56 protein-coding genes and 4 pseudogenes (1 of these 60 only partly in view) are annotated in these 54,813 nt (G+C 62.6%); 32 read left to right on the forward strand and 28 right to left on the reverse strand.

Features of this window, described 5'->3' with window-relative positions:
* Positions 1-240 precede the first annotated feature (240 nt).
* Genes AC1DYO_RS09325 through AC1DYO_RS09335 form a run of 3 tightly spaced genes read left to right on the forward strand, consistent with a single transcriptional unit; the run spans position 241 to position 3,674 of the window.
* Positions 241-1,563 (forward strand): aminotransferase class I/II-fold pyridoxal phosphate-dependent enzyme, encoded by a 1,323-nt coding sequence (locus AC1DYO_RS09325; RefSeq protein ID WP_477262478.1) that lies wholly within the window; start codon positions 241-243, stop codon positions 1,561-1,563.
* Between the two features lie 53 nt (positions 1,564-1,616).
* Positions 1,617-2,732, forward strand: a complete 1,116-nt coding sequence (locus tag AC1DYO_RS09330) for a branched-chain amino acid ABC transporter substrate-binding protein (protein ID WP_477262480.1) — start codon at positions 1,617-1,619, stop codon at positions 2,730-2,732.
* A 54-nt stretch (positions 2,733-2,786) separates the two neighbouring features.
* Positions 2,787-3,674 carry a LysR family transcriptional regulator gene (locus tag AC1DYO_RS09335; protein ID WP_477262482.1) on the forward strand — a complete coding sequence of 296 codons (888 nt, stop codon included), beginning with the start codon at positions 2,787-2,789 and terminating at the stop codon, positions 3,672-3,674.
* Positions 3,675-3,726: 52 nt separating this feature from the next.
* On the opposite strand, the gene AC1DYO_RS09340 is transcribed toward AC1DYO_RS09335, so the two are convergent.
* From AC1DYO_RS09340 to AC1DYO_RS09360, 5 genes are all read right to left on the reverse strand, one after another.
* The gene (locus AC1DYO_RS09340; RefSeq protein ID WP_477262484.1) at positions 3,727-4,035 is read right to left on the reverse strand and encodes a cupredoxin domain-containing protein; all 309 of its coding nucleotides are present in this window, start codon (positions 4,033-4,035) and stop codon (positions 3,727-3,729) included.
* Positions 4,036-4,037: 2 nt separating this feature from the next.
* Positions 4,038-4,562, reverse strand: a complete 525-nt coding sequence (locus AC1DYO_RS09345) for a DUF4142 domain-containing protein (protein ID WP_477262486.1) — start codon at positions 4,560-4,562, stop codon at positions 4,038-4,040.
* Positions 4,563-4,669: 107 nt separating this feature from the next.
* Entirely contained in the window at positions 4,670-5,350 is a 681-nt protein-coding gene (locus AC1DYO_RS09350) for an RNA polymerase sigma factor (protein ID WP_477262488.1), read from the reverse strand.
* 87 nt (positions 5,351-5,437) lie between these two features.
* On the reverse strand, positions 5,438-6,523 hold the full coding sequence (locus tag AC1DYO_RS09355) for an HPP family protein (protein WP_477262490.1): 1,086 nt from the start codon (positions 6,521-6,523) through the stop codon (positions 5,438-5,440).
* Positions 6,524-6,749: 226 nt separating this feature from the next.
* Positions 6,750-7,919: a cystathionine beta-lyase gene (locus AC1DYO_RS09360; protein WP_477262492.1), complete on the reverse strand. Its 1,170-nt coding sequence runs from the start codon at positions 7,917-7,919 to the stop codon at positions 6,750-6,752.
* Between the two features lie 468 nt (positions 7,920-8,387).
* Here AC1DYO_RS09360 and AC1DYO_RS09365 point away from each other — a divergent pair, with 468 nt between their 5' ends.
* The 5 genes from AC1DYO_RS09365 to AC1DYO_RS09385 all read left to right on the forward strand — a co-directional run bounded on the left by AC1DYO_RS09365 (position 8,388) and on the right by AC1DYO_RS09385 (position 13,424).
* Positions 8,388-9,416 (forward strand): amino acid ABC transporter substrate-binding protein, encoded by a 1,029-nt coding sequence (locus tag AC1DYO_RS09365; RefSeq protein WP_477262494.1) that lies wholly within the window; start codon positions 8,388-8,390, stop codon positions 9,414-9,416.
* A gap of 64 nt (positions 9,417-9,480) precedes the next feature.
* On the forward strand, positions 9,481-10,668 hold the full coding sequence (locus AC1DYO_RS09370; RefSeq protein WP_477262496.1) for an amino acid ABC transporter permease: 1,188 nt from the start codon (positions 9,481-9,483) through the stop codon (positions 10,666-10,668).
* A gap of 5 nt (positions 10,669-10,673) precedes the next feature.
* Entirely contained in the window at positions 10,674-11,831 is a 1,158-nt protein-coding gene (locus AC1DYO_RS09375; protein WP_477262498.1) for an amino acid ABC transporter permease, read from the forward strand.
* 21 nt (positions 11,832-11,852) lie between these two features.
* The gene (locus AC1DYO_RS09380; RefSeq protein WP_023671483.1) at positions 11,853-12,656 is read left to right on the forward strand and encodes an amino acid ABC transporter ATP-binding protein; all 804 of its coding nucleotides are present in this window, start codon (positions 11,853-11,855) and stop codon (positions 12,654-12,656) included.
* A 102-nt stretch (positions 12,657-12,758) separates the two neighbouring features.
* Positions 12,759-13,424, forward strand: coding sequence for a TIGR02117 family protein (locus tag AC1DYO_RS09385; protein WP_477262500.1), 666 nt, complete (start codon positions 12,759-12,761; stop codon positions 13,422-13,424).
* 24 nt (positions 13,425-13,448) lie between these two features.
* On the opposite strand, the gene AC1DYO_RS09390 is transcribed toward AC1DYO_RS09385, so the two are convergent.
* Positions 13,449-14,672: an FAD-dependent monooxygenase gene (locus tag AC1DYO_RS09390; protein WP_477262502.1), complete on the reverse strand. Its 1,224-nt coding sequence runs from the start codon at positions 14,670-14,672 to the stop codon at positions 13,449-13,451.
* A 19-nt stretch (positions 14,673-14,691) separates the two neighbouring features.
* Entirely contained in the window at positions 14,692-14,937 is a 246-nt protein-coding gene (locus AC1DYO_RS09395; protein ID WP_477262504.1) for a zinc-finger domain-containing protein, read from the reverse strand.
* A gap of 236 nt (positions 14,938-15,173) precedes the next feature.
* Here AC1DYO_RS09395 and AC1DYO_RS09400 point away from each other — a divergent pair, with 236 nt between their 5' ends.
* Complete coding sequence (locus AC1DYO_RS09400; RefSeq protein WP_477262506.1) at positions 15,174-17,375, forward strand: RNA degradosome polyphosphate kinase; 2,202 nt, start codon at positions 15,174-15,176, stop codon at positions 17,373-17,375.
* Positions 17,375-18,907 (forward strand): exopolyphosphatase, encoded by a 1,533-nt coding sequence (ppx, locus tag AC1DYO_RS09405; RefSeq protein ID WP_477262508.1) that lies wholly within the window; start codon positions 17,375-17,377, stop codon positions 18,905-18,907. The genes AC1DYO_RS09400 and ppx overlap by 1 nt, the downstream gene beginning before the upstream one ends.
* Positions 18,908-18,928: 21 nt before the next feature.
* Here the strand turns inward: ppx and AC1DYO_RS09410 are convergent, their stop codons facing one another.
* The 3 genes from AC1DYO_RS09410 to fumC form a co-directional block, all read right to left on the reverse strand.
* On the reverse strand, positions 18,929-19,333 hold the full coding sequence (locus AC1DYO_RS09410) for a DoxX family protein (protein ID WP_477262510.1): 405 nt from the start codon (positions 19,331-19,333) through the stop codon (positions 18,929-18,931).
* Positions 19,334-19,470: 137 nt separating this feature from the next.
* Positions 19,471-19,893 carry a DoxX family protein gene (locus tag AC1DYO_RS09415; protein WP_477262512.1) on the reverse strand — a complete coding sequence of 141 codons (423 nt, stop codon included), beginning with the start codon at positions 19,891-19,893 and terminating at the stop codon, positions 19,471-19,473.
* A gap of 234 nt (positions 19,894-20,127) precedes the next feature.
* Positions 20,128-21,525, reverse strand: a complete 1,398-nt coding sequence (fumC, locus tag AC1DYO_RS09420; RefSeq protein WP_477262514.1) for a class II fumarate hydratase — start codon at positions 21,523-21,525, stop codon at positions 20,128-20,130.
* A gap of 325 nt (positions 21,526-21,850) precedes the next feature.
* Here fumC and AC1DYO_RS09425 point away from each other — a divergent pair.
* Positions 21,851-21,994, forward strand: a pseudogene (locus AC1DYO_RS09425) (ATP-binding protein); the annotation flags it as partial.
* Positions 21,995-22,015: 21 nt separating this feature from the next.
* Here AC1DYO_RS09425 and AC1DYO_RS09430 read toward each other — a convergent pair.
* From AC1DYO_RS09430 to AC1DYO_RS09440, 3 genes are all read right to left on the reverse strand, one after another.
* Entirely contained in the window at positions 22,016-22,726 is a 711-nt protein-coding gene (locus tag AC1DYO_RS09430; protein WP_477262516.1) for a glycosyltransferase family 10 domain-containing protein, read from the reverse strand.
* Between the two features lie 380 nt (positions 22,727-23,106).
* Entirely contained in the window at positions 23,107-23,868 is a 762-nt protein-coding gene (locus AC1DYO_RS09435; RefSeq protein ID WP_477262518.1) for an SDR family NAD(P)-dependent oxidoreductase, read from the reverse strand.
* 109 nt (positions 23,869-23,977) lie between these two features.
* Positions 23,978-24,745 carry an NIPSNAP family protein gene (locus AC1DYO_RS09440; RefSeq protein WP_477262520.1) on the reverse strand — a complete coding sequence of 256 codons (768 nt, stop codon included), beginning with the start codon at positions 24,743-24,745 and terminating at the stop codon, positions 23,978-23,980.
* An 83-nt stretch (positions 24,746-24,828) separates the two neighbouring features.
* Between AC1DYO_RS09440 and AC1DYO_RS09445 the strand changes: the two genes are divergently transcribed.
* Positions 24,829-25,509 carry a TetR/AcrR family transcriptional regulator gene (locus tag AC1DYO_RS09445; RefSeq protein ID WP_477262522.1) on the forward strand — a complete coding sequence of 227 codons (681 nt, stop codon included), beginning with the start codon at positions 24,829-24,831 and terminating at the stop codon, positions 25,507-25,509.
* Positions 25,510-25,525: 16 nt separating this feature from the next.
* Here AC1DYO_RS09445 and AC1DYO_RS09450 read toward each other — a convergent pair whose 3' ends face one another.
* Entirely contained in the window at positions 25,526-26,119 is a 594-nt protein-coding gene (locus tag AC1DYO_RS09450) for a hypothetical protein (protein WP_477262524.1), read from the reverse strand.
* A 123-nt stretch (positions 26,120-26,242) separates the two neighbouring features.
* Here AC1DYO_RS09450 and AC1DYO_RS09455 point away from each other — a divergent pair, with 123 nt between their 5' ends.
* Complete coding sequence (locus AC1DYO_RS09455) at positions 26,243-27,361, forward strand: metallophosphoesterase (RefSeq protein WP_477262526.1); 1,119 nt, start codon at positions 26,243-26,245, stop codon at positions 27,359-27,361.
* 58 nt (positions 27,362-27,419) lie between these two features.
* Here the strand turns inward: AC1DYO_RS09455 and AC1DYO_RS09460 are convergent, their stop codons facing one another.
* Positions 27,420-27,599: a CsbD family protein gene (locus AC1DYO_RS09460; RefSeq protein WP_477262527.1), complete on the reverse strand. Its 180-nt coding sequence runs from the start codon at positions 27,597-27,599 to the stop codon at positions 27,420-27,422.
* A 164-nt stretch (positions 27,600-27,763) separates the two neighbouring features.
* Here AC1DYO_RS09460 and AC1DYO_RS09465 point away from each other — a divergent pair, with 164 nt between their 5' ends.
* The 7 genes and pseudogenes from AC1DYO_RS09465 (at position 27,764) to AC1DYO_RS09495 (ending at position 31,439) form a co-directional block, all read left to right on the forward strand.
* Positions 27,764-28,417, forward strand: a complete 654-nt coding sequence (locus AC1DYO_RS09465; protein WP_477262529.1) for a glutathione S-transferase family protein — start codon at positions 27,764-27,766, stop codon at positions 28,415-28,417.
* Positions 28,418-28,889: 472 nt separating this feature from the next.
* Positions 28,890-29,099 (forward strand): cold-shock protein, encoded by a 210-nt coding sequence (locus AC1DYO_RS09470; protein ID WP_023671502.1) that lies wholly within the window; start codon positions 28,890-28,892, stop codon positions 29,097-29,099.
* Positions 29,100-29,392: 293 nt separating this feature from the next.
* The gene (locus AC1DYO_RS09475; protein WP_477262531.1) at positions 29,393-29,617 is read left to right on the forward strand and encodes a hypothetical protein; all 225 of its coding nucleotides are present in this window, start codon (positions 29,393-29,395) and stop codon (positions 29,615-29,617) included.
* Positions 29,617-30,024 (forward strand): hypothetical protein, encoded by a 408-nt coding sequence (locus tag AC1DYO_RS09480; protein WP_477262533.1) that lies wholly within the window; start codon positions 29,617-29,619, stop codon positions 30,022-30,024. The genes AC1DYO_RS09475 and AC1DYO_RS09480 overlap by 1 nt, the downstream gene beginning before the upstream one ends.
* Position 30,025: 1 nt before the next feature.
* Positions 30,026-30,187, forward strand: coding sequence for a hypothetical protein (locus AC1DYO_RS09485; RefSeq protein ID WP_477262536.1), 162 nt, complete (start codon positions 30,026-30,028; stop codon positions 30,185-30,187).
* A gap of 67 nt (positions 30,188-30,254) precedes the next feature.
* Positions 30,255-30,569: pseudogene (locus AC1DYO_RS09490) on the forward strand (YkgJ family cysteine cluster protein); the annotation flags it as partial.
* Positions 30,570-30,827: 258 nt separating this feature from the next.
* Positions 30,828-31,439: a LysE family translocator gene (locus tag AC1DYO_RS09495; RefSeq protein ID WP_477262538.1), complete on the forward strand. Its 612-nt coding sequence runs from the start codon at positions 30,828-30,830 to the stop codon at positions 31,437-31,439.
* 23 nt (positions 31,440-31,462) lie between these two features.
* On the opposite strand, the gene AC1DYO_RS09500 is transcribed toward AC1DYO_RS09495, so the two are convergent.
* Positions 31,463-32,458 (reverse strand): AraC family transcriptional regulator, encoded by a 996-nt coding sequence (locus AC1DYO_RS09500; RefSeq protein ID WP_477262540.1) that lies wholly within the window; start codon positions 32,456-32,458, stop codon positions 31,463-31,465.
* A 209-nt stretch (positions 32,459-32,667) separates the two neighbouring features.
* Between AC1DYO_RS09500 and AC1DYO_RS09505 the strand changes: the two genes are divergently transcribed.
* The gene (locus AC1DYO_RS09505; RefSeq protein ID WP_477262542.1) at positions 32,668-33,093 is read left to right on the forward strand and encodes a GFA family protein; all 426 of its coding nucleotides are present in this window, start codon (positions 32,668-32,670) and stop codon (positions 33,091-33,093) included.
* Between the two features lie 54 nt (positions 33,094-33,147).
* Positions 33,148-33,663, forward strand: a complete 516-nt coding sequence (locus AC1DYO_RS09510; RefSeq protein ID WP_181060279.1) for an OsmC family protein — start codon at positions 33,148-33,150, stop codon at positions 33,661-33,663.
* A 78-nt stretch (positions 33,664-33,741) separates the two neighbouring features.
* On the opposite strand, the gene AC1DYO_RS09515 is transcribed toward AC1DYO_RS09510, so the two are convergent.
* Genes AC1DYO_RS09515 through AC1DYO_RS09525 form a run of 3 tightly spaced genes read right to left on the reverse strand, consistent with a single transcriptional unit; the run spans position 33,742 to position 35,649 of the window.
* The gene (locus tag AC1DYO_RS09515) at positions 33,742-34,128 is read right to left on the reverse strand and encodes a nuclear transport factor 2 family protein (protein ID WP_477262544.1); all 387 of its coding nucleotides are present in this window, start codon (positions 34,126-34,128) and stop codon (positions 33,742-33,744) included.
* Positions 34,129-34,144: 16 nt separating this feature from the next.
* Entirely contained in the window at positions 34,145-34,597 is a 453-nt protein-coding gene (locus AC1DYO_RS09520) for an OsmC family protein (RefSeq protein ID WP_477262546.1), read from the reverse strand.
* Positions 34,598-34,638: 41 nt separating this feature from the next.
* The gene (locus AC1DYO_RS09525) at positions 34,639-35,649 is read right to left on the reverse strand and encodes a zinc-dependent alcohol dehydrogenase family protein (protein WP_477262548.1); all 1,011 of its coding nucleotides are present in this window, start codon (positions 35,647-35,649) and stop codon (positions 34,639-34,641) included.
* A gap of 98 nt (positions 35,650-35,747) precedes the next feature.
* Here AC1DYO_RS09525 and AC1DYO_RS09530 point away from each other — a divergent pair, with 98 nt between their 5' ends.
* Positions 35,748-36,356 carry a TetR/AcrR family transcriptional regulator gene (locus AC1DYO_RS09530; protein WP_477262550.1) on the forward strand — a complete coding sequence of 203 codons (609 nt, stop codon included), beginning with the start codon at positions 35,748-35,750 and terminating at the stop codon, positions 36,354-36,356.
* A gap of 149 nt (positions 36,357-36,505) precedes the next feature.
* On the opposite strand, the gene groL is transcribed toward AC1DYO_RS09530, so the two are convergent.
* From groL to AC1DYO_RS09545, 3 genes are all read right to left on the reverse strand, one after another.
* Complete coding sequence (gene groL, locus AC1DYO_RS09535) at positions 36,506-38,161, reverse strand: chaperonin GroEL (protein WP_477262552.1); 1,656 nt, start codon at positions 38,159-38,161, stop codon at positions 36,506-36,508.
* Between the two features lie 62 nt (positions 38,162-38,223).
* On the reverse strand, positions 38,224-38,520 hold the full coding sequence (gene groES / locus AC1DYO_RS09540) for a co-chaperone GroES (RefSeq protein ID WP_006203049.1): 297 nt from the start codon (positions 38,518-38,520) through the stop codon (positions 38,224-38,226).
* A gap of 185 nt (positions 38,521-38,705) precedes the next feature.
* Positions 38,706-39,503 (reverse strand): class I SAM-dependent methyltransferase, encoded by a 798-nt coding sequence (locus AC1DYO_RS09545; RefSeq protein WP_477262554.1) that lies wholly within the window; start codon positions 39,501-39,503, stop codon positions 38,706-38,708.
* Between the two features lie 168 nt (positions 39,504-39,671).
* Here AC1DYO_RS09545 and AC1DYO_RS09550 point away from each other — a divergent pair, with 168 nt between their 5' ends.
* Positions 39,672-40,439, forward strand: a complete 768-nt coding sequence (locus AC1DYO_RS09550) for a hypothetical protein (protein WP_477262556.1) — start codon at positions 39,672-39,674, stop codon at positions 40,437-40,439.
* 14 nt (positions 40,440-40,453) lie between these two features.
* Here AC1DYO_RS09550 and AC1DYO_RS09555 read toward each other — a convergent pair whose 3' ends face one another.
* Entirely contained in the window at positions 40,454-41,080 is a 627-nt protein-coding gene (locus tag AC1DYO_RS09555; protein ID WP_477262558.1) for a TetR/AcrR family transcriptional regulator, read from the reverse strand.
* A 153-nt stretch (positions 41,081-41,233) separates the two neighbouring features.
* Between AC1DYO_RS09555 and AC1DYO_RS09560 the strand changes: the two genes are divergently transcribed.
* Positions 41,234-42,421, forward strand: a complete 1,188-nt coding sequence (locus tag AC1DYO_RS09560) for an MFS transporter (protein WP_477262560.1) — start codon at positions 41,234-41,236, stop codon at positions 42,419-42,421.
* A 111-nt stretch (positions 42,422-42,532) separates the two neighbouring features.
* Positions 42,533-43,468: a bifunctional helix-turn-helix transcriptional regulator/GNAT family N-acetyltransferase gene (locus AC1DYO_RS09565; protein ID WP_477262562.1), complete on the forward strand. Its 936-nt coding sequence runs from the start codon at positions 42,533-42,535 to the stop codon at positions 43,466-43,468.
* A gap of 6 nt (positions 43,469-43,474) precedes the next feature.
* Here AC1DYO_RS09565 and AC1DYO_RS09570 read toward each other — a convergent pair whose 3' ends face one another.
* Positions 43,475-44,308 carry a GyrI-like domain-containing protein gene (locus tag AC1DYO_RS09570; RefSeq protein ID WP_477262564.1) on the reverse strand — a complete coding sequence of 278 codons (834 nt, stop codon included), beginning with the start codon at positions 44,306-44,308 and terminating at the stop codon, positions 43,475-43,477.
* Between the two features lie 239 nt (positions 44,309-44,547).
* On the opposite strand from AC1DYO_RS09570, the gene AC1DYO_RS09575 reads away from it, so the two are divergent.
* The 4 genes from AC1DYO_RS09575 (at position 44,548) to AC1DYO_RS09590 (ending at position 51,047) form a co-directional block, all read left to right on the forward strand.
* Positions 44,548-45,018, forward strand: coding sequence for a MarR family winged helix-turn-helix transcriptional regulator (locus tag AC1DYO_RS09575; protein ID WP_477262566.1), 471 nt, complete (start codon positions 44,548-44,550; stop codon positions 45,016-45,018).
* A complete protein-coding gene (locus AC1DYO_RS09580) occupies positions 45,015-46,214 on the forward strand; it encodes an HlyD family secretion protein (protein ID WP_477262568.1) in 1,200 nt (399 codons plus the stop codon). Before AC1DYO_RS09575 ends, AC1DYO_RS09580 begins: the two co-directional genes overlap by 4 nt.
* Positions 46,215-46,556: 342 nt before the next feature.
* Complete coding sequence (locus AC1DYO_RS09585; protein ID WP_477262570.1) at positions 46,557-48,092, forward strand: DHA2 family efflux MFS transporter permease subunit; 1,536 nt, start codon at positions 46,557-46,559, stop codon at positions 48,090-48,092.
* Positions 48,093-48,419: 327 nt separating this feature from the next.
* A complete protein-coding gene (locus tag AC1DYO_RS09590; protein ID WP_477262572.1) occupies positions 48,420-51,047 on the forward strand; it encodes an EAL domain-containing protein in 2,628 nt (875 codons plus the stop codon).
* Positions 51,048-51,077: 30 nt separating this feature from the next.
* Here the strand turns inward: AC1DYO_RS09590 and AC1DYO_RS09595 are convergent, their stop codons facing one another.
* Positions 51,078-51,560 (reverse strand): CAP domain-containing protein, encoded by a 483-nt coding sequence (locus AC1DYO_RS09595; protein WP_477262905.1) that lies wholly within the window; start codon positions 51,558-51,560, stop codon positions 51,078-51,080.
* A 295-nt stretch (positions 51,561-51,855) separates the two neighbouring features.
* On the opposite strand from AC1DYO_RS09595, the gene AC1DYO_RS09600 reads away from it, so the two are divergent.
* Positions 51,856-52,179 (forward strand): c-type cytochrome, encoded by a 324-nt coding sequence (locus AC1DYO_RS09600; RefSeq protein WP_477262574.1) that lies wholly within the window; start codon positions 51,856-51,858, stop codon positions 52,177-52,179.
* Here the strand turns inward: AC1DYO_RS09600 and AC1DYO_RS09605 are convergent.
* Positions 52,176-52,625 (reverse strand): annotated as a pseudogene (locus AC1DYO_RS09605) (IS1 family transposase); the annotation flags it as partial. The gene AC1DYO_RS09600 and the pseudogene AC1DYO_RS09605 sit on opposite strands and share 4 nt — an antisense overlap.
* Before the next feature lie 355 nt (positions 52,626-52,980).
* Between AC1DYO_RS09605 and AC1DYO_RS09610 the strand changes: the two are divergent.
* Positions 52,981-53,805, forward strand: a pseudogene (locus tag AC1DYO_RS09610) (DUF2189 domain-containing protein).
* Positions 53,806-53,871: 66 nt separating this feature from the next.
* On the opposite strand, the gene AC1DYO_RS09615 reads toward AC1DYO_RS09610, so the two are convergent.
* Both AC1DYO_RS09615 and AC1DYO_RS09620 read right to left on the reverse strand, forming a co-directional pair.
* A complete protein-coding gene (locus tag AC1DYO_RS09615) occupies positions 53,872-54,504 on the reverse strand; it encodes a LysE family translocator (RefSeq protein ID WP_477262576.1) in 633 nt (210 codons plus the stop codon).
* A gap of 106 nt (positions 54,505-54,610) precedes the next feature.
* On the reverse strand, positions 54,611-54,813 hold the end of the coding sequence (locus tag AC1DYO_RS09620) for a TadE/TadG family type IV pilus assembly protein (protein ID WP_477262578.1). It continues 1,759 nt past the right edge of the window; the window shows 203 of its 1,962 coding nt (coding positions 1,760-1,962); the start codon falls outside the window, past its right edge; it ends in the stop codon at positions 54,611-54,613.

Raw genomic sequence — 54,813 nt, forward strand, 5'->3', positions numbered from 1 at the left:
AGGCCGGAAACAGCTGCGGCTGATCGATCAGCCAGGGGCGAAACGTCTTGCTCATGCCCCAAAGAATCACGCCGTAATCCAGCTGTCTAGGCGCAGCCCGCCGCCGACCGCTCATTCCACACCCAAATACGGGGACAGGCTCCTAGGCGCTAGAACTACTCGTTTGCACGAGGCCAGCCACCAAAGCCACCATTCCTCATCCAATGCCGGGTATCGGCGGTTGGCAGATCGGAGGCAGAAATGGTCGCTCTTGCTCGCAGGCCCTGGGTTCCCTCGCATTGCGACGACTTCGCGCAGCAGCTCGCCGGGACGACAAGCGAACAGCGGAGCGACGCCGTGCTTGCCGCGGTCGAGAGCGGCATTGCGCTCAACCGGTCGATCCATGAGGCCGACTGCATCAACCTCAACCCGGCAACCAATGTGATGAATCCGAAGGCCGAGGCGGCCCTTGCGTCCGGCCTCGGTTCCCGCCCTTCGCTCGGCTATCCCGGCGACAAATATGAGATGGGACTGGAAGGTGTCGAGCAGGTCGAAATCATCACCGCCGAGCTCGCGGCTGAAATCTTTGGCGCGAAATATGCCGAGATCCGCGTGCCGTCAGGCGCCATCGCCAACCTCTATGCCTTCATGGTCGCAGCACGGCCGGGGGACGCGATCATCGTGCCTTCGCCTGCCATTGGCGGCCATGTCACGCATCACATGGCGGGCTGCGCCGGGCTCTATGGGCTCGACATCCATGCCGCGCCTATCGATGCCGATGGCTATACGGTCGATGTCGCAAGACTGCGCGAACTTGCCCGCTCGGTCCGGCCGAAGATGATCACGATCGGCAGCAGCCTCAACCTTCTGCCGCATCCCATCCGCGAGATCCGCGCGATCGCCGACGAGGTCGGCGCGCTGGTGCTCTTCGATGCGGCGCATCTTTGCGGCATGATCGCCGGGCACGCCTGGCAGCAGCCGCTGGAAGAGGGCGCCCATCTGATGACGATGAGCACCTATAAAAGCCTCGGCGGACCGCCTTCGGGCCTGATCGTGACCAACGATGCCGACGTCGCCGAGAAGCTGGACAGGATCGCCTTTCCCGGCATGACGGCCAATTTCGATGCCGCCAAATCGGCCGCCCTGGCCATCACGCTGCTTGACTGGAAAGACCATGGCAAGGCTTACGCGGCCGGCATGGCGGGGACGGCCAAGGCATTGGCAAGCGAACTCGCGGATCGCGGCTTGCCGGTCTTCTCGACCAGCAAGGGCCACACGACCTCTCATCAGTTCGCCATCGCGGCGGCCGAATTCGGTGGCGGCCAGGCGGCGGCAAAAAAACTGCGGCGGGCTAACATTCTGACCTGCGGCATCGGCTTGCCCATCGACGCGGTCGAGGGCGACATGAACGGCCTGCGCTTCGGCACGCCGGAGATCGTGCGCTGGGGCATGACCGAGGACGACATGCCCGAGTTGGCCGCCCTCATCGCCAGGGGGCTGCGCGGCAACGACGCCAGCGAAGCGGTCGCAGCCGATGTGATGCTATTCCGGCGCCGGTTCCAGAAGATGCATTTCGTGAACTGACCGCCTGAACCCGCGGGCAAAGCCCGCTTTCTCAAAAAACAAAGGGGAATAAAATGCGCATGATCTTGCGGATGATGACTGCTGCCCTGATGACGGCCGCCGCCATAGGTGTTGCGAGGGCGGACATCGTGCTGGGTGTGGCCGGCCCGATGTCGGGGCCGAACGCCGCCTATGGCGAACAGTATCGCATCGGCGTCGAAACGGCCGTCGAGCGCATCAATGCCAATGGTGGCGTGCTCGGCCAGAAGCTTGCCGTCTCGGTTGGTGACGATGTCTCCGATCCGAAACAGGGCGTCTCCGTCGCCAACAAATTCGTGGCCGACGGCGTCCACTATGTCGTCGGTCATTACAATTCCGGCGTCACCATTCCGGCTTCCGAAGTCTACGCCGAGAACGGCGTTCTGTTCGTCACGCCGACAGCCACCAATCCGATGGTGACCGAGCGCGGTTTGTGGAACGCCTTCAGGGCCTGCGGCCGCGACGACCAGCAAGGCATCATCGCCGCCAAATTCGTGCTCGAACGCTTCAAGGACAAGAAGGTCGCGATCGTCGACGACAAGTCGACGGCGGGCAAGGGCCTCGCCGACGAGATGGCCAAGGCCTACAATGCCGGCGGCGGCCAGGAAGTCCTGCATGAGGAGATCAACCCCGGCGAGAAGGATTACGCCTCGCTCGTCGCCAAGATCAAGCAGTCGGGCGCGGACCTCGTCTACTATGGCGGCCAGCACACCGAGGCTGGGCTGATCGTCAGGCAGATGCACGATCAGGGCGCCGCCACGATCCTGATGGGCGGCGACGGCATCTCCAACAGCGAGTTCGGCGCCATCGGCGGCGACGGCGCTGCCGGAACCCTGATGACGTCGTTCCCGGACCCTGCCACTTTCGCCGAGGCCAAGGACGCCGTTGCCGACCTGAAAGCCAGGAACGTGCCGACCGAGGCGGTGACGCTTTATGCCTATGCCGCGACGCAGATCATCGCCGAGGCGATCGCCAAGGCCAAGGCCGATGATCCCAGGGCCGCGTCCGACTATCTCCATTCCGGCGCCAGCATCTCGACCGTGCTCGGTTCGATCTCCTATGACGGCAAGGGGGATATCAAGCAGCCGGGCTTCGTCGTATTTGAGTGGCGGGAGGTCGAGGGTAAGCTGACCCCAGTCGCCCTCAAATAGAACTTCGCATCGGCGTCTGGGGCACCGGTCGCCGATGCCCCAGGGAGCCGGACGATGGCCGTCAATCCGCCTCGACCCCGAATGCCGCCGCTCAACAGCTTGAGGGCCTTTGAGGCGGCCGCCCGTCATCAAAGCTTCGCCAAGGCTGCCGACGAACTCGGCGTCACGCCTGCCGCCGTATCGCATCAGGTCAAGGCGCTCGAGGCATGGCTGGGCTCGCCGTTGTTCGCACGCCATGCACAAGGGTTGCATCTGACCGAGGCCGGCCGCGCGGCGTTGCCGGCCTTCTCCACGGCGTTCGACGCCATGGGCCTTGCCGTTCAGGAACTGCGCATCTCGGCGCCGAGGCCGCAGGTCAGCATCGCCGCGCTGCCGTCGATCGCCCAGCTTTGGCTTGCGCCACGCCTGTCGGCGCTGCGCTCAGCCCTTCCGGCGCTTCGCCCATCCATTCATGCGCTGGAGGAGCCGCCGGACTTCAGGCGTGAGCCGTTCGACCTCGCTATCTTCCTGACCAGGCATGCCCCAGCCGGCAGCCGCGCGTTCAAGCTTAGCGACGACGCCATCTTTCCGGTCTGCGCGCCGGCCCTGGCGCAGCAGCTGAAAACGCCGGCCGATCTGTCGTCGCAACTTCTGCTTTGGGACACGACCTGGACCGGCGACTGGAGCCTGTGGTTCGAGGCTGCCGGGATAAAGGGGCCATCGATCGACACCGGCTCCGAGTTTTCGCTCTACAGCATGGCGCTGCAGGCGGCGATCGATGGCGCAGGCGTGCTGATGGGACATGAGGCGCTGGTGTCGCGCGCGCTGGCCGCCGGTTCGCTCGTGGCGCCATTCCCGAGACGTGTCGCCACCGGCCTCAGCCTGTCCATCCTGGCGCCGGACCGTCCGCCCGCGCAGGCTGCGCAGATGATCGACTGGCTGCTTTCGCAACAGCAGGTCTGATGCGGTCGGCGAGCCGGCGGCGGTCCTTCTTCCACCACCGACTCCCCTAGGATCACTGCACTACGTCCAGATGACCCTTCATATTGGGATGAAAGCGGCAGAAATAGTCGACTGCTCCTGCTGCTTTCAGGGTCATTTTTCCTGTTGACTTGGGCGCGATCTTCACCTCCCAGCCGCCTTTCACCGTGGCGGTGTGGGCGAAAGCATCCTTGTTCACCCACTCGATCGTATCGCCTGCCTTGGCCTCGACGCTTGCCGGGGAGAAGGCGAGCTTCTCGATCGTAACCTCGATCGTCGCCGCCATTGCCGGCGGCGCGAACAGCACCAGCGCCAGCGCGGCCGAGAGTATCCGCGTAGCCATTGTCATTTCAGCATGCCGGCGACGTGTTCGGCATGCTGCTCGTGGCCCTGGAAGATCTTGAGGCCGGTTTCGAGCAGGTCCTTCAGCTCAGCATTGCTGGCCGAGGGGATCAAAAGCGTCTCAAGGGCGCCATCGACCTGCTTGTGGTAGGCGACCTCGTTTTCGATATAGGCCTTGTCGAAGGCGGCACCTTCGAGCTTGGCGAGCTTGGCATGCTCTTCTTTCGCTGCCTTGCTCAGCGCCTGGCTGGTGGCATTGTCTTCCGGCGTTACCTTGAGCTTCTTGACCAGGTCGAGCGCCTGTTTGTTGACCGCCTCATGGTCGCGCTCCATGTCCTTGGCGAAATCGACGATCTCCTTGGTCTTTGACGTCTTGATGGCCAGTTTGGCTGCCTCGACGTCGATTGCGCCCGCGGTGTAGGCGATATGGGCGATCTGCGGATCGGTGGGCTTGTCCGCAGCCTGCGCCAGCGGGGCGGCGCCCATCAACAGGACGGTGGCGAGCGCGGCTATATGTCGAGTAAACATGGCATCTCCTTCGCCCGACCGCGAAGGCGGCGGGCTTCATCTGGGTTGACGCGTATTGGATGCGGGAGGGGAAGAAACGTTCCCTAGGAATCGGCGAAGAGCGAAGATCAGCTTTGCAAGCCGAGCCGCTTCATCACCGCTTCGGTCAATCGCTCGCAGCGCCGGCCAGCGAAGGGAAATGCATCGAGTAGCACCGGGCCGATTTCGTCATCCAGCGCCTTGCGCACCAGGGCGCGCGCCCGGTGCAGTCTGGTCTTGACGGTCTCGGGCCGCACGCCAAGCAGATCAGCCGTTTCCTCGATGTTCAGGCCCTCGATAACGCGAGCGACAAAGACTGTCCGATAGACATCGGGAAGATTGTCGGTCGCTCGCTCGACCAGCCTGAGGATCTGCCGCTGCGCCATCGTCCGCTCCGGATCGTCGCTTGGATTGAGGGGGAACTGGATGATTTGTGCTTCCTGGTTTGCAGGCATCGCCACGGTGCGCCGCCTCTTTCGCAAGCGGCCGAGCGCTTCGTTGATGACGATGCGCGACAGCCAGGTGGCCAGGGAAGCATCGCCGCGAAACGTCGCCAAAGCGGCAAAGGCCCGGACATAGGCTTCCTGGACAATGTCCTCGGCCTCGCTGTCATTGCGCACGACGCCGCGCGCGAGGCGGTAGAGCCGCTGATTGTGCATTTTGATGATGGCGCGGAAGGCATCCGCCTCGCGCGCCATTGCGCGGTGGACAAGCAGCATATCGCCGGACGCGGAAACCGCTACGGGTTGTATTGCGGACTTTCTGGTCACGACCGCTCTCCCTGGCCAAACGCTTGATCGAGACATTGGACGCGGTCGCGGACAAAAGGTTCCCGACCTTTCTCCACCCGAGGCGATCTACCCTATAGCTTTGGTCGCCACCTTGTCTGCCGTTTGCATTCGCGCCGCTGCTGCCAGGAGATCCGTCTGCGTGATCAGACCGAGAATATGCCGCTCGCCGTCAACAATGACCACGGCATGGCTGCGACCGTCTGTGAGCACGGGAAGCAGGCTCATCGCTGGTGTGTCGGGGGAGGCGGTGCCGGCGTTCGACATCACGCCTTTCACCGTTTCGGTGGCTCTCGTCAATTCGCGCAGGCCGACAGCGCCGACCAGCCTGGCCTCGGCGTCGACCACGGGCAAGGTGCGGATGTTGTGGTCGAGGAGTTGCTGTCGCGCCTGATCGGGCGAGGCGTGTTCAGGCACCGACACCACATCGCGGGACATAATGTCGGCGCACAGCAACGTCCGGTGCGAGCGGACCATGGCCTGCAGCTCGACCTGGCGCAGCAGCAGTTCGAGGTCGCTGCGATCGATATCGAAGCTCTCGTCCAGCGCGCCAAGCGCGGCATCGATATCCTCGGGCCTGAAGCCGACGCGCTGCGCCGCCGGCGGGTCGGCCGTTCCATGGCTGTTGGCGACAGGAGAGGGCCGGTGCGGATAGCTGCGCCGCGACAGCCTGTGGAAAGCGTAACCGAGCGCGACCAGAATGATCGAGTTCAGCGCCACCGGCACGAAGGGAAACAGGAAGCCGGCGCTGGTCACGGCTGGTCCGCCGAGCACGGCGGTCAGCGCGGCGGCTCCGCCCGGCGGATGCAGGCAACGCGTGAACGACATGGCGGCGATCGCCAGAGCCACGGCTATGCCCGTGGCGAGAGCCGGCTCATGCACGAAATGCGCAACGATCACGCCGATCAGCGCGGATATGGTGTTGCCGCCGATGATAGACCATGGCTGCGCCAGCGGGCTCGCAGGCACCGCAAACAGCAGCACCGCCGACGCGCCCATCGGCGCCACCAGCAGAGGCACATGCGGGCCGTTGCCGAGCACCAGCGCGCCGATCGCCCCCGTCAGCGCAATGCCGATCATCGCGCCGATACAGGCGATGAGGCGCTCACGCAGCGTCGCTCCGGCGAGAATGGGGACAAAGAGACGAAAGGCCATGGCAAGCTCGGTCTGGCTGGAAGTTGCGGCTCGAAGCGCATTTCAATGCGAGCTGACTGCCAGCTTTGAAAGTCAATCCAATCCGAAAAGCCGCATAGTGGGGAAATAACATTGCGCGCGGCCGCGCAATGAGCGGCTTTGCGACATCGGGCGTCTCACAAAGCTTCCCAGCCAGTCTTTTCAGGCCTTTGTGCCGGTTTGCGGATTCAGCTTGGCAAGCTGCCGTTCATGCCGCAGCCGCAGCGGCCAGTCCGCGCAGAATATCAGCCTTGAGGTCCTCGACATCCTCGAGCCCGATCTGCAGGCGGAGCAGCGGCCCGTCATAGGGGCCCTTGGCGACGGTGCGATCGCCGAGGAAGACCGGCACGGCAAGGCTCTCATAGCCGCCCCAGGAATAGCCGAGGCCGAAGATCTTCAGCGCATCGAGGAAGGCGTGCTGCTGTTTCTGGCCGCCGCCCTTGAGCACGATCGAGAAGATGCCGCTTGAGCCGGAAAAATCGCGCTTCCACAGCGCATGATCGGGATGGCTGGGGAGCGCAGGGTGCAGCACGCGCGCCACGCCGGGCTGACCCTCAAGCCAGGTGGCAATGGCAAGCGCGCTCTTTTGATGGTGATCCAGCCGCACGCCCATCGTGCGCAGGCCGCGCAGCACCTGGTAGACGTCGTCGGGGCCGGCGCAGCAACCCATCGTGTAGAATGTCTCGCAAAGCTGTTTCCAACAATCGGCATTGGCCGACACCGTTCCCATCAGCACATCGGAATGACCGGCAGGGTACTTCGTCGCCGCATGGATCGAGATATCGACGCCGTGGTCGAGCGGGCGGAAATAGAGCGGCGTCGCCCAGGTGTTGTCCATCATGACGATGGCACCGGCCGCGTGCGCCGCCTTGGCAATGGCCGGGACGTCCTGCACCTCGAAGGTGTTGGAGGCCGGCGATTCCGTGAGCACGACTTTGGTGTTCGGCTTGATCAGCCTGGCGATGCCGGCGCCGGCATATGGATCGTAATACTCGACCTCGACGCCCAACCGCTTCAGCATCGTGTCGGCGAAATTGCGAGTCGGGTGATAGACCGAATCGACAATCAGGATGTGATCGCCCGCCGACAGGAACGCCAGCAGCGGGATCGTCACCGCCGCCAGGCCCGACGGTACCAGGATGGTGCCGGCCGAGCCCTCCAGCGCGTCGATCGCATGCGCCAGCGCGTCGGTCGTCGGCGTGCCGCGCGTGCCGTAGGTGTATTTCTGGCTGCGCGCCGCCATCGTCGCCGCATTGGGGTAAAGCACGGTCGAGGCATGCACGACCGGCGGATTGACGAAGCCGAAATAGTCGTGCGGATTGTTGCCCGAATGGGCAAGCCGCGTGTTGATGCCCAGTTCGCTGCTGTCTGTCGCCATGGTTTGCCGCCTGTCAAATGATGTCAGGAGAACAGCCATAAGGCGGCGGCAAAGCCCGCGCAACAGCCGTTGATCCGCCAAGCGGTGGGGTTTACATGGGCCAATCCATGGGTTCGGGCCTCCAACAAAGCATAGCTACAGTGACAACGGAGTGTGCCGGGAGCGATGGACTTGCGCGGCTGCTTCTTTGACTGATTTGTTTGCACGGGTTGCCGATTTCCTGGTGCCCTTGTGCGCATTTCAGGCATTCGCGGCAATTGCTTTTCAAAGCTGTCGTGAATCGGTCATTTCCCTTGACCTCACAGGAATAATCGCCTTCGATGCAGTTCGTGAATGGGAGGGGCCGGGCGTCGGTTACGACGCGGGGTTCCGGAATGCACCGGATGGGAGCCGGGTTCACGCGGGAAAAAGATCAGGATTTGCCTGAGGATCAGGGTTTACCTGAAAACAGAAAAGGGTCTGTGGGTTATGAAACACATTGCAATTGGCATTCTCGGCGCCGCTGCGCTTGGATGGATGGCTTCGGCCGCATCGGCGAGCACGCTCGACGACGTCAAGGCTAAAGGCTTCATCCAGTGCGGCACCAACACCGGCCTGGCTGGCTTCGCCGCGCCTGACGACAAGGGTGAATGGAAGGGCATCGATGTGGATTTCTGCCGCGCTGTCGCGGCCGCCGTCTTCGGTGACGGCACCAAGGTCAAGTTCACCCCGCTCAGCGCCAAGGAGCGCTTCACCGCGCTGCAGTCGGGCGAGGTCGACATCCTGTCGCGCAACACCACCTGGACCATCAACCGCGATACGGCACTTGGCCTGAACTTCGCTGGCGTCACCTACTATGACGGCCAGGGCTTCATGATCAACGCCAAGAAGTTGCCGGGCGTCAATTCGGCGCTGCAGCTTTCGGGCGCGGCGGTCTGCGTGCAGAGCGGCACCACCACCGAGCTCAATCTCGCCGACTACTTCAAGGCGAACAAGATGGAGTACAATCCGGTCGTCTTCGAAAAGCTTGAAGAGGTCAACGCCGCCTATGACGCCGGCCGTTGCGACGTCTACACCACCGACCAGTCGGGTCTCTACGGCATCCGCCTGACGCTCAGCGCGCCGGCCGATCATGTCGTGCTGCCCGAGATCATCTCCAAGGAACCGCTCGGCCCGGCCGTGCGCCAGGGTGACGACCAGTGGTACCACATCGTCAAGTGGACTTACTTCGCGCTGTTGCAGGCAGAGGAACTGGGCATCACCCAGGCCAATGTCGAAGAGATGAAGGCTTCGGATAACCCGGAGATCAAGCGCGTGCTCGGTCAGGAAGCCGAAACCAAGATCGGCACCGATCTCGGCGTGAGCAATGACTGGGTCGTCAACATCGTCAAGGCAGTCGGCAATTACGGTGAGATGTTCGAGCGCAATGTCGGCACCGGCAGCCCGCTGAAGATCGCGCGCGGCATCAATGCGCTGTGGACCAAGGGCGGCCTGCAATACGCGCCACCGATCCGCTGATCGAAATGTGATCCGGAAGGCAGATCGTCTGCCTTCCGGTTTCTCTTTCCAGGGGATGGGTCCAATGGCGTCGCAGGAAGTTCTTCGCGAGGAACCGAGCCGAGGTTCCTTCATCAACGATCCAAAAGTCCGCGCGGTTTTCTTCCAGGCGGTGGTTGTCATCTTGCTGGTGGCGGGCGTCTGGTGGATCGTCCACAATGTCATCGAGAATCTGCAGCGCCTGCACATTGCTTCCGGTTTCGGCTTCCTCAAAAACCGCGCCGGCTTCGACATCTCGGAAAGCGCCATCGCTTACAGCTCGGACAGCACTTATGGCCGTGCCATTGTCGTCGGGCTGATCAACACCATCATCGTCGCCGTTGCCGGCATCATCACCGCGACCATCATCGGCTTCATTGTTGGTATCGGCCGCTTGTCGCACAACTGGCTGATCCGCAAGATCTGCACGGTCTATGTCGAGGTCTTTCGCAACATCCCGCCGCTGCTGGTGATCTTCTTCTGGTACTCGGGCGTGCTGGCGGTCTTGCCCGTGGTACGCGAAAGCATCAACCTGCCGTTCGGCTCCTTCCTCAACCAGCGCGGCTTCTATTTTCCACGCGCTGTGTGGGGCGATGGCTCCTGGCTGATCTTCGTCGCTTTGCTTGTCGGTATCGCCCTGGCGTGGTTCGTCGCTCGCACGGCGCGCCAGCGGCAGATGGCGACTGGTCAGCAGTTTCCAGTACTCTGGACCTCGCTGGCCCTGATCATCGGCCTGCCGTTGCTCGCCTACGTGCTGAGCGGTTTTCCGCTGACCTTCGATTTTCCGAAGCAATCGACCTTCAACCTGACCGGCGGTTTCCAGGTCAAGCCGGAGTTCCTTTCGCTCTATCTGGCGCTGTCCTGCTACACTGCGGCCTTCATTGCCGAGATCGTGCGCGCCGGCATTCTCGGTGTCAGCAAGGGCCAGACCGAGGCGGCAGGGGCGCTGGGGATGCGGCCGGGATCGATCCTGCGGCTTGTGGTCGTGCCGCAAGCCATGCGCATCGTCATCCCGCCGCTGACCAGCCAGTATCTCAACCTGACCAAGAACTCGTCGCTGGCCATCGCCATTGGCTACCCCGATCTAACGGCGACAGCCGGTACGGTGCTGAACCAGACCGGCCAGGCGGTCGAGGGCGTTCTGATCATGATGGTCGTCTATCTCGTCATCAGCCTGGTGACGTCGGCAGTCATGAACGTGGTCAACGCCAGAATGGCGCTGGTGGAGAGGTAACGGCCATGCAGGAACATGATACCGCCTGGGTGCGGACCGAAATGGCACTGGCGCAACAGGCGCCGGCCGGAGTGCGCGGCCCCTTGGCCTGGGTTCGCAAGAACCTGGTCGGCTCGGTGGGCGACATCATCCTGACTGTCCTGGGCATCGCGCTGGTGGTGCTGATCCTGCCGCCAATCATCAACTGGGCCTTCATCAGCGCCCAGTGGGTGGGAGCGGACCGCACGGTATGCGCCACGGCGGCGCAAGGCGGCATTCAGCCGGACGGCTGGTCCGGCGCCTGCTGGGCCTTCGTCAACGCCAAGTTCGGCCAATTCATGCTCGGCCGCTATCCGATAGAAGAGCGCTGGCGGCCGATCCTGGTCGCCATCCTGTTCGTGGCGCTGCTGGTGCCGCTGCTGATGCCGCGTGTACCGCGCAAAGGGCTGAACGCCATCCTGCTCTTCCTGGTGCTGCCGATCGTTGCCTTCGTGCTGCTGGTCGGCGGCATGTTCGGCCTGCCGCATGTCGAAACACAGCTGTGGGGCGGCCTGCTGGTGACGCTCAGCCTGTCTTTCGTCGGCATCGCGGTGTCGCTGCCGATGGGCATCGTGTTGGCCCTCGGCCGGCGCTCCAAGATGCCGATCGTCAAGACACTGTGCGTGGTCTTCATCGAATTCGTTCGCGGCATCCCGCTGATCACCGTGCTGTTCTTTGCCAGTGTCATGCTGCCGCTGTTCCTGCCTGCCGGCGTGTCCTTCGACAAGTATCTCAGGGCGTTGATCGGCGTTTCGCTGTTTGCCGCCGCCTATATGGCCGAAGTGGTGCGCGGCGGCCTGCAGGCAATCCCCAAGGGTCAGTATGAGGGTGCGGATTCGCTTGGCCTCGGCTACTGGCAGAAGATGGTTCTGATCGTGCTGCCGCAGGCGCTGAAGCTGGTCATTCCCGGCATCGTCAACACCTTCATCGGCATGTTCAAGGACACCAGCCTGGTCATCATCATCTCGATGTTCGACCTGCTTGGTGTCGTCAAGCAGAACTTCTCCGATCCCAACTGGGCGACGCCGCAGACCACCAAGTCCGGCCTGATCTTTGCAGCCTTCGTCTTCTGGCTGTTCTGCTTCGGCATGTCGCGCTATTCCATGTACACGGAACGCCGGCTCGACACCGGCCACAAACGCTAAAAACAAAAAGGGGAACCTGCCATGGTCATAGAAAACGCCGTCAGCGCCGAAGAGATCAAGGTCGATGCCAAGAAGATGCACATCTCGACCACCGATGTCGCCATCGACATTATCGGCATGCACAAATGGTATGGCGAGTTCCATGTGCTGAAGGACATCAATCTGAAGGTGATGCGCGGCGAGCGCATCGTCATCTGCGGTCCTTCGGGTTCCGGCAAATCGACCATGATCCGCTGCATCAACCGGCTGGAGGAACACCAGAAGGGCAAGATCATTGTCGACGGCAAGGAACTCACCAACGATCTCAAAAAGATCGACGAGGTGCGCCGCGAGGTCGGCATGGTGTTCCAGCACTTCAACCTGTTTCCGCATCTGACCATCCTGGAGAACTGCACGCTGGCGCCGATCTGGGTGCGCAAGACGCCGAAGAAGCAGGCCGAGGAAATCGCCATGCACTTCCTCAAGCGCGTGAAAATCCCGGAACAGGCCAACAAATATCCGGGCCAGCTGTCGGGCGGCCAGCAGCAGCGCGTGGCGATCGCGCGCTCGCTGTGCATGAACCCGCGCATCATGCTGTTCGATGAGCCGACCTCGGCCCTCGATCCCGAAATGATCAAGGAAGTGCTGGAGACGATGGTCGGCCTTGCCGAGGAAGGCATGACCATGCTGTGCGTCACCCACGAAATGGGCTTTGCCCGCAAGGTCGCCAACCGGGTGATCTTCATGGATCAGGGCCAGATCGTGGAACAGAACACGCCGGCCGAGTTCTTCGACCATCCGCGCCACGAGCGCACGAAGCTCTTCCTGTCGCAGATCCTGCACTGATCGTTTCGATGCAAACAAGAAGAGCCCGGCCGCAATGCGACCGGGCTTTTTTGCTATTTGGGGTCGGACGATGACGCCGGGAGACCGCAAGGCCACCGCCGCATGAAAAAAGCCCTGCGTTTCCTGGCCATGCTGGTTATCGCGGTCGTGCTTGCCGCAACGCTCGGCACTTTGGTGCCGCGCCCGCTCTGGCCGGCGGCCGCTGCAGGTGAGGGCACGCGCCACATTCTGGTGCTGAAGAATCCGATCCACACCGACATCGCCATTCCGGTCGATGATGCCGTGCGCCGGCGCTTTCGTTTCCTGGTCGATGCCGGCATCCCCGCGGATGCTCCTGAGGTGCGCTACATCGTCTTTGGCTGGGGCGGCCGCGCCTTCTATCTGGAGACGCCGAGCTGGTCTGAGCTGAAAGCAGTGCCTGTGCTCAAGGCGCTGACGCTGGACGCCTCGGTCATGCATGTGGATATCGCAGGCGCCATCGCCGAGCCGCATCCCGCCGTCACCGGCTTCGACATCGATGAGGAGCGTTTTGCAGCACTGCTCGATTACATCGACGCGAGCTTCCAGCAAGGGCCGAACGGTCCGGTTGTCATCGAGAATGCCGCCTATTCCCGCTTCGACCGCTTCTTCGAGGCGAACGGCCATTTCAACGCGCCGGTCGGCTGCAACACTTGGACGGCGGCGGGTCTGCGCACCGCTGGCCTGCGCACCGGCTGGTGGAACCCACTGCCGGCCTCGCTCGGCCTGTCGATGCGGCTTTACAACTAGGCAAAAACGGCATCCCGGCGCCGCTCAGCGCCGAATGATTTTCTGCGGCTCCCAGCCGTAGAGCCAGTCGAGATCGGCCACGAGCTTTTCGGGCGAGCGCATGGCCAGGAACAGGTTGCGGGCGATCGCCACCGGACCGGCGGCGTGCCAGGCCAGGCGGTTGACGGCGCCGCGACGTGCTGCCTTGGCGACCCGCGGTCGCCGCAGGTTTTCCCAGATTTGAAGACTTCCCGCCGGATCGGCGGGGAAATCGGCGGTGACGTCAGCCAGCATTACGGCATCCTCGATCGCCATGGCCGCACCTTGCGCCGCAAACGGCGTCATCGCATGCGCGGCGTCGCCGATCAGGGCGACGCCTTGCGGGCTCGTCCACCGCCTTTGTTCGACGGTGTGGATCGGAAAGGCCGTCCACGGGCCGGCCAGCGCCACAAGCTTCGCCAGGCCTGGCGCGGTGTGGCGCGTGGCGCCGTCGAGCACAGCTGGGTCGGCACGGCCCGACCAGGCTTCGGCTATCCGCTCGCCCTTGGTGAAAGCGGCGAGATTGAAGGCGCGGCCCTTGCTGACGGGATAGGCGACCATGTGGAAACCGGGATGCAGGAAAGTGGTGACGCAGTCGGCGGCGCCGATGGCGGCAAAGGCTTCTCCGGCGGCGTTCTCGGCCGCGATCGTGGCCCGCCAGGCAAGTTCGCCGGAGAAATGGCTCTTGCCGAAGCCCGTAAGTTGCGCCCGAACCGACGACCAGACACCGTCGGCGCCGACCAGGAGCCGGCCACGGGCCTCGATGGCGTGGCCATCCGCTTCGGCGGTCACGGCAACACCTTGCGGGTTGATGGCGAGCCTGCTCACCCGGGCACCGGTGATGAGCTCAATCCCCGGCCGTTCAGCGGCCTGCGCCAGCAGCGCCGCCTGCAGATCGGCGCGGTGGGTAACGAGATAGGGCGCCTGCCAGCGCGCTTCGGCGGCTTGCCCAAGTGGCACCCGAGCCAGTTCGCGCAGCGTCCCGGCGTCCTTGAGCACGACCGCTTCCGGTCGCAAGGCCGCCGGCAGCAGCCGGTCGAGCACGCCGAGTTTTCGAAGAATGCGTGTTGCGTTGGGCGAAAGCTGAATGCCGGCGCCGGCTGCTTCGAGGCGCGACGCCTGTTCGAACAGTTTTACGGGATAGCCGCGTTCGGCGAAGGCAAGGGCAACCGTCAACCCGGCAACGCCGGCCCCGGCGATTATGACCTGCCGGGACCTGATGTCTTCCATCGGGCTAGCCGCGACAGGATCAGGCGGCCTGGTCGATGTAAATGCAGCCGGCGGGCAGGGTTTCCGTCGCCTTCAGCTTCGCCGAATAGCGGTAGAGCGTCGAGCAATAGGGGCAGACCTTTTCATTGTCGTCGCCCATGTCGAGGAAGACATGCGGATGATCGAAGGGTGGGTTGGCGCCGGTGCACATGAATTCCCTGACACCGATGTCGATCGCCGGATGGCCGGCATCGTTCTGGAAATGGGGAATGGAACCGCCTGCCATCATCGTCTCCTTAACGCAGTCTCGTCTGCATCTGGATCATAACAGCTCTCTTTGCAAGATCGATGAAATGAAACTGTCGTAAAACCCTGTCAGAGGATAAGTTAAGCCGGTTAAGCGCATGACCCCGGAAGCCGAGCTACTCCGCGACGGATCATGCGTCACAAAGGCATGTTAGAGCGTCCATGGCCATCTCGGCATGTGCGGCGCTCCAAGGGAACGGTTGCGGGCAGGAAACCATGAATGAACTGAAGCCGGTGCAGAGCGAATTCATCAATGTCGAGGTGGCGAGCCCCGAGGGCGGCAATCCCGACCGTTTCGTCAACCGCGAATTCTCCTGGCTGCAGTTCAACCGGCGCGTTCTTGAGGAATCGCAGAACGAGCACCATCCGCTGCTCGAGCGGGTCCGCTTCCTGTCGATCTCGGCCGCCAATCTCGATGAATTCTTCATGGTCCGCGTTGCCGGTCTTGCCGGCCAGGTGCGCGAAGGCATCGCGCTCAAGAGCCCCGACGGCCGCACGCCCGAGCAGCAGCTCGAACAATTGCTGCGCGAGGTCGAGCGGCTGCAGGAGGACCAGCAGAACAGCCTGTCGGCGCTGATGCTGCTGCTCAACAAGGAAGGTATTGAGAGCATCACCCGCGATGCACTGACCAAGGATGAGAAGGTCTGGCTGGAAGACCATTTCCAGGACCAGGTCTTCCCGGTGCTGACCCCGCTGTCGATCGACCCGGCGCATCCGTTCCCGTTCATTCCCAACCTCGGCTTCTCCATGGCGCTGCAATTGCGCCATCGCAAGAATGGCGAGGAGATGAGCGCGCTCTTGCGCCTGCCGGTGGCGCTGAAGCGCTTCATCCGTCTGCCCGACCGCAAGCAGCATGTTCGCTTCATCCCGCTCGAGGAGGCGGTCGGCCTCTATATCGGCAAGCTGTTCCCCGGCTACGAGGTCAAGGGCTCCGGCACCTTCCGCATCATTCGAGACAGCGATATCGAGGTCGAGGAGGAGTCGGAAGATCTCGTGCGCCTGTTCGAGACGGCGCTGAAGCGCCGCCGCCGCGGTTCGGTCATCCGCATCGAATTCGACAAGTTGATGCCCGGCGAATTGCGCGAGTTCGTTGCCGGCGAGCTTGGCGTCTCTTCGAGTCGCATCAGCGTGCTGACCGGCCCGCTGGCGCTCAGCCAGATTTCCGAGATCGTTGCCGTGCCGCGCGACGACCTCAAATTCAGGCCCTACAATCCGCGCTTTCCAGAGCGCATCCGCGAGCATGGCGGCGATTGTTTCGCGGCCATCCGCGAGAAGGACATCGTCGTCCACCACCCCTATGAATCCTTCGACGTGGTGGTGCAGTTCCTGCGCCAGGCGATGGCCGATCCGGAAGTGGTGGCGATCAAGCAGACGCTTTATCGCACCTCCAACGACAGCCCGATCGTGCGCGCGCTGGTCGACGCGGCCGAGGCCGGCAAGTCGGTGACCGCGCTGGTCGAGCTCAAGGCGCGCTTTGACGAGGAAGCCAACATCCGCTGGGCGCGGGACCTCGAGCGCGCCGGCGTCCAGGTCGTGTTCGGCTTCCTCGAACTGAAGACGCATGCCAAGATGTCATTGGTGGTGCGTCGCGAGGACGGCAAGCTGCGCAACTATGTGCATCTGGGCACCGGCAACTACCATCCGGTCACCGCGCGCATCTACACCGACCTGTCCTTCTTCACCACCGATCCGACGATCGCGCGCGATGTCGCGCAGCTGTTCAACTTCATCACCGGCTATGCCGAGCCAACCGATGAGATGCGGATCGCCATCTCGCCGTTCACGCTGCGCAGCCGCATCCTGAAGCACATTGCCGACGAGATCGCCCATGCGCTGGCGGGTCGGCCGGCGCGCATCTGGATGAAGATGAACGCGCTCGTCGATCCCAACATCATCGACGCACTCTATGACGCCAGCCGTGCCGGCGTCGAGATCGACCTCGTCGTACGCGGCATCTGCTGCCTGCGGCCGCAGGTGCCCGGCCTGTCGGAAAACATCAGGGTCAAGTCGATCGTCGGCCGCTTCCTCGAACACAGCCGCATCTACTGCTTCGGCAACGGCCACGGCCTGCCCTCGGACGGGGCGATCGTCTACATCTCCTCGGCTGACCTGATGCCGCGCAATCTCGACCGCCGCGTCGAGACCATGGTGCCGATCACCAATCCAACTGTGCATGAACAGATACTTGGCCAGATCATGCTGGGCAACATCATGGACAACCAGCAAAGTTTCGACGTATTGGCTGACGGAACCTCCCGGCGCGTCGTGCTGGAGGAGGGTGAGGAACCGTTCAACGCGCAGGAATATTTCATGACCAATCCTAGCCTGTCCGGACGGGGCGATGCGCTGAAGTCGCATGCGCCCAAGCGCATCGCGCAGTTCAAGCGCCGCAAGAAAAACGCTGCAGCGTCCGGCTGATGATTTCAACGTCCCAGGGCCGGCTTCAGGATCGCCGACCGCTGTCCATCATCGACATCGGCTCGAACTCGATCCGCCTTGTCATCTATGAAGGGCTGGCGCGTTCGCCGACCACGCTGTTCAACGAAAAGATGCTGGCCGGCCTCGGCCGCGGCATCGTTTCGACCGGAAAGCTCGATCCCGAGGGCGTGACCCGCTCGATGGAAGAGTTCCGCCGCTTCCGCGCGCTGTCGAACCAGGCCGGCGCGGAGCATATGTACGTGCTCGCAACGGCCGCGGCCCGCGAGGCAATCAACGGCCCCGATTTCATCCACCGCGCCGAGGATGTGCTGAAAACCGAGATCCGCGTGCTGACCGGCCGGCAGGAGGCGCACTATTCGGCGCTCGGCGTCATCTCCGGCTTCCACCCCGCCAACGGGATTGCCGGCGACCTTGGCGGCGGCAGCCTGGAGCTGATCGACGTCAGCGGTGAGGCGATCGGCGACGGTATCACGCTTCCGCTGGGCGGCCTGCGGCTGCAGGATATGGCGAAGAATTCGCTCGCCCAGGCGGCCAAGATTACGCGCGAGCAACTGGCGCGGGCCAAGCTTTTGAAGGGCGGGCAGGGCAGGCCCTTCTATACCGTCGGCGGCACCTGGCGAAACCTCGCCCGGTTGCACATGGAAATGAGCAATTATCCGCTCGGCGTCATGCATCACTACGAGATCTCGGCCGAAAGCGCGTCGGCTTTCCTCAAACAGGTGGCGAAGCCCGAGATCGAGAAGGTCCGGGGCATCGAAGGCGTGTCGAAGAACCGCCGTTCGCTGCTGCCCTATGGCGCGGTCGTGCTGCAGGAGATCATGGCGGCGATGCAACCGTCGAAGATCATCGTTTCGGCGCTCGGCGTGCGCGAAGGCTTCCTCTATTCGCTGCTCGATCAGGCCGAGCAGAAGGCAGATCCGCTGGTGTCCGCTTCGGAGGAGCTGGCCCGGCTGCGCTCGCGTTCCGTCACCCATGCGCATGAGCTTGTCGAATGGACGGGCAAGACCTTTGCCGCCTTCGGCATCGACGAGACCGACGACGAGGCGCGCTACCGCCATGCCGCCTGTCTGCTGGCCGATATAGGCTGGCGCGCGCACCCGGAATATCGCGGCAAGCAGTCGCTCAACATCATCGCCCACGCCTCCTTCATCGGCGTCGACCATCCCGGCCGCGCCTTCCTGGCGCTGGTCGGCCTGTTTCGCCACGAGGGCGTGTTCAACGATGCCGCGCCGGAAATCCGCGGCCTGGCGACGCCGCGCTATCTTGAGCGCGCCCGCATCCTGGCGGCAGTGCTGCGCGTCGTCTACCTGCTGACCGCTGCCATGCCCGGCGTCATGCCGCGGCTGAAATGGGAAAGCCGCGGCAACGGCACGCTGGCGCTGGTGCTGCCGGCAGCACTTTCCGACCTTTACGGCGAGCGCCCGGCCGGACGCCTGGCGCAACTGGCGCGGATCACCAACCGCCGGCTGGTGCTGGCGGTCGAGGGCGGGCAGAGCGTGTCGGTGAAGTAGCCTCTCGAGGTCGAGCAGCGCTCAGGACGAGCGGCGCCCATCGATCGACCAGGCGCCGGCACCTGCCATGGCCAGCGCCAGGAAGCCGCCGGCGATGGCAATGTCCTTCATCAGCATCTGCTGGTGCATGAAGGCGAGCATTGGATCGTCGCCGCCCTGGCCATAGTGGCCGATGGAGCCAGCGACGATGCAGAAGGCGGCAAGCAGCAGCGCGACCAGCGGCGTCTGGAAGCCGACCAGTATCAACAACCCGGCTATCAGCTCGAACAGGCCGGTGCCCCAAGCCGCAAGCGTCGGCAGCGGCATGCCTAGACCGTCGAAATAGCCAGTCGTGCCGGCAATGTCGGCAAGTGCGTGATAGCCGGATGGAATGAACAGCGCGGCGAGCAACAGCCGGGAAAGCAGAAGCAATGCGTCGCGGGGCATGGTCGTCTCCGTTGTCTGTCCGCCGGCTGTCCTGCCCCCGATCCTAGCAGGGATGGGACGCGGGTGCGCTTAGACAGACAACGAAAAAGCGGCGTGGAAAATTCCACACCGCTTTTTTCAGGCTTGGGAGGGAAAGCTCAGCCACGCTTGGCGTCTATCGAGTAGGCGCCGGGGCCTGAGGAAGCCAGCAGAAGGAAACCGCCAGTGATGGCGACGTTCTTCAGGAAATGGATCATCTGATTCTGGTCGGCCCAGCCGGTATGGGCCACAAGAGCTGTTGCGATGGTGAAGATGGCGAGCACCCAGGCGGCGATGCGGGTCTGGAAACCAACGAGGATGGCAATGCCGCCGAGCAATTCGATCAGGCCGACGACGATGGCCGTCACTGTCGGCACCGGCAGACCCATTGCGCCAAAGTAGCCGGCGGTGCCGGAAATGGCGGTGAGCTTGCCGAAGCCGGAAAGCAGGAAGATGGCAGCGAGCAGGATGCGGCCGAGCAGGATGGTGGTGGAGCTGTTGGACGCGGTGCCGGCGCCGGCGGTGGAAGTGTTGATGGACATGGTGGGCTCTCCGAAAAAGGGTTGATGCCCTGTCAGATAGACCAAGCCGACTGTTCACCAAAGCCGCCAGTTCGGCGACGCATTGTTCACAGAGTGTACATTTCAGTGATCGGACGAAAGGCGCAAAATTCGTGTCGGGTCAGCCTTTGACGGCAGTAAATTTTCCCGCCGCCAAATTTCCGGGTTTCTGGTCGACGCAATTCCCAGAGGAATCGCGACGCGCCTTGGAACTGCTTATCCCGGATGCGTCATATCCTCGGGCCGCACCAGCCGGTCATAGTCGGCCTCGCTGACCAGCCCGGTGGCCAGTGCCTCCTCCCGCAAGGTCGTGCCTTTCTTGTGCGCCGTCTTGGCGATCTTGGCGGCATTGTCGTAGCCTATGGTGGGTGCAAGTGCCGTCACCAGCATCAGCGAGCGGTCGAGCGCGGCCTTGATGTTGTCTTCGCGTGCCTCGATGCCGACGACGCAATTGTCGGTGAAGGAGATCGAGGCATCGGCGAGCAGCTGCACCGACTGCAGGAAATTGTAGGCCATCAGCGGGTTGTAGACATTGAGCTCGAAATGGCCCTGGCTGCCGGCGAAGGTCAGCGCGGCATTGTTGCCGAACACCTGCACGCACACCTGCGTCATCGCCTCGCACTGCGTCGGGTTGACCTTGCCCGGCATGATCGACGAGCCCGGCTCGTTTTCCGGCAGCGACAGTTCGCCAAGGCCCGAGCGCGGGCCGGAGCCGAGGAAGCGGATGTCGTTGGCGATCTTGAACAGCGCTGCCGCCGCGGCGTTGATGGCGCCATGCGAGAACACCATGGAATCATGCGCGGCGAGCGCCTCGAACTTGTTCGGCGCGGTGACGAAGGCGATGCCGGTGATGGCGGCGATGCGGTCGGCGACCTTCTCGGCAAAGCCCACCGGCGCATTGAGGCCGGTGCCGACGGCGGTGCCGCCCTGCGCCAGTTCCTGCAGGCCGGGCAGCGTCATCTCGATGCGCTTGATCGAGGAGGCGACCTGCGCGGCATAGCCCGAAAATTCCTGGCCGAGGGTGAGGGGAGTCGCATCCTGCGTATGAGTGCGGCCGATCTTGATGATGTGCGCAAAGGCCTTGGTCTTGGCCTCAAGCGCGGCATGCAGATGCTTCAGCGCCGGCAAGAGGTCGTGCACGATGCGCTCGGCGCAGGCGATGTGCATGGCCGTCGGGTAGGTGTCGTTCGACGACTGGCTCATATTGACGTGGTCGTTGGGATGCACCGGCTTCTTCGAGCCCATGACGCCGCCAAGCATCTCGATCGCCCGGTTGGAGATCACCTCATTGGCATTCATGTTGGACTGCGTGCCCGAGCCGGTCTGCCACACGACCAGCGGGAAATGGTCGTTGAGCTTACCGTCGATGACCTCTTGCGCCGCCTCGATGATCGCCTTGCCGATCGAGGGATCGAGCCGCTTCAGCTCCATATTGGCTTCCGCCGCCGCCCGCTTGACGATGCCGAGCGCGCGCACGATCGAGGCCGGCTGCTTTTCCCAGCCTATCTTGAAATTGCCGAGGGAACGCTGCGCCTGCGCGCCCCAATAACGGTCGGCGGCAACCTCGATGGGGCCGAACGTGTCGGTTTCGGTTCTGGTCCTGGCAGCGGTCACTTGTCTCTCCGACGATCGAATTCGGCAACGGCGTATCGCGTTGCACAATGGCCTTCAAGCAGAGATTGCAGCAGGCAAGGATGCAAATCGGTTAGATGGCGAGCGCCAGGCACGACAGTGGGCAAAATCGCTCATTTTAGCTTGATGACAGATACCAGGCGCTCAAATAGGGTGCCGGCCAACAGAATCCTGGTCGGGCGGACGTGGCACACGATTTCCACTATCGCCGGTATTGATGCGGTTCGATGGCCAATGGCGAACTCGTCTTCTCGGTGGCCAATTCCGGCAAGCCGATCCCGGCTGAAATGATGGCCAATCTTTCCAGCCTTTTGTGCGCGGCAAGACCACCGACGAGCAGGGTCTGGGTCTGGGCCTCTACATCGCCTCGGAGATCGCCAAGATGCATGGCGGCAAGGTCGAAGCCGTCTCGACGCCGCAAGAGACGCGTTTGTCTTCCGTATGGCGCTGAAGCGCGCCTGATCGCCGGCTGTCAGCTCGGAACCTTTTTCTGCCAGCGGCGCAGCTTTGTGCTGAGATAGGATCTGTAGCCGAACGGAAGTGTTGGCCGTCCGGAAGGCGTGGCTGTCCGCTGCTCCAGGCGCTGTCGTACGACGCTCATCAGTCTGCAGAACTCTGGTGTTTCCACTGATTGCATCCGTTTGACGAGGCTGTCGGGCAATGGCTTTGAGCGCCAGTCGAAATATGCCTCGTATTCTTGCGGCGTTTCGATCAGGTGCTGGAGATAGGCTGCAAGATCGCTGGCGCTGGCGAAGGCGCTGGCGTCGATATAGGAGTTCTCTGGCACGAACTTGTCCACATTCGGAGCACCAAGGTAGATCGGCACCGTGCCGGCCAGGAATGCGTCGTAGATTTTCTCGGTGACATAGTCGGCCTCGATCGAGTTCTCCATGACGAAGCAGAATTTGTGCCGCGCAATGGTTTCGATCTTGGTCTTCGAGCCGAGATCGGGACCGGTGACCGATCGATTGTTGCGGTATCGGCCATAGGAATCGATCTTGATGTGGCGCGCCAGTTCGTTCGCCAGATCGACACGGCCGCTATAATTCAGCCCGGCCGATTGGAAGAGTGCGGCCGGCGCTTCTTCCGTTTTCTGCACGATCGGTCTGGCCAGCGCTTCTTTCCACCACACGGCGGGGGGCAGGTAGGGCGCCCAGACATCGGACCGGGATTCATGCGTCATGATGATGTCGAAGTGCCGCATGATTTTGGGGTCGGCAAGGCGCTTGTAGTTTTGGCCGCACTCCTTCGACCAGGCGACCAATATTGACCTGGGTATTTGTAGGCATCGCCAGCTTCGCGAAAGTTCGGAATATGGAAGACGACTGCCGCAGCCTCGGAAATCCGTCGTTTGTCCAGTGTCCACCGCCCGGGCACTTCGCACTGTATCGAGGCTATGTCGACTGGTTTGCTGAAGAACGTGGTGTAGAACAGGATCAGGGGATCTATTGACGGCATGGCACCACGAATATCGGAAAATATTGCTCGATCTTTAGACAGACGCGGTATCGGAAGTTTGGTCAAGTGCTCCGGCCTGTCCGAGGCAGAGGGCCGCCCAAACGGTTATCCCGCCGTGTAGCCGCCGTCGATCGCAAAAATCCCGCCGCTGGTCCACGCAGCCTCGTCGCTGGCGAGATAGACTGCAATGCCGGCGAGATCCCTGGTCTGACCGATGCGGCCGAGCGGGTAGCTGCGCTCGACATAGGCCTTGAGCTCGGCTTGCGCTGCCGCCGGCAGGTTTTCGATCGATTTGCGCCGCATGGCGGTGTCGACCGTGCCGGGTGCGATCGCATTGACCCTGATGCCGCGCGGGCCAAGCTCGAAGGCCAGCGACTTGGTCAGCGAATTCAGCGCGCCCTTGGACAGGGAATAGAGGCTCGACGGCCGCTTCGGGATCATCTTGTTGGCGAAGTAGGACGAGATGTTGATGACCGAGGGGTTGACGCTGAAATGCGGCAGCAGACGCTGGGTGAGGAAGAACGCCGCCGTCACATTGAGTGCGAAGGATTGCTGGAACTGGTCCTCGGTGACGGTCTCGAACGGCACCAGATAGGCCACGCCGGCATTGTTGACGAGGATATCGAGCGGGCCGGTTGCTTTCACGCGATCGACCACGGCATCGATGCCGGAAGAGGTTGAAAGATCGGCTGACAGGGTCCGCACACTTCCTGCTGCCGCCAGTTTCTGGCGTGCAGCGTCGAGCTTGCCGGTGTTGCGGCCAACGATCAGCACGTCGGCACCTTCGCGCAAGAAGGCTTCCGATATGGCCAGGCCGATGCCATCCGAACCGCCGGTCACCAACGCCCGTTTGCCCTGAAGTCGCATCGAACGCTCTCGCTGTTCCAAGTCAGGAAAGCAATGCCGATCGGCGAGGGCGGTCAAGCCGCCGGCCTATCGCACAGTATGAACTTCGGTTGGCGGCATGCCGATCGATCTAACGCAACAACGACTGCGACGTCGGCGACAGGCGCAAGGTCTCGGCCGGCAGGCGAACCGCTTGTCTTAAAGCTTGCCATCGGGGCGAAGCGGCAAGTTCTGCTTCATGGCGGGCATACGCTTCGACACTGTCGAAACCCGTCACGGCAATGAAGACGTTTTCGCCCAAACGCACGGGCAGGCGGGGAAAGCTGTTTTCGGCGTGTTCGGTGATGAAGGCGCCGTGCAATCTCCCGCCGGCGGCCGCAAGGATCGGAACGGCATCTGTTTCGAAATTGCCGGCGAAATCGGCCGCGACGCCAGGCCGCAGATGATGAATCTGGATGACAACAATACCGGTCAAGCGATTGTCGGTGCGAGGCTTTCCAGCCGCCGGCAAAGAGCCTCGCCGGGAGCCCGACAGGTCGAAACCGGCGCTTGGCCATGCCGGCTTCAAGAGCAGCACATCGTCGGAATCGATCATCGTCGCATTGGCGGCGTTACGGTGCGCCGTCCACACCGGCCCGTCATAGAAGGCGGTGAGCGTTTCCTTGCGCGCTTCCATGTCGKCRAAGCCGCGCAGCCAGACAAACATGTCGGGCCGGTCGAGATCGCGAAACTGGCCGATGATGGTCATCCCGGCGTCTTCCTGGCCTTCGATGAACCGACTGTCGAAGATGTCGATCAGCGTCTCGCGCCGGCCGGGCTTCAGCGTGTATTGCCGCAACTCGACGACCGGTGAGGCAAGCAGAGTGGCCATTGCGGGCACATTGAGGGGCACGGTCATTGTGTCGTCTCCAAAACAGGATGATCATCCGGTTTATAAAACAGACCGGTTGTCCTGTTTTGTCAATCTGCTATCGTTCGCCAATGTCAGCAGAGATTGCTCAGGCCGCAAAAGGGCTGCCGCGAAAACGCACCAACGATCCGGAAGGCCTTCGTAACAAGGTGCTCGATGTCGCCGAAGCGTCGTTCCAGGCGCGCGGCTATCACGCATCCGCCCTTGGCGAACTGATGGCTACCGCCGGTGTCACCGGCGGCGCACTGCATCATCACTTTCCAACCAAGAAGGCGCTGGCTCTGGCGGTGATCGAAGAGCGGGTGGCTGCCGCCCTGGACGAGACCTGGATCGGTCCGGTAAGGGCGGCGGGCTCGGCGCGCGAAGGCGTGCGCGCGGTGTTCGAGGCGGTGGCGGCTGAACTGGAGCAGCAAGGCTTCGTCCGCGGCTGTCCGCTCAACAATCTGGCGCATGAATTGTCGCTCGCCGATCCGGATTTTCGCCTCGCTTTGGCCGGCATCTTTGCCGGATGGCGTCAGGCGATCGCCGACAAGATCAGGGCCGACCAGCAGGCGGGGAGGGAGCAGGGCACCGACCCCGAGCGCTTTGCGGCCCTAGCCATCGCCGCCTATTCCGGCGCCATGTCGATGGCCAAGACGGCGCAGGATGCCAGCGTTTTGCGCGACTGCCTGGCCGAACTTGAGGGCAGCCCAACGCCGCCATTCGGAGCGAAGCGACGTCGCAGGATCCTGCTGCGGCCGGGAAAACCTTGAGGCGGAAGGCCGCGTCCTAGTTGGCAAGCGGTTTGATCGTCTCGTAACCGTTCACCGATTCCGCGCTGGTGCCTTCATCGTAACGCCGGGCGACAGACGCTTGCAGATCGGGCGCATAAAGCGCGGTGAACGTGTCCAGCGTCTCGCCGGCGCCGTTCTTGAAGGTCTCCTTGACGGCCAGCACGTTGTATTTGCAGCCGCCGACGCTGAACGTCTCCTTGCCCTTGACGACCAGGCTCAGTGTCTTGGTGCTCTTCGGCTGCTTGTTCGGCGACAGCTCGACGAATTCTATCGTGCTCTTTGCTCCCGTCTTCAGTGGAAACAGTTTTCGCAGATCGGAAAACGGGATCGTCGCCACCCTACCGGTATCGCTGTCGCGAAACACTTCGACCAGGCCGCCGAACAGGAACTGCGTCTGCGGCGATTGCGATTCGTAGGTATTGGCGACGGAGACCATGCCGCCGGCCACCGGCCGGAACTCGCTGCGGATGCCGGGCATTTCCAGAACGAAGCCGGCCTTGGCCGATTTTGCGTCGACGCAGTCGGCGGCATGCACCGCACCCGCCGGCAGCAACCCAGCCAGCACCATGCCTATCGAAGCAACTTTCATGAAATCCTCCTCTGCCCGCGCACCGAGCACCGGCGCGGAAAAATGCCAGAGCCACAATGCTGTGTCGACCTGCTACGCGCAGCAACTGGACGGCAGGGCGCTGGCTGTGCTGAAACTCACACCATGAATCGCATCTCCACCCGGCGCAATTTCCTTGCACAGGCAGCCGGCCTTGCCATGGGTGGCCTGCTGCCGCGCGCCGCTCTCGGCCAAACCGGAAAGCGCATCCAGCCCATCAACGCCACATTTCTGTTCATCGCCGATGTCCATGCCTGTCGTATGGCGAGCGGCTTGAGCCCCAATTGCCTGCAGGAGGGCAAAACGGACGCCGCGCTGTTGCGCAATGTCGCGGCCCTCAATGGGTTGGCCGACCGGCAATGGCCGGCCGAGATCGACGGCGTTGCCACCGGCCTGCGTTCGGCCGGCAGCCGCATCGGTGCGCCGCTCGGCCTCGTTGTCGGCGGCGACATCACCGACGATGGCGGCGGCCAGATCACCGAGCCCAGCGAAGGCACGCAGCTTTTGCAGTTCAGCCAGCGCTACAGCCAGGGCGTCGGCCCCGACCGCGTGCACATGCCGGTCTATCTCGGGCTCGGCAATCACGATCTCGACCAGAACGGTTCGCCGCCGCATGTCGACTGGTACCGGCGTGAATTGCGCGACTATGTCGAGGTCAACCACCGCCCCGGCGTGTTCTTCAAGCCGCCGGTGCCGGCCACCGAATACGATGTCGATACCGACTGCTACTCCTGGGATTGGGGCGGCCTGCACCTGATCCAGACGCACCGCTTTGCCGGCGACACCGGCCATGGCGCGGTCAGCAGCCTGCCATGGCTGAAGCAGGATCTGTCGACCTACGCCGCGGACGGCCGTCCCGTCATCCTGTTCCAGCACTATGGCTGGGACACGTTCTCGATCGAGCGCTGGGATCCCACGAAGCGCACCTATGACGACGATGGTGCCGGCGCGCCGCACTGGTGGAGCGAGGCGGATCGTCAGGCGCTGCTTTCGGCGATCAAGGGTTACAATGTCATCGCCATCTTCCATGGCCACCAGCATGAAGTGCCGATGATCTACAACAGCGACGGTCTCGACCTGTTCAAGCCCAAGGCCGCCTATATGGGTGGCTTCGCGCTGGTGAAGGTGACCGGCGAGGCCATGGATGTGGTGCTGGGCGAGGCGACCGGCGACCATGGCGAGGTCAAGTTCACCAACGCCTTCAGCAAGAACCTGACCTTCTGACAGTTCTCAAGAAAAAGGCGGCATTGAGCCGCCTTCTTCATTGCCTGCAAAGATCGGATCAGAGCGCTTTCTTGACCTTTTCCTTCACGTCGCCATAGGCCTTCTGCACCTTGCCAGCGATCTTGTCGGCCGTGCCCTCGGCCTCGGTCTGCCTGTTGCCGGTCGCCTTGCCGGCAGCCTGCTTGACCGAGCCCTTGACCTGCTTGGCCACGCCGGCAACCTGATCCTTGTTCACCATCTTTGCATCTCCTGGGATTTCATTTGCAGGAGGCAAACGGGCAGGCGTGGCTTAGGTTCCCCGGACAGCAAGTCATCGTCGCATTGGTTGCCTATCTGGTCGCCTGGATGCTTGCCGCCATCGTATGAGGGGCTAGTGTGACGAAAATTTTGGGAGAGACCGTCTTGGCCGAATTCACGCTCATCATCGCCAACAAATGCTTTTCGTCCTGGTCGCTCAGGCCATGGGTTGCGATGAAGCACCTGGAGATTCCGTTCGAGGAAGGGTTTGTGCGCCTGCGCACGCCGGAGACTTTTGCCAATCTGGCGAAAGTGTCGCCTACCGGCCTGGTGCCTGTGTTGAATCACAATGGCAGGATCGTCTGGGAAACCCTTGCCATCCTTGAATATCTGGCCGACCTGTTTCCGGAGAAAAAACTCTGGCCCGACGATATCGGCGCTCGTGCCTTGGCGCGCTCGGTGGCGACCGAGATGCATTCCGGCTTTCGCGAGGTGCGCTATGGCTGGCCGATGAATTTGCGCCGGCCGAAAGGCCACAAGCCGCTCGACGCTGAAGGCGAACTCCAGCGCGCGCGCATCGAAACGATCTGGCGCCAGTGCCGCGAACAATTCAGCAAGGACGGCCCGTTCCTGTTCGGCCATTTCACCGCGGCCGATGCCATGTACGCGCCCGTCGTCACCCGCTTCGACACCTATGGCGGCGAACTGGCGCCCGATACACGCGCCTATGTCGACGCGATACTGGCAACGCCGGCAATGCGGCACTGGTATGCGGAAGCGGCGAAGGAGACGTGGCCGGAACCCGGCCCGGACGAATAGGTCGACTGACGACATCCCGGAGCAATTCCAGTAAAAGTGTGAGCGGTCTTCCGTCCGAAAAAGCCCGCCACATACAAGAACGCCTCTCGCACCATTTAATGTGCGGGAGGCGTCCTTTCGCCAGCAGTCCTGAGATCGCTCTCTAAAATTGCTGACACCATAAAAATGCGCCGGCTTGCGATTGGTTCCGCGCCCGGTGAATTTTTTTACGCCCGCCTTGCGCTCCGCCAATTCGCCAGTTGAGGTCTCATGCACCCGGCATCCCCAGGTTGAATTCTGCCTGCGGAGAAACCAGAAATTGACTCGGCGCCAAAAGAAGTCTAGAAGAAATATGTCGATATTTGTTTGACCGACTTTTGTTATCCGCGCACATACGCGCGCCTTTGACGAACTTCCCCATCAAAAATCGAGACAAAAACCGTTATGCATTCGCACGACGGTTAACGAGTATTTGCCAGGGAAAGGATTCTTCATGGCTACCGGCACAGTGAAATGGTTCAACGCCACCAAAGGTTTTGGTTTTATTCAGCCTGACGACGGCTCCGCCGACGTTTTCGTCCACATCTCGGCCGTAGAGCGCGCCGGCATGCGTGACATCGTCGAGGGCCAGAAGCTCGGCTACGAGATGACCCGCGACAACAAGTCGGGCAAGATGTCCGCCGATCAGTTGAAGGCGGCCTGATCAAGAATTCGGCCTTCCGGTGACCACGGATGTACTGGCACCGATGAAAGGCTGAAAGGAGTGCCTTGCGCATCCAATAGGATGCGCGGCGCTTCCATGGAAGGTCAGGCGGTGCCTGGCCTTTTTCATTTTGCGTGTCATGCCGCTAAAAGTGCGCTGCACGCCGGCCGGAACGTGCTAAGGGACGCTCCAGCAATCTGAACCGCCCGTATTGCCCCGGTGCCATATTGCTTTGGTCGTGACCGCAGACCGGTCTCGCCCGATCGGCGCCAGGCTCCCGACAGGAGAAAGTTTTGACCACTCAATCGAAGACCGCCGACCAGGCCGTGTCGCTGTTCAGCAAGACGCAAACCCAGTCGATGTCGCTCAACCGCATCCTGTCCGAGCGTGATGCCGTCAGCGAGGCGCGCGAAGCCAAGACCGCGCGCCTGCGCGAACTGCGCAAGGAAAAGGAAGCCGACGAGATGGCCGCGGCCGCGGCCCTTGCGGCGTCGCCGAAGCGGGCAGGCAAACGCTGATGGCTACCAAGCGCGTACCGCCAACGCCGATCGATGCCGATGCGACCATTGCGTCCATGGTCACAGGCCTGGACAAGCCGGTCGAATACGTCCGGCGTGTGCTGGAAAAGCTCGAGCGCTGCAAGCGTGCCCATGGCGATGCGCAGGTGCGCGTCGGCGTGCGCGGCCGTGCCGAAGCCCCGAACTATCTGGTCGAATATGTCCGCGAGGACAAAAAGACCCAGGAGCGCGTGACCTATCAGGATGCCGCCTACAGCGGCAGCACGCATCGCGAGCTCGCGGCGCACCACATCGCCGAGGCGAGGAACTGGTCGCCCGAGGAAATGAACATCACGGCGGTCTCGGCGCTGATCGGCCGCTTGCGCAATCCGCGCGCACCATCATCGCGTTTTTCCGACGAGGACTGACATGGCCATAAAATTCTCCGCCAAAGACCAGCCGGCAACGCCGGCTGCCGCTGCAAAGCCGGCCAAGCCCGCTGCCGCGCCGAAGGCTGCTGAGGCCGCCGAGACCGCGACCGATCTGTTCAAGTCGCCGGCGGACGCACCGAAGGGCAAGAAGAAGAAATAGCGCCTTGCCACGAGTTGCCGGTTACCCCTCCGTCGCGTCTGCCGACCTGGCTGGCGCCCCGGACTTTTTGTCTGGCGATGAGGAAGCCGGCACGGTCGCAATCTTCGATTGCCAGAGCTGCGGCGCCTGCTGCTCCTACTCAGCCGAATGGCCACGCTTCTCGACCGAGGACGATGCGCAGCTCGACCGGATTCCAGAAAAATTCGTATCCGCCGACCTGTCCGGCATGCGCTGCGAGGGTGTGCGCTGTACGGCGCTGACCGGCGAGGTCGGCAAGCACACGGCCTGCGGCATTTACGAGATCCGCCCCGACGTCTGCCGCGCTTGCATGCCCGGCGGCGACGATTGCCTGATGGCGCGCAAGGCGCACGGGATGCCGCTCGAACTGCCAATCCCCCCCCATGTGGGGGAGATGTCCGGCAGGACAGAGGGGGGCGCTGTCCCGCCGGCTTCTCTGTCGAGTTTCAATCCTACGCCTGAATAGATTTCCGGCGAGGATCGACCCGACGCAGGCGATCCTTCGCGCCCCCCTCTGGCCTGCCGGCCATCTCCCCCACGAGGGGGGAGATTACTCTCACCGCCGCTTGCCCATCCCCACACCTCCCGGTACGTTGTCGCCGGGCAGGGCGTTGGAGGATCCATGAGCATCGAATTCCTGTTGACGTCGCTGATCGTCGTGGCTTCGCCCGGCACCGGCGTTCTCTACACGCTGAGCGCCGGGCTTTCGCGCGGCGTGCGCGCCTCGATCATTGCCGCTTTCGGCTGCACGCTCGGCATCATTCCGCATATGGCCGCCGCCATCACCGGCCTGGCGGCGCTGCTGCACACAAGTGCTGTTGCCTTCGAGACCCTAAAGTATCTCGGCGTTGCCTATCTCCTCTACATGGCCTGGAACACGCTGAAGGAGAAAGGCGGCTTGAGCGTCGATGAAAACGTAGCACCCCGCTCGGCCGCCAAGGTCATCACCTCCGGCATCCTGATCAACATCCTCAACCCAAAACTGTCGATCTTCTTCTTTGCCTTCCTGCCGCAGTTCGTCAGTACCACCGAACCGAACGCATTCGCCAAGATGCTCGAACTCTCGAGCGTCTTCATGCTGCTGACCTTCGTCGTGTTCGTCGGTTACGGCATCTTTGCCGCTTCGATCCGCAGCCATGTCGTGTCGCGGCCGATGGTGCTGACCTGGATGCGCCGCACTTTTGCCGGCGCCTTCGTCATGCTCGGCGCCAAGCTGGCGCTGGCGGATCGGTAGAACAGGAACTGCAGCCCCTCGGCCTATAACTCCTCGTCGGTTCCGGATCCGGTCCGGATGCCGAGACGCCAGGCTGAGGGTGGAACGCCGATCATCTTCTTGAAGGCACGGCTGAACGCCGCCTCGGATTCGTAACCGATTTCGGCCGCGATGCTCGCCATATTGGCGTTGCCGGCGCTGAGCAGTTCCGAAGCGATCTGCATGCGCCATTTGGCGAGATAGTGCATTGGCGGCATGCCGACGAGCCTGGTGAAGCGTTCGGCGAGCACGGTGCGCGACAGCGCCGAGTCCTTCGCCAGTGCCTCCACGGTCCAGTTATGCGCCGGACGGTCGTGGATCAGCGCCAGTGCCCTGGCCAGATGCGGATCGCGCAGGCCCGCCAGCCAGCCCGTGGTTTGCGGCGGCAGCGATTCCACGTAGCGGCGCAGCACGTCGACGAACATCAGTTCGCTGAGCTTGGTGAGCACCGTTTCACTGCCGGCGCGCTTTTCCGCCACTTCCGTGACAGCCAGCTTGATGAACTGGCCGAGCCAGCCGCCATCGCCTTTTACATCTCCGGCCTTGATCACCGGCGGCAACGCCTCGAGCAGGGGATTGAACGGCTGTGCGTCGCAGGCGAGATAGCCGCAGACCAGCCTTGCCGAGGTCGCGCCGTCGCCGGCGCAGTTGATGTAAAACGGCATTTGGCCGGCGGTCGCGATGTCGAGAACGTCGGCTGTCGGCGGATCGGCGCGCAGCGCCGGATTGCTCGACATGATGTGCGGGTCGCTCCTGGTGAAGACCACGACTTCGCCGGCCTCCAGCGCGATCGCTTCCTGGCCGACGATGCGGGCGAAGCAGCGGCCGGCCGTCACCACATGGTAGGAGATCAGATGGTCCGCGCCGGGCAGGATCTTCGGCAAGATGGACGACGGCGCCGGCGAACAGACGGCCCACGGCTCGTGTCCTTCGATGTCGAAAAACGTCGCGCCGGTAAGCCGTACCGTCCTTAACAGGTCAGACAGAGCATCCCCGGCCATTTCCGTTTCGTCCCGCACCCATCCCCGGCGAGCCGGCACTGCGAAGGGCGGTGCCGGTGCGACATCCCTTTCCAGTTCCGGACGCGCTGTCAAGCAAGGCGGACGCCGCATCATTCAGTTCGCAGCCGAAAGCCTTACACCCCGCTGGTGCTCAAGCGCTGCCGAAAGCGGACGCCGAGCGCAGTCGAAACCAACCAAGGACAAAAGTCATGACGGTACATAGAGGCGGGTGTTTTTGCGGCGCCGTGGAAATCGAAGTGCACGGGTCCGCCGAGGCAATGGGCTATTGCCATTGCAGTTCCTGTCGATCGTGGTCTGCGTCTCCCGTGAATGCCTTCACGCTGTGGAAGCCGGAGAACGTCAAGGTCACCAAGGGCGCGGAGTTCCTGTCCGGCTTTGAGAAAACCGAAATGAGCGATCGCCAGTTCTGCACGAAATGCGGTGGTCATTTGATGACCGATCATCCGCCGCTTGGCCTGGTCGATGTCTATGCGGCGACGATACCGGGCGTGAAATTCACGCCTGGGGTTCACGTCAACTATGCCGAGACGGTGCTGCCGATGAAGGACGGACTGCCCAAGCTCAGGGATTTTCCCGCGGAACTCGGCGGCTCCGGCATCGCCGTGCCGGAGTAAGGCCGGCCACTGCTCGCCATTTTGACAACTACAATTCACCACAGGAGATTATCCATGGAAATCGCAACATTCCGCGCCACGCAGGAACCGATCAAGGATCTTTATCGCAAAGATGCGAAGGCCGCGTTTCTCACCTTGAAGGCCAGGGGTGTCGCTGACGCCTCCACCGTAACCTGCAAGGTCGAGACCGGGCGTGGACTGGCGCTTGCCGGTATCCATCCGATGGCCGGCGGCAGCGGTCAGGAGCTCTGCTCCGGCGACATGCTGCTTGAGGCGCTGATCGCCTGCGCCGGCGTCTCGATGCGGGCGGCCGCGGCCGTGCTGGAAATTCCGATCAGGTCGGCCGAAGTCTCCGCGGAAGGCGACGTCGACCTTCGCGGCACGCTTGGTGTCACAGAAGGCGTGCCGGTCGGCTTCAAGGAAATCCGCTTGCGGTTCGACATCGATACCGATGCTTCGCAGAGCCAGCTTGACCAGCTGCTCGAACTCACCGACCGCTACTGCGTGATCTTCCAGACGATCCAGAACAGCCCCAAAACGACGGTGAAGCTGCAAAGGGTCGTCCATTAACGGGACAACAGCCGGAATCTCTGCCCTGCCGGGCGAGATTCCGGATTAATCCAAGTGTGGTGCCGCATCGGGTAAGGCCTATCCCTTGACGTAGCCCATCGCCTCGACGATCCGCCCGTCCGCGACGCGCATCAGGTTGACGCCGCGGATGGAGTTGCCGTCGGCCATGAAGTAGCGCCAGCGGATCGTCACCCGCTCGCCGGCGACGAAAGTTTCCTCGAGGTCGAAGCTCGTGCCAGCTTGCGTGGCAATCGCCGACCATAAGCCAATACAGGCATCCTTGCCGGCATGGCGCGCGCCATCCGGAGCCGGCACGGTGTTTTCGATGACGCAGTTCTCGGCGACCAGTTCGCCGAGCGCCGATGGATCGTGCAACTGGAACACATCGTTGAAGCGCCGCATGATCTCGGCAGTCTGGCTGGATTGTTCGTCCGCGTGAATTGTCACGACACTATCCTGTTTCATCTTTGCCTCCTGATGTTCAATGTTCGGCAGGGGCAGCGCTGGCGATGAGCCCAGCCTTGAGATTTATGCTGGAAACGCCGGCCAGTGCCCGCGAGACGAGGCAGCCTGCCTTGGCCGACTGTGCAAGGCGCTCGAACTCGTCTGCCGAGAGATCGGCGACCTCCGCCTCGGTTTCGAGCTCGATGCGGGTGATCGTTGGCCCGGCCGCGGTCGCGCCGAGATGCACCTTGGCGACGGTGCGGATGGTCCGGGCGACATGGCCTTCCTGGCCGAGGATGAAGGTCAGCGCCATCGAGAAGCAGCCGGCATGGGCTGCCGCGATCAGCTCTTCGGGATTGGTGCCTGGACCGTTCTCGAAACGCGAGGGAAAGGAATAGGCGCCTTCGAAGATGCCGCTGCCAAGCCGCAGGCGGCCCGAACCTTCCTTCAGCGTGCCTTGCCATTCTGCGGAAGCTTCACGGATGGTCATGGTCGTTCTCCTGGTTCGGGGTTGAAAAGCGGGCAAACGGGTCAGGCGCCGTCGATGACAACCTTCCCGAATACGTCGCCCTGCTGGAAGTAGCGGTAGGCTTCAGGGGCCTCGGCAAAGGGGAAGACCTTGTCGATAACGGGCTTCAGGCGATGCTGCGAGACGGCGCGCAGCATCGTTTCGAGGTTCGTCCGGCTGCCGACGAACAGGCGGCTGATGGTGACGAGGCTGCGCTGGTAAAGCCCTGCCGGCATCTCGATCGATCTGCCTTTGGTGTCCTGCAGCGTCAGCAGCACAATGTGTCCATAAAGCGTGCTGGCAATCAGCGACTGCGCGAAGGTGGCCGGGCCGCCGGTTTCGACGACGAGGGCGATACCGCCTGTCTGTTCGCGCACCCAGGCGCCCCATTCAGGCATGTCGGTGCTGGAGACAACCAGGTCGGCGCCCAGCGCCTGCAGCCTGTCGGCCTTCTCGGCGCGCGACGTGACGGCCACGACGCGGCAGCCTGCGAGCTTGGCGAACTGCAGCGCAAACAGCGATACGCCACCCGAGCCGATGACCAGAACCCATTGGCCAGGTTTGAGAATTCCGGCCGCCGTCACGGCGTTCCAGGCTGTCACGCCGGCGCAGGTCAGCGTTGCCGCCTCGTGCCAGCTCAGATGATCGGGCAGCCGCACCGCCCATTGCTCGTCGAGCACGGCATACTCACTCAGCATGCCGTCCAGAGTGCAGCCGAGCTGATCGATCAGCCCGGCATTGATGCGGCCATCGATCCAGCGGGCGAAGTAACTGCCGGTGACGCGGTCGCCGACGGCAAAGCGGTTGACTTGATCGCCAATCGCGACGACCTCACCGGCGCCGTCGCTCAACGGCACTACACCTTGGCGCGGCGGCAGCGGATAGGTGCCGCCGAGGATCATCGTGTCGCGGCGGTTGAGCGAGGTGGCGCGAACGCGCACCACGATCTCGTGGCATTTTGGTTCCGGCCGCGCCTCGTCGCGCATCACCAGGGATTCGGTTCCACCAAACCCTTCAAGACGGTAGCTGCGCATTGCTTGCCTCCACATATATAGACCGATCTACATATTATATAGACCGGTTGTCATATTTTTCGCAAGTCCTATAATGGCTACTGCTGACAGAGGCTGACATGGCGAACGACACCCGCACCCGCATACTCGAGACGACGGCGCTGCTGCTCAGGCAGCGCGGCTATCACGGCACCTCGCTCAACGACATTCTGGGCGCCAGCGGCGCGCCGCGCGGCTCGCTCTACTTCCATTTTCCGGGTGGCAAGGACCAACTGGTCATCGAGGTGACGCGCGACAGCGTCGCCGACGTGACGAAAAGGCTGGGCGAAGCGCTGGCCGCCGAGAGCGATCCGGCGGTGGCCGTCCATCACATCTACCAGTCGGTCGGGCGCATGCTGGAGGACCACGATTTTTCGCTGGGCTGTCCGATTGCGCCGGTGGTGCTGGACTCACCCAAAGACGTGCCGGAACTGGCGGAACTCTGCCGTTCGGCTTTCGGGCAATGGATCGGCTTGCTGCAACAGGCCTTTGTCAGGGCAGGGGTGCCGGAGCGCCGCGCGCATGCCCTGGCGCTGCTGGTCGAATCGTCGCTGGAAGGGCTGATGGTAATCGCCCGAGCCACCCGCGACCGCGCCCCGGTGCTAGTGGTGGCCGACGAGGTCGCGGCGCTTGTCGAGCAGGCGGTGCTTGCGGGCAAGGTTGCGCAGCAGGCGGAGAGCGCGGCCTAACTAGCTGATCTTGAAAACAAAAAGGGCGCCTTTCGGCGCCCTTTCCGTATCTGAAGGCTGATGGGAGTTGGATTAGAAATCCATGCCGCCACTCAAGCCCGCTTGCGGGCTTGAGCAACTTTAGCTCATGGGCGTGCTTTATGGATTTCTTAGAAATCCATGCCGCCCATGCCGCCCATGCCGCCGCCGCCCATGCCGCCAGGCATGCCGCCGCCAGCCGACTCCTTCTTCGGAGCCTCCGCGATCATGGCTTCGGTGGTGACAAGCAGGCCGGCGACCGAGGCCGCGTCCTGGAGAGCCGTGCGAACGACCTTGACCGGGTCGACGATACCCATGGCGATCATGTCGCCATACTCGCCGGTCTGGGCGTTGTAGCCGTAGGTAGCGCCCTTGTTGTCGAGGATCTTGCCGGCAACGATCGAAGCTTCCGCACCGGCGTTGGCCGCGATCTGGCGGGCCGGAGCCTGCAGCGCACGACGAACGATGTTGATGCCGGCAGCCTGGTCGGCATTGGCGCCGGTGGCCTTGATGTTGGCCGAAGCGCGCAGCAGGGCGACGCCGCCGCCTGCAACGATGCCTTCTTCCACGGCCGCGCGGGTCGCGTTGAGGGCGTCATCGACGCGGTCCTTCTTTTCCTTGACTTCGACTTCCGTCGCGCCGCCGACGCGGATCACCGCAACGCCGCCCGCCAGCTTGGCGAGACGTTCCTGCAGCTTCTCCTTGTCGTAGTCCGACGTGGTCTCTTCGATCTGCTGCTTGATCTGGGCAACGCGGCCCTGGATCTCGGCCTTCTTGCCGGCGCCGTCGACGATGGTGGTGTTCTCCTTGGAGATCGACACCTTCTTGGCGCGGCCGAGCATGTTGAGGCCAACATTCTCGAGCTTGATGCCGAGGTCTTCCGAGATGACCTGGCCACCGGTGAGGATGGCGATGTCTTCCAGCATGGCCTTGCGGCGATCACCGAAGCCCGGCGCCTTGACGGCGGCGATCTTCAGGCCACCACGCAGCTTGTTGACGACCAGCGTGGCCAGAGCCTCGCCTTCGACGTCTTCCGAGATGATGAGCAGCGGCTTGGAGGTCTGCACGACGGCTTCGAGAACCGGCAGCATGGCCTGGAGGTTGGAGAGCTTCTTCTCGTGCAGCAGGATGTAAACGTCCTCGAGCTCGGCAACCATCTTGTCGGCGTTGGTGACGAAGTAGGGCGAGAGGTAGCCGCGGTCGAACTGCATGCCTTCGACGACTTCCAGCTCGGTCTCGGCGGTCTTGGCTTCTTCAACCGTGATGACGCCTTCGTTGCCGACCTTCTGCATCGCTTCGGCGATCATAGCGCCGACCGACTCGTCGCCATTGGCCGAGATCGTGCCGACCTGGGCAACTTCCTCGGAGGTCTTGATCTTCTTGGCAGCCTTGCCGAGAGCCGCGACGACTTCGGTCACGGCCAGATCGATGCCGCGCTTCAGGTCCATCGGGTTCATGCCGGCGGCAACGGCCTTGTGGCCTTCCTGGACGATCGACTGCGCCAGAACGGTCGCGGTCGTGGTGCCGTCGCCGGCGATGTCGTTGGTCTTCGAAGCAACTTCGCGGACCATCTGCGCGCCCATGTTTTCGAACTTGTCTTCAAGTTCGATTTCCTTGGCGACGGTGACGCCGTCCTTGGTGATGCGCGGGGCGCCGAACGACTTGTCGATAACGACGTTGCGGCCCTTGGGGCCGAGCGTGACCTTCACCGCGTCGGCGAGGATGTTGACGCCGCGCAGCATGCGCTCACGGGCGTCGCGGGAGAATTTTACGTCTTTAGCAGCCATTTTTAGCTCCTGGCAGGGGCTCGGGGAGAGCCCGAAAATTCAGTTGATGAGGAGGCCGATAATCAGCCGATGATACCCATAATGTCGGATTCCTTCATGATCAGAAGGTCTTCGCCATTGAGCTTGACTTCGGTGCCCGACCACTTGCCGAACAGGATGCGGTCGCCAGCCTTGACGTCCAAGGGAACCAGCTTGCCAGCTTCGTCACGGGCGCCGGAGCCGACGGCGATGATCTCGCCTTCCTGCGGCTTTTCCTTTGCCGTATCCGGGATGATGATCCCGCCGGCGGTCTTGGATTCGGATTCGACCCGGCGAACGACCACGCGGTCATGAAGCGGGCGGAACTTCGACTTTGCCATTTTTTCTTCCTCGAATGAGAACGGTGAGAACAGTTCCTCCATCCGGCGGTGCCGGACATGAGTTAGCACTCACTTGGGTCGAGTGCTAACGTGGCGCTGAAATAGGCGCGTGGCTTTCGAGAGTCAAGGCGAACGGTGGGCTCAATTTGCTCTAATTGGAGCCCTGCCGTGGTCTGACGGGAAGCCTAGCGGCGCCTCGGCGATTCAAGCACCAGCAGCGGGCATCGCTCCGCCAGGGGATAGGTGCCGCTCGGCACGACGCGCACTTCGCCGAACCAGCCGCTCGCCTCATCGACCAGCACGGCCAGCGGCGCGAAGCTGTAGCTTATGTCGGAACCGGCGTAGACGTCGATCGTGTTGATCGACGCGATGCTCCATCCCGTCCGCGCGGCAAGCGCCTCGCGGTCGGGGAACAAGCCGTCGAACGTGTCGCGGATCGCCCGTACCTTGATCGCGAAATCCAGGCCTCCCGTGGTGCATGCCATCGCAATCCGCCATTTGAGCGCATGGAAATTCTCGATTGCGCCGGCTAGTACCTGGGCTTCGATATCAGCCAGGTCCTCAGTCGTTTCCGGGGCCGCGAAAACGCGGATCGCGGCCCGCCCGCCTGAATTCAGCACCCTGGCGATTTCGCCATGCAGGCGATTGCGTGCTGACTGCGAAGCGACGGCGGACAGGCAGCCATCGCCAATGACTGCCTCGGCGCCGGCATTGGCAACGGGCAAATCCAGCCAGTTTCCAGCCATCGCCCTGCGCGAGGCATTGTCGCCGGCCCATACGCCCGAAATCATGGCCGCCGATTGGTCGATTGCCAGCATCGATCTGCCGAGCACGGCGAGTTCCGGCGTCACCCCCAGGAGCAGGACGTCGGCATTTGCCAGGCTGAGTTCGTGCTCGAATATATCGACGGTTTCCGGCGTCGGCCGAAGCGGCGCGTCCAGAAGCCTCCAGTGACGGTGATAATTGTCCCAATGATTTGTCATGCTGCCTTTGCAGAGTCCGAGACTCCTGGCTTTTGGTGGTCACAGTCGCTTATTAGAAAATTGCAGGAAATCAAAAGGCAGCCGGTGGCACGAATTGTCGTCGTAACGCATGAACACGATCGGTTCCAGGGCGGCCGCAACCTCTTACTGCGCAGGTCGAGCCCATACATGCTTTTCGATATTATCGAGGAGCTGAAAAGGCGCGGCCATTCGGTCCGGATCCAGCAAGGCCCGGCCAGGACACACAGTGCCGACATCGCAATTCTGCATGTCGATGCAACGGTCACACCGGCGGACTATCTCGACTATGCACGGGGTTTTCCATTCTGCCTCAATCTCGTAACGGCCGACATCTCCAAGCGACAGGTCAGCGGCGCGTTGCTAAAGCACGACGACGCCTGGCAGGGCCCGGTCATCGTCAAAACCAATCTCAACAATCAGGGCATTCCGGAGACGTTCCTCAACCGGCGATCGAGACGCGCGGGCAAGCAGCCACCTTTTCCTGATGTGCAGGGGCTGCAGCCTTATGAGGTCTACGGGTCTCTTGGCGACGTCCCGGATCGAGTCTTCTGCGACGACGATCTGGTCGTGGAAAAGTTCATTGCCGAACGGGAGCCCGATGGCTTCGCACTGCGGTTCTGGGTGTTTTGCGGAGAGAGCGAGCGTTGCACCCGCTACATCTCGCCAAACGGCCTGGTCAAGGCATCTGAAACGATCCGACGCGAGCCTGTCCCTGTTCCGGACGAGATCCGCGAGCGGCGACGAGAACTCGGCTTCGACTACGGCAAATTCGATTTCGTCATGCATGAGGGCAGGGCCATCCTGCTCGACGCCAACAAGACACCGGGCCGTCCCAAGAATCTGGTGAAAATGTTTACGGCCGGCGCTGCCCACCTGGCCGACGGCTTCGAGGGCCTTATGCATCGGGCGCGATAGGCAGTACTTCTCGCCTAAAGAAACTGGCGCAACTGCGTATGGATGATCGACCGGTAGTCCTCGATTGTATGCCGGCTTTCCGCTTCATCCTGGGTCAGCGCCATGCGTACGACTCCACCGGCAAGCTGGAAGATCAGGAAAACCATGCGGCCGAACTCTCCGCGCCGCTCCGGCGCGAGAAACGCCTCGACATGGTCGCAGAACATCCTCGCCTGCTGCCGGGTTTCTGCGATGTCGAGATTTTGCAGCGCCTTGTCGGCCTGGATGGCGTTCTGCAAATCCTGGATGGCCGGGTCGCCGGCGACGCGTTCATAGTAATCGTCGAGCAGCCTGTCGGCGGCGGCGATGACGTCATTCAGCCCGCCGATGTCGGCAACGATCACCGCAAGCCGGGCGCGGCTCACTTCGGAGAAACGCTCGTAGAGCATCGCCAGGATCGCCGACTTGTTGGGGAAGTAATGATAGACGGTGGCGATCGGCCCGCCGGCCAGCGCGCCGACTTCCTTCATGGTGACGGCGTCGATGCCCTTTTCGCCGATCAGCCGCATGGTCGTCGACAGGATGGCGTCGATGCGCTCGCGGCTGCGCTCCTGCTTCGGCCTGCGCCTCGGTTCGGTCGCCGTTCTCATTGCTTCGTTCATGCCGCCACCCTCTCGATCGCCAATTCGATCCCCAGCCTTGCTAATGCCGAGCCTCACCAGTGATTGACAAACGAATATGATCGAGTATCAGTTTCTAAATACTGACAGATTGTCAGTTTTTTTGCCGTCAAGCAAGGACGTTGGGAGGCGCCCGTGACTTCTGTTCGTAACGCCGATGCCGGAAACGTTGACTGGCTGGTCGGCAACCCGACCGGCGCGCAACTGGCCTCGGCGCTGTGGATCGGCTCGGTCGGCCTGCTCATCCTCGGCCTGCAGCCGGTGCTGCTTGGCGCGCTCTACACCGAGGGACATGTCAGCGGCGACGAACTCGCGCTGGTCGCCACGGCGGAGATGATCGCCATCGGCGTCGGTTCGGCCGTGGTGGCGATGATGCTGTCCGCCCACAATATGCGCTGGAAGAGTGCTATCCTTCTGGTCCTGCTGGCGCTGGCAAACTGGGCAACCGCCTATGCGGCCAGCCCGAATTCGCTGATTGGCGCACGCGCCGTGGCCGGTCTTGCCGAAGGCGGCCTTGTGGCGGTCGCCACCGAACTGATTGCCCGCTCGCGCCGGGCTGAGCGGATCGGCGGCTATTTCGTCACCATCCAGACCTTGGCGCAATGCGCGCTGGCTCTTTTGCTGGCGCTTTACGTGGTCCCGGCTGCCGGATCGGCGGGCGGCTTCATCGTCCTGGCGATCGTCTGCATCGCTTCGGTGGCGGTCGCCTTCATAGTCCCGGCGGACTATGCCGACCTGCCCAAGGGGGAACAGTTCAGCAATGTGCTGACCGTTCCTTCGCTCACCGCTCTGCTGTGCGTCTTCTGCTACTTCATGTTCTTCGGCTCGGTCTGGGCTTTTCTCGAGCCGCTCGGCGCGCAATATGGCATCGACGGCCGTACCGTCGGCCTGATCGTCTCGGCCAGCCTGGCGGTCCAGGTCCTGGGCGCGATGACGGCGACCGCCTTCGAGGCGCGCATCGACTACCGCGTCGCCATCGTGGCGATCGGCGTGGTCGCCGTCGCCTGTTCTGCGGTGCTCGCCGGCAGCCCCGGCCCGGCGATTTTCTGGGCCGCCGCTCTGGTCATGGGCTTCATTCTTCTGTTCATCGTGCCCTATCAGATCCGGCTGGGGATCACCGCCGACGAGACGCGCACGGCCGTGCTTCTGGTGCCGGCCGCCCAGCTTTTCGGTCTGGCCATCGGGCCGATCGCGGCATCGCTGCTGATCGACGGCAAGGATTTCCGGACGGTGCCGGAATTCGCCGCCGCAAGTGCCGCGGCTAGCGTGGCAATGCTTGGCCTGTTCATCCTGGTCGCGCGCCGCCGCCGCGCCATCGCCTGATCGAAACCGCTTTTCACGAAGACACGATGGCGTGAGCGTCCAGCCGTTTCGTATGACGATACTTGACTAAGTCAAATAAATGATCGATCGTCCTCGGGCAGGAGATTGCCCATGACGATCCATCATCAACCCGGCAAGGAACGCATCGACGCGGTGCGGGCGTTCAACCGTTTCTACACCCGCCAGATCGGCCTGCTCGACGAAGGCCTGCTGAAAAGCGCCTTCTCGCTGACCGAGGCGCGGGTGCTCTATGAGCTGGCGCATCGCGATGGCCTGACCGCCACCGATCTCATTCGCGATCTCGGCCTCGATGCCGGCTATGTCAGCCGTCTGCTGAAGAAGTTCGAGCACTTGCAGCTGATTTCGCGCGCGGCGCTGGCGTCGGATGCGCGGCAATCGTCGATCACGCTGACGCCGGCGGGGCGGCAGGCCTTCGCGCCGCTGAACCGGGGTTCGCACGATCAGGTCGCGGCCTTGCTGGAGCGGCTTCCCGCTGCCGAACAGGACCGGCTGGTCAAGGCCATGCAGACGGTGCAGCAGCTCCTGGGTGAGAGCCCGGAGCCCAAAGTCCCCTATATGCTGCGGCCGTTGCAGGTCGGCGACATCGGCTGGATTGTCCGCCGTCAGGGACAGATCTACGCGCAGGACTATGGCTGGGACGAAACCTATGAGGCGCTGGTCGCCGAAATCCTCGGCGCCTTCGTAAAATCCTTCGATCCAAAATGGGAGCGCAGCTGGATCGCCGAGCGGCAAGGGGAGGTGGTCGGCTCGGTCTTCGTCGTGCGCAAGTCCGACGACGTGGCGAAGCTGCGCCTGCTCTATGTCGAGCCGTCGGCGCGCGGCCTCGGCATCGGCAAGCGGCTGGTCGATGAGTGCATCGGCTTCGCCCGCGCCAAGGGCTACAAGACGCTGACCCTATGGACCAACGACATCCTGACCGCCGCCCGCCACATCTACGAGACTGCCGGCTTCAAGCTAGCCGACGAAGAGCGCCACCACGCCTTCGGCAAGGATCTGGTCGGCCAGAACTGGAATCTGGAACTGTAGCGACTTTCAGGTCTTGACCGGAATCCAGATCTCCAGCCCGCCATTGCCGCCGCGTGGATCGAACTCCGGCCCGTAGCGCTCGAATTCGGGGCCGTCGGCTATGTCGTGGCCGGAGGCCGGCAGCCATTTGTTCCAGATCGTGTTGACGGTGCGGCGGATGGTCGAGATGTGCTCGGCATGGGTGAAGACGGCGTATTTCTGCGCCGGCACCCGCACCCTGGAAAGCTCCTTCGGCAGGTCGGAGAAATCCAGGACTTCGACGCCAGCGATGTAGTCGAAATTGCCGGCATCGTCGCCGTTGACGCAGACGCCATAGGCGACGTCGCCGGTCTCGCCCGGAATGTTGCCGATATAGGGGCCGAAGCGCTGCCATTGCATCGGAATGGCGGCGCTGGTTTCACAGCTGTAGCGTTCGCCGAGGCCAGCGATGAGGAAGGGACGGCCGGTCTCAAAGCGCGGCGGCTTCAGCGTGGCGAGGAAGGACTGGTCCATCAGGATCGGCTCCACGAGGTCGAGGTTATTAAGGTTGCCCTGCGCGCGCACCAGTTCCGGCGTCGTGCCGAACTGGTCGCGGAAGGCGCGGGTGAAGGCCTCATGTGAGGTATAGCCGGCATCGAGCGCGAGGCTGAGAATGTCGGGCGCGCCGGCGGCCAGCTTGCGCGCCGCCTCGGTCAGCCGGCGCGCGCGCATATAGCCCATCACCGAACGGCCGGTGGCGGCGCCAAAGGCGCGCGTCACATGAAAGCGTGACACGCCGCTGCTTTGCGCGACATCGTCCAGCGAGATCGCTTCCGGCAGATGGCTCTCGACAAACCACAGCGCTTTCTCTGTCGGGTTCATGGCTCCTCGCATTTGGCGGCACCATGTTGCCGTCTTTCCGTGAGGCCAGTTTGATTGAAATTGCGCCTGTCGTAAAATCGAACGGCGCTCGTCAGGTGGGTTCAGCTCCAGCTGAGGAACTTCGGGGCCGTCCATCGGTCGCTGACCATGACCTTCGTGCATTGCTGCCATCCCCGTTTGCCGGCTCTGGCGCAATGCGGTATCTTGAATAGTAAGCACGCTTATTATATATACCGCTCATGGTTTCCGACGGCATAGATAGATTGGGTTTTTTGATCCACGACGTGCAGCGTCTATTGCGCAAGCGCTTCGAGACGCGCGCCAGCGGGCTCGGGCTTTCGTCAGCGCAATGGCGGCTGATGGTCCGCGTCGCCAAGGAAGAGGGCATCAGTCAGGCACGGCTTGCCGAACTGCTCGAAATCGAGCCGATCAGCGTCTCGCGCCTCGTTGACCGGATGGAGGAGGGCGGCTGGATCGAACGCCGCCCCGATGCCACCGATCGCCGCGTTCGCATGATTTTCCCGACCGCCAAGGCGAGCGCCGCCTATGCCGAGGTCAAGAGCCTGGCCGGCGAAGTCTATGAGGAGTCGCTGGTCGGCGTTTCACCGGAAGATCGCCGCGTGCTGATCCGGGCGCTGGACACCATCGTTCGGAACCTTGCGGACGGCGAGACGTCGGCTCTGAAGAGTACGGAAGGGGCAGCGGCATGAACGCGGCAGCCAAGCTAGACGACAATGTAACCAAGCTCGAAATCGAAGCGCCGGCACAGCCGGTTGCCGAAGCGCCGACGCAGCCGGCCGCCACCCCTGTCGCGGTGGCTCCGCCCGTGCAGCCCGCGCCGGCCCCGAAAAAGCCGCGCCGCCTCGGCCGCTTGCTGTTAATGGTCGTCCTGCCGGCGGCGCTGGCCATTGGCGGCGGCTATGTCTGGGTGACCGGCGGTCGCTATCAGGAGACCGAGAACGCCAATTTGCAGCAGGCCAAGGTGTCGATCGCCTCGGATACGGCCGGGCGCATCGTTCAGGTCGACATCTCGGACAACCAGCTGGTCAAGCAGGGTGATGTGCTGTTTGCCATCGACCCCGAGCCCTACCGGATCGCATTGGCCCAGGCCGACGCGGCGGTTGCGGTCGCGCGCGTCGGCATCGAACAGCTGCGCGCGGCCTACAGCCAGGCGATGGCGCAGGAGAGGTCCGACGCTAGCGAAGTCGACTACGCGCAGTCGCAGTATGACCGCGCGGCCGACCTTGCCCAGAAGGGCATCAACGCCAAATCCTCGTTGGATCAGGCCAAGAACGATCTCGACAAGGCCAGGCAGCAGCTGGCCGTTGCCGAGCAAGGCATCATCAGCGCCAAGGCCGCTCTCGCCGGCAATCCCGATATCGAGACCGACAAGCACCCGACGGTGATGGCGGCTCTCGCCGCGCGCGACAAGGCCGCCTACGATCTGGCGCAGACCACGGTCAAGGCGCCGGCTGACGGCATCGTCAGCCAGGCCTCGTCTTTCAAGGTCGGTCAGTATGTCGGTTCCGGCACGCCGTTGTTTGCGCTGGTCGAGACCGGCGACACCTGGATCGATGCCAATTTCAAGGAAACCCAGCTTACCCACATGAAAACAGGCCAGAAGGCCGAGATCGTGGTCGACACTTATCCGGGCCGCACTTTCGAGGCCACCGTCAAGGCGATCGGCGCCGGCACCGGCGCGGAGTTTTCGCTGTTGCCGGCCCAGAATGCCACCGGTAACTGGGTGAAGGTCACGCAGCGCATTCCGGTGCGCCTGGAACTCACCGATGCCGACGCCAAAATGGCGCTGCGCACCGGCATGAGCGCCTCGGTTACGGTGGATACCGGCGTTGCCCGCGGGCTCCCGGCCATCTTCGGCCACGCCACCGCGGGTGAGGCACAATAGACTGTGAGTGGACCGTGATCCTCAAAAGCAGGATCACGGCCGGGCAGAATGCTCGCTCAGGCGAGATGAAATGACAGGATTGGTCCGATGGCAGGTTGCGCGAGGGGTGGGGTTGGACCGGGCCGCATCGCGGCCTGACCACAGCCTGACAATCTCGACGCCGATCCTTCGGTCCTTGGATTTCCGGGCGGCAAGCGCCTGATGTGTTGAGACCTTCGGTCGATGTAACCCCCACATCGATAGATCGCGTCCCACCGCGATGAGGGTCTGTTCACCAGAGAGGGCCTCGCCGCCCGGAAGCCTAGTGTACACGTTTTTGTTACCTGTCGGAAGTTCCGCATCATGAGTACGCCAGAACCTTTCAAGGAAGTGCCGCATCGCGGCCTGATCACCGTGGCGTTGATGCTGGCAACGGTGATGCAGGCGCTCGACACCACGATCGCCAACGTCGCGCTGCCGACCATGACCGGCGATCTCGGTGCCTCGCCCGACAACATCAACTGGGTGCTGACCTCCTACATCGTTGCCGCCGCCATCATGACGCCGGTGACCGGCTGGCTGGCCGACCGCTTCGGCCGCAAGGAACTGTTCCTGGCGGCGGTGGTCGGCTTCACCCTGTTCTCGATGCTGTGCGGCATTGCCTGGAGCCTGGAGAGCATCGTGTTCTTTCGGCTGATGCAGGGTGTGTTCGGCGCGGCAATCGTGCCGCTGTCGCAGACCTTCCTGCTCGACATCAACCCCAGGGAACGCCACGGCCAGGCCATGGCCATCTGGGGCGCCGGCATCATGCTGGGGCCGATCCTGGGCCCGACGCTCGGCGGCTGGCTGACGGAGAATTTTAACTGGCGCTGGGTGTTCTTCATCAATTTGCCGGTCGGTATCATCGCCTTTCTCGGCATGGCCGCCTATCTGCCGGTCGTTGCCCGGCGCGTGCGCAGCTTCGATTTCTTCGGTTTCGCCATGATATCGCTCGGCGTCGGCGCACTGCAGCTGCTGCTCGACCGCGGCGGCGAGGTCGACTGGTTTTCCTCGGTCGAAATCTGGATCGAGCTAGGCCTGTCGATAACCGGCTTCTGGGTATTCATCATCCACACGGTGACGGCGGAGCGCCCCTTCATCAACCCGAAGATCTTCCTCGACCGCAACTTCGTCACCGGGCTGGCCTTCATCTTCGTCATGGGTGTGCTTATCCTGGCCTCGATGTCGCTGCTGCCGCCGATGCTGTCGACCATCTTCGGCTATCCGACCGTCACCATCGGTGTCGTCTTGGGGCCGCGCGGTGTCGGCACGATGATTTCGATGCTTGTCGTCGGGCGGCTCATGAGCAAGATCGACGCCAGGATTCTCGTCGTCATCGGCTTTCTGCTCACCGCGCAATCGCTCTATACGATGGCAGGCTTCACGCCGCAGATGGACAATTGGCTCATTCTCAGCTCCGGCGTCATCCAGGGCCTGGGCATGGGCATGGTGTTCGTGCCGTTGTCGACGGTGGCCTTCGCCACGCTCGACGTGCGCTTCCGCACCGACGCCACGGCGCTGTTCAGCCTGGTGCGCAATCTGGGTTCCTCGATCGGCGTGTCGGTGGTGACGGTTCTGCTGGTGCGCAACACGCAGGTCAATCACACCGAGCTGTCGGCCTTCATCAATCCGTTCAACCCAAATCTGTGGGCGGCCTCGCCGGCCGCGGCAAACGGCGATCCGATGGCGCTTTCGCAGATGGACCGCATGGTCAACATCCAGTCGATGATGATCTCCTACGTCAACGACTTCAAAATACTGATGATGATGACGCTGATTGCCATCCCGTTTGTGTTTCTGCTGCGCAAGCCGAAGACGGCCCCGGCAGCTGGCGCGGCGCCGGCGGCACATATGGATTGAGACGCGCGTCGATATTCGTCGATTTCAGATGACGTTGTCGCGGACGGGCGATTGCCGAGATGGTCGCAAAACTCTCCAGATATCGGAGAATATCGATTCTGCAGCGCCGATGGCGATTTGAAACTGGCGTTTAAGTTTCAGGTAACCAGAAACGTTCGCGTCTGATTTCGGTCCGGTTTATATGCTATTAGTACATATCCAACACTATCAACAGACTGTCGCATGGCACATAAATGATCGTTGCGTTCTTTCAGACCCAGCTGGGAGAAGGTCTGTTTGGCTACGAAATCATCCAGGAAATCAGCAGAAACGACTGAGCCTGTCGGCTTGGCCGCGTTGGCAAAACTGGCCGATGTTTCCTATGCGTCGCTGGAGCGGGACCTCCGGGCGACGATCACGGCACTCGAAGCACAGGCGCTGCGCTTCGAGACGGTGATCGAAAACATTTCGCAAGGCATCTGCTTTTTCGACCGCGACGAGCGGCTGATCCTGAGCAATCGCCGTTATGCGGAAATCTACCGCCTCGCACCCGAGCAGGTGCGCCCCGGCCTTACGCTGAGCGAAATCGTCGAGCGCCGCGCCGCAGCCGGCACGGCGGCGCTGGCCACCGACGCCTATCTGGCGATGGCGAGATCGGTCAATTCAGGCAAGGCTCCAAGAACCTGGACCGCCAAACTCCCCGACGGCCGGACCATCCAGATCTATAACCAGTCAATGCCCGACGGCAGCTGGGTAGCCACGCATGACGACATTACCGATCTCATCGCCAATAGACAGATCGTCGACGAGCGCATCTCGTTGCAGGCACTGATCGACTGGGTGCCCAATTATCTCTGGGTCAAGGATACGCAAAGCCGCTTCATGGTCGTCAACAGCGCACTTGCGACTGACAGTGGCCATGACAAGACCGCCGACATGATCGGCTTGACCGATTTCGATATCCATCCCCCGGAGGTTGCGCGGAGATTTCGGCAAGTCGAACAGTCGGTGCTCGAAAGCGGACAACCCTTGATCGAGGCGGAGGAGTTTGTCGTCGATGCGTCGGGCGCCGTAAAATGGTTCTCCTCGACCAAGGTGCCGTTGCGCAATGCTGAAAACGAAATTTTCGGTCTGGTTGGCATCGCCCGCGACATCACCGCCCGCAAGCAGGCCGATGTCCTGCGCGGCGGACAAGCAAACATCCTGGAGATGATTGCGACGAGCGCACCGCTCGAAAGCGTGCTCTACAGCCTGATGCGCCTGGTGGAGTCCCAACTGAAGGGGATATTTGGCTCCGTCCTGCTGCTCGACAAGGATGGCGTGCATTTGCGACACGGTGCGGCGCCGAGCCTGGCCAAAGCCTATATGAGTGCCATCGATGGATCTGCCATCGGCCCCAAGACAGGGTCGTGCGGCACCGCCGCCTACCGGCGCGAACCGGTCATCGTCGCCGACATCCTGCAGGATCCGCTCTGGGAGGATTACCGCGAACTCGCGGCGCCCTATGGCTACCGTTCGTGCTGGTCGACCCCGATCCTGTCGCATCAGGGCGTCGTGCTGGGCGTCTTTGCCATGTATTCGATGAGCGTGCGCGAACCGACCGAGGCCGAGACCCGCCTGATCGAATTCACCACCCACATTGCCGGTATTGCGATCGAGCGCAAACGGGCTGAAGACCAGATCCACTTCATGGCCAACCATGACGCGCTGACCGGGCTACCCAATCGCGCTTTGCTGGAGGATCGGCTTTCCCAGGCGGTCCTCTACGCGCAGCGGTACAATCGCTGGGTGACGGTGGTGTTCATCGATCTCGACAATTTCAAACTGGTGAACGATACGCTGGGCCACAATGCCGGCGACGAACTCCTTAGGACTGTCGCCAGCCGTTTGCTTGGATGCGTGAAGGCGACCGACACCGTCGTGCGGGTAGGCGGCGACGAATTTGTCATCGTCCTGTTCGATCAACCCACCAATGTCGATGTCATCTCGGAAACCCTGCAGACGATCAGGGATGCGATTGCCGAGCCGGTTCCTGTCGCCGAGCACCGCCTGCGATTAACGGCCAGCATCGGCATCGCAAATTACCCGAAGGACGGGACGGGCCCGGATAAGCTGTTGGCCAATGCCGATGCCGCCATGTCTCGCGCCAAGGAATTCGGCAGCGACAATTTCCAGTTCTATGCCCCCGAGTTCAACTCGAGCGCACACGAAAAATTCCTGCTTCAGGAGGAATTGCGAAACGCGCTTGCCCGTTCGGAATTCGCGCTGCTCTACCAGCCGCAGGTCGATCTGCGGTCGGGTCAGATCCTGGCCGTCGAAGCGTTGGTACGCTGGAACCACCCGGCGCGAGGCGTGGTGTCGCCGATGATGTTCATCCCGGCCGCCGAGGAGACCGGGCTGATCGTGCCGATCGGCGACTGGATCCTGCACGAAGCCTGCCGGCAAAACAAAGCCTGGCAGCGCGCTGGTCTGCCGCCCGTCACCGTCTGCGTCAACGTGTCGGCGCGGCAGTTCAGGGAGAAGAACCTGATCGACCGCGTCGTCAACGCATTGAAGGAAAGCGGTCTGGAAGCCAGGTATCTCGAGCTCGAAGTGACCGAAAGCCTGATCATGCAGGATTTCGATCTGGCAGTCGCAACGATGAACGGACTGCAAAAGCTTGGCGTGCAGATCTCGATCGACGATTTCGGAACAGGCTATTCCAGCCTCAGCGCGCTCAAGACCTTTCCGGTGCAGCGGCTGAAAATCGACAAGTCCTTTATCGACGACCTCGCGACCGACGAGAACGATCAGGCGGTTACCGCCGCCGTCATCTCATTGGGTCAAAAGCTGAACCTGAGGGTCCTTGCCGAAGGCGTCGAGACGGAAGACCAGGTCGCCTTCCTGCGCAAGAACAATTGCGACGAAATGCAGGGCAATTATTTCAGCAAACCGCTTTCGGCCGGGGATATCGGCGAGGTCATTGCGAAAGGCTGACGATGGGTTGGCGTCGGTAGCCGCAGGCGATTACCGTCCCAGCACCAGGCTCCAGTAGCGGATGGCGCCGTCGCGTCCGTCGCGCACATAGGCAAGGCCGAAGCGGCTGAAATCCGGGTCGAGCATGTTGCGGCGGTGGCCGGTCGAATGCATCCAGATGTCGAACAGTTTCTGCTGGTCGAACCGGCCCTCGGCGATGTTCTCGGCGGCGGCGCCCCGCACGCCATTGTCCTTCATCCGTGACGCGAAATCCTTGCCCCAGCCCGTCGTGTGGCTCATGCGTTCGCGTGAGGCCATATAGCCGGCCTGCTGGAGCGCGGCCTGCTCGAGCTGGGTGTCCGCCACCAGCGCCGGCAGCCCGGCCGAAGCGCGGATGCCGGCCAGTGTCGCGGTGGCGGAGGACGAGACACCGGCGCCTTCGCCGGTCGGCACCGAGACCGTGCTGCAAGCGGCGAGGCCGGCCATGGCCGCAAAGCCGATCAGCAGCAAGCGCCTGTTTGGTTTTGGCCCCATTTCGCCCGAGCGGGCTTGCGTGAGCGGGTAATTGGTGGTGTCGATCGGTGTCATGCCTGTCTGACTTAGCGGCGATCATGGCTTTTGCCGGGCAGGGCTGCGAAAATCGCAACGGATGGATTCATCGAGGCGGTCTTCAACGCGCCGCGTCAGGCGATCGGCCTGGGGCGCCGATGAAAATCGCGGGTAGTGTCTCAGTTTGAAATTCCGATCTTCAATCATGGAAGATTCGCTATGCCGTCTCGCCGGGTGTAGGGTGCCTTGTCGTCCGCACGGAGCATTCACGGAGCATAGTATGCGTGGTTTGATCCTTGGCCTGACTGCCCTCGTGGTCACCTCGTCATTTGCGCGGGCAGCAGGCGACATCACCGCTGGCCGGAAAGTCATGGTGCAGTGCCAAGCGTGCCACGGCAAGGATGGCCTCGGCAGATCGACTTACACGCCCAATATCGCCGGGCAGAAGTACGAATATCTCCTCCACGCGCTGATGGCTTACAAGGCCGGAGAGCGCAAGAGTCAAATGATGTCGGCGGTCACCAAGAACCTGAGCCAGGAAGACATCGCCAATGCTGCGGCTTACTATGCCGCGATCAAGATTACCGTCGAAGCTCCGCCTTAAGCCCCCTTTTTGTATGGTCCGCGCTTGCCCGGCTTCGGCGCAACGGCGTCCATCTTCTCGCAAAGATCGTCCATCGACCAAAGCGTCTGCGACACGCCAGCGGCCATTGCCGGGGTCATTTTAAGCGTCTTGTGCATTTTGATGAAGTTGTACCAAACCGTGTAGATCGCGACCATGTGGACATGGTTTTCGAACTTCTTTGAGAACGCATTGGTAAGGCCCGTGAAGCGGCGGTTCGCCATGCGCATCGTGAGATTGGCGCGCTCGATATGCGACGTGCTGACGTGCACCGGATCAGGATTGCCTTCAATCCGGGTCTTGGTCGCGCCAGTGCAAACTGCGGGGCTGTAGCGGCGCTCTGGCGAGGTCTTTTTGCCTTCCGGCTCGCCGTACTGCTTGATCAGCATTGCATAGTCGATATCCGCACCAAAGGCTTCCTCGACCGCAATCGATGGCGACGAAATGAAACCTAGGAGACTCGAATAGCTCCTGAGCCTTCTCAAATGCTTGTTTTCGGTCGCTTGTCTCCAAGGCGAGGTGCGTCCACGCGTCTAGGCTTGTTTGAAGCCCACACTTCGTAATCCGGCATCTCCACCTCCATGCTTTCCGCTAAGCATATAGGCGTTTGCACATATCGGCCAAACGAATTAGGCGTTTCCGCAAATTTCAAACTGAGACACTACCAAATCGCGTGATGCGGCGACTTTTCCCGGAATATCGGCTACAATGCCGGCGTTCTTGAAGTGGCAGCTGCGGGCGGCCATCCAGGCGGTGACCGTCCCGACACCCGGGAGGAAGGTTATGGTCGGCTTTCATGTCATGGCGGACGCGCACGGAATGCATGTGCAGCCCAGGGTGCGCCATATCACCGCCGCGGACCTCTGGGATGCGCTCAAGCTCGGTCTCGACGATTTCTGGGCCAAGCCTTCGCATTACGTGTTCCTCTGCCTGATCTATCCCGTCGTCGGTCTGATCCTGACGCGGTGGACCTCCGGCTCCAACGCCATCCAGCTGATCTATCCGCTGATGTCGGGCTTCGCCCTGGTCGGCCCGTTCGCGGCAATCGGCCTCTACGAGATCAGCCGCCGGCGCGAACGCGGCATGGACACCTCCTGGCGGCACGCGCTTGACGTGCGTCGCTCGCCGGCATTGCCGTCCATCGCCGTCATCGGCGCCATGCTGTTGGTGCTGTTCCTGTTGTGGATGTTCACCGCACAGTCGATTTACACCAGCCTGTTCGGCGATTAGCCGCCGGCTTCGATCGCCGGATTTCTGAGCGAGTTGCTGACGACCAGCAAGGGCTGGACGCTGATCCTGTTCGGCAATGCCGCCGGTTTCATCTTTGCCGTGATCGTGCTGGCGACGACGGTGGTTGCCTTTCCGCTGCTGCTCGACCGCGACGTCGGCGCCGTATCGGCGATCGAGACCTCGGCGCGCGCGGTGATGGCAAACCCGCTGCCGATGCTGCTGTGGGGGCTCCTGGTCGCCGTGCTGCTGGTGATCGGATCGATCCCGCTGTTTGCCGGGCTCGCCGTGGTCATGCCGGTGCTTGGCCATGCCACCTGGCACCTCTATCGCAAGGTGGTGGAGCCGGAGCGCGCGCAACAGACACGGCGGCCGATGTAGCGTCACCCAGCCGTAGGGCCTGTTGAGATCCAGGTCCGGCCGGCATCACCTGGATGGCAACGCACCCTAGCGTTGCGCGTCGGTCGCCATTTTCAGCGCCAGCGCGGCAAGCACCGTGCCCATCATCCAGCGCTGGATGACCATCCATAGCGGCCGTCCGGCGAGGAAGGTGGCGATCGAACCGGCCGTCACCGCGATGATCGCGTTGACGGTCAGGCTGATCGAAATCTGCGTGGCGCCGAGTACCAGAAGCTGCGACAGCACATGGCCCTTGTCCAGCGAAATGAACTGCGGCAGCAGCGACAGATAAAGCACAGCCACCTTGGGGTTGAGGAGATTGGTCATAAGGCCCATGGCGAACAGCTTGCGCGGCCTGTCCTTCGGCAGTTCGCGCACCTGGAACGGCGAGCGCCCGCCGGGCCGCACCGCTTGCCAGGCGAGCCACAACAGGTAGAGCGCACCGGCAATGCGCAGCGCGTCATAGGCGAACGGCACGGCAAGCAGCAGCGCGGTGATGCCGAATGCGGCCGATACGACATAGAACAGAAAGCCGACCGCCACGCCGCCGAGCGAGATCAACCCGGCCTTCGGCCCTTGCGACAGCGAGCGCGAGATCAGGTAGATCATGTTCGGCCCGGGCGTCAGCACCATCCCGAGGCACACCAGCGCGAAGGCGAGATGGTTGGCGATTTCGGGCATGAAGGCATCTCCGGGAGGCGCTTGACCTTTGCCTCGCCGGACACTGGCGCGCAAGGGCTTGGCGGCGCCGACCGTTACGCCAGTGTCGAAAATTGACGAAGGCGCCTCAGCTCACCACGCGCAGGTTCGACAGCTCGTTGGCGATTTCCTTGAAATTGTCCGACAGCGTGGCGCCCGTCGCGTTCCAGAACAGTTTTGCAGGCTTGCTCGGGTCGGTCGGATCCTTGCGGAAACGCGAGTCCGACGAACACGTCTTCAGCGCCGCCATCGCGCTCTGGTCGCCGGCGTCGGTCGTCGACATGTCGAGCG

Source organism: Mesorhizobium sp. P2_F5 (assembly GCF_056403715.1).

Bases quoted from the DNA above. Each gene is read 5' to 3' on its own strand.
- AC1DYO_RS09335 (WP_477262482.1), top strand. From the start codon at position 2,787: ATGGCCGTCAATCCGCCTCGACCCCGAATGCCGCCGCTCAACAGCTTG.
- AC1DYO_RS09375 (WP_477262498.1), top strand. From the start codon at position 10,674: ATGCAGGAACATGATACCGCCTGGGTGCGGACCGAAATGGCACTGGCG.
- AC1DYO_RS09615 (WP_477262576.1), bottom strand. From the start codon at position 54,504: ATGCCCGAAATCGCCAACCATCTCGCCTTCGCGCTGGTGTGCCTCGGG.
- AC1DYO_RS09500 (WP_477262540.1), bottom strand. From the start codon at position 32,458: ATGGCCGGGGATGCTCTGTCTGACCTGTTAAGGACGGTACGGCTTACC.
- groL (WP_477262552.1), bottom strand. From the start codon at position 38,161: ATGGCTGCTAAAGACGTAAAATTCTCCCGCGACGCCCGTGAGCGCATG.
- AC1DYO_RS09580 (WP_477262568.1), top strand. From the start codon at position 45,015: ATGAACGCGGCAGCCAAGCTAGACGACAATGTAACCAAGCTCGAAATC.
- AC1DYO_RS09480 (WP_477262533.1), top strand. From the start codon at position 29,617: ATGGCTACCAAGCGCGTACCGCCAACGCCGATCGATGCCGATGCGACC.
- AC1DYO_RS09395 (WP_477262504.1), bottom strand. From the start codon at position 14,937: ATGGCAGGCGGTTCCATTCCCCATTTCCAGAACGATGCCGGCCATCCG.
- AC1DYO_RS09585 (WP_477262570.1), top strand. From the start codon at position 46,557: ATGAGTACGCCAGAACCTTTCAAGGAAGTGCCGCATCGCGGCCTGATC.
- AC1DYO_RS09530 (WP_477262550.1), top strand. From the start codon at position 35,748: ATGGCGAACGACACCCGCACCCGCATACTCGAGACGACGGCGCTGCTG.
- AC1DYO_RS09510 (WP_181060279.1), top strand. From the start codon at position 33,148: ATGGAAATCGCAACATTCCGCGCCACGCAGGAACCGATCAAGGATCTT.
- AC1DYO_RS09470 (WP_023671502.1), top strand. From the start codon at position 28,890: ATGGCTACCGGCACAGTGAAATGGTTCAACGCCACCAAAGGTTTTGGT.
- AC1DYO_RS09380 (WP_023671483.1), top strand. From the start codon at position 11,853: ATGGTCATAGAAAACGCCGTCAGCGCCGAAGAGATCAAGGTCGATGCC.
- AC1DYO_RS09435 (WP_477262518.1), bottom strand. From the start codon at position 23,868: ATGCGACTTCAGGGCAAACGGGCGTTGGTGACCGGCGGTTCGGATGGC.
- AC1DYO_RS09555 (WP_477262558.1), bottom strand. From the start codon at position 41,080: ATGAACGAAGCAATGAGAACGGCGACCGAACCGAGGCGCAGGCCGAAG.
- AC1DYO_RS09455 (WP_477262526.1), top strand. From the start codon at position 26,243: ATGAATCGCATCTCCACCCGGCGCAATTTCCTTGCACAGGCAGCCGGC.
- AC1DYO_RS09450 (WP_477262524.1), bottom strand. From the start codon at position 26,119: ATGAAAGTTGCTTCGATAGGCATGGTGCTGGCTGGGTTGCTGCCGGCG.
- AC1DYO_RS09545 (WP_477262554.1), bottom strand. From the start codon at position 39,503: ATGACAAATCATTGGGACAATTATCACCGTCACTGGAGGCTTCTGGAC.
- AC1DYO_RS09550 (WP_477262556.1), top strand. From the start codon at position 39,672: ATGCTTTTCGATATTATCGAGGAGCTGAAAAGGCGCGGCCATTCGGTC.
- AC1DYO_RS09515 (WP_477262544.1), bottom strand. From the start codon at position 34,128: ATGAAACAGGATAGTGTCGTGACAATTCACGCGGACGAACAATCCAGC.
- groES (WP_006203049.1), bottom strand. From the start codon at position 38,520: ATGGCAAAGTCGAAGTTCCGCCCGCTTCATGACCGCGTGGTCGTTCGC.
- AC1DYO_RS09505 (WP_477262542.1), top strand. From the start codon at position 32,668: ATGACGGTACATAGAGGCGGGTGTTTTTGCGGCGCCGTGGAAATCGAA.
- AC1DYO_RS09600 (WP_477262574.1), top strand. From the start codon at position 51,856: ATGCGTGGTTTGATCCTTGGCCTGACTGCCCTCGTGGTCACCTCGTCA.
- AC1DYO_RS09370 (WP_477262496.1), top strand. From the start codon at position 9,481: ATGGCGTCGCAGGAAGTTCTTCGCGAGGAACCGAGCCGAGGTTCCTTC.
- AC1DYO_RS09595 (WP_477262905.1), bottom strand. From the start codon at position 51,560: ATGGGGCCAAAACCAAACAGGCGCTTGCTGCTGATCGGCTTTGCGGCC.
- AC1DYO_RS09415 (WP_477262512.1), bottom strand. From the start codon at position 19,893: ATGTCCATCAACACTTCCACCGCCGGCGCCGGCACCGCGTCCAACAGC.
- AC1DYO_RS09495 (WP_477262538.1), top strand. From the start codon at position 30,828: ATGAGCATCGAATTCCTGTTGACGTCGCTGATCGTCGTGGCTTCGCCC.
- AC1DYO_RS09570 (WP_477262564.1), bottom strand. From the start codon at position 44,308: ATGAACCCGACAGAGAAAGCGCTGTGGTTTGTCGAGAGCCATCTGCCG.
- AC1DYO_RS09520 (WP_477262546.1), bottom strand. From the start codon at position 34,597: ATGACCATCCGTGAAGCTTCCGCAGAATGGCAAGGCACGCTGAAGGAA.
- AC1DYO_RS09365 (WP_477262494.1), top strand. From the start codon at position 8,388: ATGAAACACATTGCAATTGGCATTCTCGGCGCCGCTGCGCTTGGATGG.
- AC1DYO_RS09400 (WP_477262506.1), top strand. From the start codon at position 15,174: ATGAATGAACTGAAGCCGGTGCAGAGCGAATTCATCAATGTCGAGGTG.
- AC1DYO_RS09410 (WP_477262510.1), bottom strand. From the start codon at position 19,333: ATGCCCCGCGACGCATTGCTTCTGCTTTCCCGGCTGTTGCTCGCCGCG.
- AC1DYO_RS09485 (WP_477262536.1), top strand. From the start codon at position 30,026: ATGGCCATAAAATTCTCCGCCAAAGACCAGCCGGCAACGCCGGCTGCC.
- AC1DYO_RS09460 (WP_477262527.1), bottom strand. From the start codon at position 27,599: ATGGTGAACAAGGATCAGGTTGCCGGCGTGGCCAAGCAGGTCAAGGGC.
- ppx (WP_477262508.1), top strand. From the start codon at position 17,375: ATGATTTCAACGTCCCAGGGCCGGCTTCAGGATCGCCGACCGCTGTCC.
- AC1DYO_RS09330 (WP_477262480.1), top strand. From the start codon at position 1,617: ATGCGCATGATCTTGCGGATGATGACTGCTGCCCTGATGACGGCCGCC.
- AC1DYO_RS09355 (WP_477262490.1), bottom strand. From the start codon at position 6,523: ATGGCCTTTCGTCTCTTTGTCCCCATTCTCGCCGGAGCGACGCTGCGT.
- AC1DYO_RS09360 (WP_477262492.1), bottom strand. From the start codon at position 7,919: ATGGCGACAGACAGCAGCGAACTGGGCATCAACACGCGGCTTGCCCAT.
- AC1DYO_RS09575 (WP_477262566.1), top strand. From the start codon at position 44,548: ATGGTTTCCGACGGCATAGATAGATTGGGTTTTTTGATCCACGACGTG.
- AC1DYO_RS09430 (WP_477262516.1), bottom strand. From the start codon at position 22,726: ATGACGCATGAATCCCGGTCCGATGTCTGGGCGCCCTACCTGCCCCCC.
- AC1DYO_RS09385 (WP_477262500.1), top strand. From the start codon at position 12,759: ATGAAAAAAGCCCTGCGTTTCCTGGCCATGCTGGTTATCGCGGTCGTG.
- AC1DYO_RS09390 (WP_477262502.1), bottom strand. From the start codon at position 14,672: ATGGAAGACATCAGGTCCCGGCAGGTCATAATCGCCGGGGCCGGCGTT.
- AC1DYO_RS09525 (WP_477262548.1), bottom strand. From the start codon at position 35,649: ATGCGCAGCTACCGTCTTGAAGGGTTTGGTGGAACCGAATCCCTGGTG.
- AC1DYO_RS09445 (WP_477262522.1), top strand. From the start codon at position 24,829: ATGTCAGCAGAGATTGCTCAGGCCGCAAAAGGGCTGCCGCGAAAACGC.
- AC1DYO_RS09345 (WP_477262486.1), bottom strand. From the start codon at position 4,562: ATGTTTACTCGACATATAGCCGCGCTCGCCACCGTCCTGTTGATGGGC.
- AC1DYO_RS09340 (WP_477262484.1), bottom strand. From the start codon at position 4,035: ATGGCTACGCGGATACTCTCGGCCGCGCTGGCGCTGGTGCTGTTCGCG.
- AC1DYO_RS09565 (WP_477262562.1), top strand. From the start codon at position 42,533: ATGACGATCCATCATCAACCCGGCAAGGAACGCATCGACGCGGTGCGG.
- AC1DYO_RS09325 (WP_477262478.1), top strand. From the start codon at position 241: ATGGTCGCTCTTGCTCGCAGGCCCTGGGTTCCCTCGCATTGCGACGAC.